64 protein-coding genes (2 of these 64 running past the window's edge) are annotated in these 55844 nt (G+C 47.8%); 54 read left to right on the plus strand and 10 right to left on the minus strand.

Going from position 1 to position 55844, the window contains the following annotated elements; all coding sequences use genetic code 11:
* The 25 genes from rplX to zapD all read left to right on the plus strand — a co-directional run.
* Positions 1–282, plus strand: the 3' portion of a protein-coding gene (gene rplX, locus BLV87_RS01020; protein WP_093064477.1) for a 50S ribosomal protein L24. The gene continues 39 nt to the left of window position 1, outside the view; the window shows 282 of its 321 coding nt (coding positions 40–321); its start codon lies off the left edge, out of view; its stop codon occupies positions 280–282.
* Between the two features lie 8 nt (positions 283–290).
* On the plus strand, positions 291–833 hold the full coding sequence (rplE, locus tag BLV87_RS01025) for a 50S ribosomal protein L5 (RefSeq protein ID WP_093064479.1): 543 nt from the start codon (positions 291–293) through the stop codon (positions 831–833).
* 14 nt (positions 834–847) lie between these two features.
* Positions 848–1153, plus strand: a complete 306-nt coding sequence (rpsN, locus tag BLV87_RS01030) for a 30S ribosomal protein S14 (RefSeq protein ID WP_028489208.1) — start codon at positions 848–850, stop codon at positions 1151–1153.
* 12 nt (positions 1154–1165) lie between these two features.
* Positions 1166–1561, plus strand: coding sequence for a 30S ribosomal protein S8 (gene rpsH, locus BLV87_RS01035; protein WP_093064481.1), 396 nt, complete (start codon positions 1166–1168; stop codon positions 1559–1561).
* A gap of 14 nt (positions 1562–1575) precedes the next feature.
* Positions 1576–2115 (plus strand): 50S ribosomal protein L6, encoded by a 540-nt coding sequence (gene rplF, locus BLV87_RS01040; protein WP_093064483.1) that lies wholly within the window; start codon positions 1576–1578, stop codon positions 2113–2115.
* Between the two features lie 12 nt (positions 2116–2127).
* Positions 2128–2481 (plus strand): 50S ribosomal protein L18, encoded by a 354-nt coding sequence (gene rplR, locus BLV87_RS01045; RefSeq protein ID WP_093064485.1) that lies wholly within the window; start codon positions 2128–2130, stop codon positions 2479–2481.
* Between the two features lie 11 nt (positions 2482–2492).
* Positions 2493–3002 (plus strand): 30S ribosomal protein S5, encoded by a 510-nt coding sequence (gene rpsE / locus BLV87_RS01050; protein ID WP_093064487.1) that lies wholly within the window; start codon positions 2493–2495, stop codon positions 3000–3002.
* 3 nt (positions 3003–3005) lie between these two features.
* Positions 3006–3194: a 50S ribosomal protein L30 gene (rpmD, locus tag BLV87_RS01055; RefSeq protein WP_093064489.1), complete on the plus strand. Its 189-nt coding sequence runs from the start codon at positions 3006–3008 to the stop codon at positions 3192–3194.
* Position 3195: 1 nt separating this feature from the next.
* The gene (gene rplO / locus BLV87_RS01060) at positions 3196–3633 is read left to right on the plus strand and encodes a 50S ribosomal protein L15 (protein WP_093064491.1); all 438 of its coding nucleotides are present in this window, start codon (positions 3196–3198) and stop codon (positions 3631–3633) included.
* Positions 3634–3645: 12 nt separating this feature from the next.
* Positions 3646–4995, plus strand: a complete 1350-nt coding sequence (secY, locus tag BLV87_RS01065) for a preprotein translocase subunit SecY (protein ID WP_093064493.1) — start codon at positions 3646–3648, stop codon at positions 4993–4995.
* A 27-nt stretch (positions 4996–5022) separates the two neighbouring features.
* Complete coding sequence (rpmJ, locus tag BLV87_RS01070; RefSeq protein WP_002709743.1) at positions 5023–5136, plus strand: 50S ribosomal protein L36; 114 nt, start codon at positions 5023–5025, stop codon at positions 5134–5136.
* 75 nt (positions 5137–5211) lie between these two features.
* Entirely contained in the window at positions 5212–5568 is a 357-nt protein-coding gene (gene rpsM, locus BLV87_RS01075; protein WP_093064495.1) for a 30S ribosomal protein S13, read from the plus strand.
* 26 nt (positions 5569–5594) lie between these two features.
* Positions 5595–5999 (plus strand): 30S ribosomal protein S11, encoded by a 405-nt coding sequence (gene rpsK / locus BLV87_RS01080; protein WP_028489217.1) that lies wholly within the window; start codon positions 5595–5597, stop codon positions 5997–5999.
* 11 nt (positions 6000–6010) lie between these two features.
* Positions 6011–6631 (plus strand): 30S ribosomal protein S4, encoded by a 621-nt coding sequence (rpsD, locus tag BLV87_RS01085; RefSeq protein ID WP_093064497.1) that lies wholly within the window; start codon positions 6011–6013, stop codon positions 6629–6631.
* Positions 6632–6657: 26 nt separating this feature from the next.
* Complete coding sequence (locus tag BLV87_RS01090; protein WP_093064499.1) at positions 6658–7662, plus strand: DNA-directed RNA polymerase subunit alpha; 1005 nt, start codon at positions 6658–6660, stop codon at positions 7660–7662.
* Positions 7663–7687: 25 nt separating this feature from the next.
* Entirely contained in the window at positions 7688–8071 is a 384-nt protein-coding gene (rplQ, locus tag BLV87_RS01095; protein WP_093064501.1) for a 50S ribosomal protein L17, read from the plus strand.
* Between the two features lie 72 nt (positions 8072–8143).
* Positions 8144–8527, plus strand: coding sequence for a hypothetical protein (locus BLV87_RS19750; RefSeq protein ID WP_093064503.1), 384 nt, complete (start codon positions 8144–8146; stop codon positions 8525–8527).
* Between the two features lie 10 nt (positions 8528–8537).
* Entirely contained in the window at positions 8538–9509 is a 972-nt protein-coding gene (gene bioB, locus BLV87_RS01105; protein WP_093064505.1) for a biotin synthase BioB, read from the plus strand.
* Positions 9510–9522: 13 nt separating this feature from the next.
* Positions 9523–11394: a tRNA uridine-5-carboxymethylaminomethyl(34) synthesis enzyme MnmG gene (gene mnmG, locus BLV87_RS01110; RefSeq protein ID WP_093064507.1), complete on the plus strand. Its 1872-nt coding sequence runs from the start codon at positions 9523–9525 to the stop codon at positions 11392–11394.
* A 3-nt stretch (positions 11395–11397) separates the two neighbouring features.
* On the plus strand, positions 11398–11976 hold the full coding sequence (gene rsmG, locus BLV87_RS01115) for a 16S rRNA (guanine(527)-N(7))-methyltransferase RsmG (protein ID WP_093064509.1): 579 nt from the start codon (positions 11398–11400) through the stop codon (positions 11974–11976).
* A 14-nt stretch (positions 11977–11990) separates the two neighbouring features.
* Positions 11991–12788: a ParA family protein gene (locus BLV87_RS01120; RefSeq protein WP_093064511.1), complete on the plus strand. Its 798-nt coding sequence runs from the start codon at positions 11991–11993 to the stop codon at positions 12786–12788.
* Positions 12782–13636 (plus strand): ParB/RepB/Spo0J family partition protein, encoded by an 855-nt coding sequence (locus BLV87_RS01125; protein WP_093064513.1) that lies wholly within the window; start codon positions 12782–12784, stop codon positions 13634–13636. Before BLV87_RS01120 ends, BLV87_RS01125 begins: the two co-directional genes overlap by 7 nt.
* Before the next feature lie 87 nt (positions 13637–13723).
* Entirely contained in the window at positions 13724–13990 is a 267-nt protein-coding gene (rpsT, locus tag BLV87_RS01130; protein ID WP_093064516.1) for a 30S ribosomal protein S20, read from the plus strand.
* Positions 13991–14063: 73 nt separating this feature from the next.
* Complete coding sequence (gene coaE / locus BLV87_RS01135; protein WP_093064518.1) at positions 14064–14663, plus strand: dephospho-CoA kinase; 600 nt, start codon at positions 14064–14066, stop codon at positions 14661–14663.
* A 62-nt stretch (positions 14664–14725) separates the two neighbouring features.
* Entirely contained in the window at positions 14726–15544 is an 819-nt protein-coding gene (gene zapD, locus BLV87_RS01140; protein WP_245706865.1) for a cell division protein ZapD, read from the plus strand.
* A 71-nt stretch (positions 15545–15615) separates the two neighbouring features.
* Here zapD and BLV87_RS01145 read toward each other — a convergent pair whose 3' ends face one another.
* On the minus strand, positions 15616–16242 hold the full coding sequence (locus tag BLV87_RS01145) for a DUF2914 domain-containing protein (RefSeq protein ID WP_093064523.1): 627 nt from the start codon (positions 16240–16242) through the stop codon (positions 15616–15618).
* 154 nt (positions 16243–16396) lie between these two features.
* Between BLV87_RS01145 and BLV87_RS01150 the strand changes: the two genes are divergently transcribed.
* From BLV87_RS01150 to BLV87_RS01165, 4 genes are all read left to right on the plus strand, one after another.
* Positions 16397–16645 carry an exodeoxyribonuclease VII small subunit gene (locus BLV87_RS01150; protein WP_093064525.1) on the plus strand — a complete coding sequence of 83 codons (249 nt, stop codon included), beginning with the start codon at positions 16397–16399 and terminating at the stop codon, positions 16643–16645.
* A complete protein-coding gene (gene ispA / locus BLV87_RS01155; protein WP_093064527.1) occupies positions 16645–17538 on the plus strand; it encodes a (2E,6E)-farnesyl diphosphate synthase in 894 nt (297 codons plus the stop codon). Before BLV87_RS01150 ends, ispA begins: the two co-directional genes overlap by 1 nt.
* 68 nt (positions 17539–17606) lie before the next feature.
* Entirely contained in the window at positions 17607–19496 is a 1890-nt protein-coding gene (gene dxs / locus BLV87_RS01160) for a 1-deoxy-D-xylulose-5-phosphate synthase (RefSeq protein WP_093064529.1), read from the plus strand.
* A 75-nt stretch (positions 19497–19571) separates the two neighbouring features.
* Complete coding sequence (locus BLV87_RS01165) at positions 19572–20195, plus strand: DoxX family protein (protein ID WP_093064531.1); 624 nt, start codon at positions 19572–19574, stop codon at positions 20193–20195.
* A 66-nt stretch (positions 20196–20261) separates the two neighbouring features.
* On the opposite strand, the gene BLV87_RS01170 is transcribed toward BLV87_RS01165, so the two are convergent.
* Positions 20262–20519: a hypothetical protein gene (locus tag BLV87_RS01170; protein ID WP_093064533.1), complete on the minus strand. Its 258-nt coding sequence runs from the start codon at positions 20517–20519 to the stop codon at positions 20262–20264.
* A gap of 137 nt (positions 20520–20656) precedes the next feature.
* Here BLV87_RS01170 and BLV87_RS01175 point away from each other — a divergent pair, with 137 nt between their 5' ends.
* The 3 genes from BLV87_RS01175 (at position 20657) to BLV87_RS01185 (ending at position 22729) form a co-directional block, all read left to right on the plus strand.
* Positions 20657–21691, plus strand: a complete 1035-nt coding sequence (locus BLV87_RS01175; protein ID WP_093064535.1) for a c-type cytochrome — start codon at positions 20657–20659, stop codon at positions 21689–21691.
* An 85-nt stretch (positions 21692–21776) separates the two neighbouring features.
* Positions 21777–22253: a DUF302 domain-containing protein gene (locus tag BLV87_RS01180; RefSeq protein ID WP_093064537.1), complete on the plus strand. Its 477-nt coding sequence runs from the start codon at positions 21777–21779 to the stop codon at positions 22251–22253.
* Positions 22250–22729 (plus strand): DUF302 domain-containing protein, encoded by a 480-nt coding sequence (locus tag BLV87_RS01185; RefSeq protein WP_093064539.1) that lies wholly within the window; start codon positions 22250–22252, stop codon positions 22727–22729. Before BLV87_RS01180 ends, BLV87_RS01185 begins: the two co-directional genes overlap by 4 nt.
* Positions 22730–22736: 7 nt before the next feature.
* On the opposite strand, the gene BLV87_RS01190 is transcribed toward BLV87_RS01185, so the two are convergent.
* A complete protein-coding gene (locus tag BLV87_RS01190; RefSeq protein WP_093064541.1) occupies positions 22737–24488 on the minus strand; it encodes a coiled-coil domain-containing protein in 1752 nt (583 codons plus the stop codon).
* A gap of 160 nt (positions 24489–24648) precedes the next feature.
* Here BLV87_RS01190 and rpoH point away from each other — a divergent pair, with 160 nt between their 5' ends.
* The 4 genes from rpoH (at position 24649) to BLV87_RS01210 (ending at position 27924) form a co-directional block, all read left to right on the plus strand.
* Complete coding sequence (gene rpoH, locus BLV87_RS01195) at positions 24649–25518, plus strand: RNA polymerase sigma factor RpoH (protein ID WP_093064543.1); 870 nt, start codon at positions 24649–24651, stop codon at positions 25516–25518.
* Positions 25519–26016: 498 nt separating this feature from the next.
* On the plus strand, positions 26017–26619 hold the full coding sequence (locus BLV87_RS01200) for an HNH endonuclease (protein ID WP_245706866.1): 603 nt from the start codon (positions 26017–26019) through the stop codon (positions 26617–26619).
* A 58-nt stretch (positions 26620–26677) separates the two neighbouring features.
* On the plus strand, positions 26678–27463 hold the full coding sequence (locus tag BLV87_RS01205) for a T6SS effector amidase Tae4 family protein (protein WP_093064545.1): 786 nt from the start codon (positions 26678–26680) through the stop codon (positions 27461–27463).
* Positions 27448–27924: a hypothetical protein gene (locus BLV87_RS01210; RefSeq protein WP_093064547.1), complete on the plus strand. Its 477-nt coding sequence runs from the start codon at positions 27448–27450 to the stop codon at positions 27922–27924. Before BLV87_RS01205 ends, BLV87_RS01210 begins: the two co-directional genes overlap by 16 nt.
* Positions 27925–27940: 16 nt before the next feature.
* On the opposite strand, the gene BLV87_RS01215 is transcribed toward BLV87_RS01210, so the two are convergent.
* Complete coding sequence (locus BLV87_RS01215) at positions 27941–28384, minus strand: SPOR domain-containing protein (protein WP_175517795.1); 444 nt, start codon at positions 28382–28384, stop codon at positions 27941–27943.
* 202 nt (positions 28385–28586) lie between these two features.
* Between BLV87_RS01215 and BLV87_RS01220 the strand changes: the two genes are divergently transcribed.
* The 9 genes from BLV87_RS01220 to BLV87_RS01260 all read left to right on the plus strand — a co-directional run bounded on the left by BLV87_RS01220 (position 28587) and on the right by BLV87_RS01260 (position 35853).
* On the plus strand, positions 28587–29417 hold the full coding sequence (locus tag BLV87_RS01220; RefSeq protein WP_093064551.1) for a DUF3025 domain-containing protein: 831 nt from the start codon (positions 28587–28589) through the stop codon (positions 29415–29417).
* Between the two features lie 86 nt (positions 29418–29503).
* Positions 29504–30013, plus strand: coding sequence for a DUF5362 family protein (locus BLV87_RS01225; protein ID WP_093064553.1), 510 nt, complete (start codon positions 29504–29506; stop codon positions 30011–30013).
* Between the two features lie 98 nt (positions 30014–30111).
* Positions 30112–31842, plus strand: coding sequence for a type II secretion system ATPase GspE (gspE, locus tag BLV87_RS01230; RefSeq protein WP_093064555.1), 1731 nt, complete (start codon positions 30112–30114; stop codon positions 31840–31842).
* Positions 31829–33064 carry a type II secretion system F family protein gene (locus BLV87_RS01235; RefSeq protein WP_093064557.1) on the plus strand — a complete coding sequence of 412 codons (1236 nt, stop codon included), beginning with the start codon at positions 31829–31831 and terminating at the stop codon, positions 33062–33064. Before gspE ends, BLV87_RS01235 begins: the two co-directional genes overlap by 14 nt.
* Positions 33065–33118: 54 nt before the next feature.
* The gene (gene gspG, locus BLV87_RS01240) at positions 33119–33562 is read left to right on the plus strand and encodes a type II secretion system major pseudopilin GspG (RefSeq protein ID WP_093064559.1); all 444 of its coding nucleotides are present in this window, start codon (positions 33119–33121) and stop codon (positions 33560–33562) included.
* Complete coding sequence (locus tag BLV87_RS01245; RefSeq protein WP_245706867.1) at positions 33537–33983, plus strand: GspH/FimT family protein; 447 nt, start codon at positions 33537–33539, stop codon at positions 33981–33983. Before gspG ends, BLV87_RS01245 begins: the two co-directional genes overlap by 26 nt.
* Positions 33967–34362 carry a prepilin-type N-terminal cleavage/methylation domain-containing protein gene (locus tag BLV87_RS01250; RefSeq protein ID WP_093064563.1) on the plus strand — a complete coding sequence of 132 codons (396 nt, stop codon included), beginning with the start codon at positions 33967–33969 and terminating at the stop codon, positions 34360–34362. Before BLV87_RS01245 ends, BLV87_RS01250 begins: the two co-directional genes overlap by 17 nt.
* Positions 34359–34976 carry a prepilin-type N-terminal cleavage/methylation domain-containing protein gene (locus BLV87_RS01255; protein ID WP_093064565.1) on the plus strand — a complete coding sequence of 206 codons (618 nt, stop codon included), beginning with the start codon at positions 34359–34361 and terminating at the stop codon, positions 34974–34976. Before BLV87_RS01250 ends, BLV87_RS01255 begins: the two co-directional genes overlap by 4 nt.
* Entirely contained in the window at positions 34966–35853 is an 888-nt protein-coding gene (locus BLV87_RS01260) for a type II secretion system minor pseudopilin (protein WP_245706868.1), read from the plus strand. The genes BLV87_RS01255 and BLV87_RS01260 overlap by 11 nt, the downstream gene beginning before the upstream one ends.
* On the opposite strand, the gene wecA is transcribed toward BLV87_RS01260, so the two are convergent.
* Both wecA and BLV87_RS01270 read right to left on the minus strand, forming a co-directional pair.
* Entirely contained in the window at positions 35807–36913 is a 1107-nt protein-coding gene (gene wecA / locus BLV87_RS01265) for a UDP-N-acetylglucosamine--undecaprenyl-phosphate N-acetylglucosaminephosphotransferase (protein WP_175517796.1), read from the minus strand. The genes BLV87_RS01260 and wecA overlap by 47 nt on opposite strands.
* Before the next feature lie 151 nt (positions 36914–37064).
* Positions 37065–37976, minus strand: a complete 912-nt coding sequence (locus tag BLV87_RS01270) for a hydrogen peroxide-inducible genes activator (protein WP_093064571.1) — start codon at positions 37974–37976, stop codon at positions 37065–37067.
* A gap of 229 nt (positions 37977–38205) precedes the next feature.
* Between BLV87_RS01270 and BLV87_RS01275 the strand changes: the two genes are divergently transcribed.
* Entirely contained in the window at positions 38206–39678 is a 1473-nt protein-coding gene (locus BLV87_RS01275) for an oligosaccharide flippase family protein (RefSeq protein WP_093064573.1), read from the plus strand.
* A gap of 35 nt (positions 39679–39713) precedes the next feature.
* Here BLV87_RS01275 and ettA read toward each other — a convergent pair whose 3' ends face one another.
* The 3 genes from ettA to BLV87_RS01290 are packed head-to-tail and all read right to left on the minus strand — an operon-like array spanning position 39714 to position 44147.
* A complete protein-coding gene (gene ettA, locus BLV87_RS01280) occupies positions 39714–41378 on the minus strand; it encodes an energy-dependent translational throttle protein EttA (protein ID WP_093064575.1) in 1665 nt (554 codons plus the stop codon).
* A 20-nt stretch (positions 41379–41398) separates the two neighbouring features.
* Positions 41399–42763: a phosphomannomutase CpsG gene (cpsG, locus tag BLV87_RS01285; protein ID WP_093064577.1), complete on the minus strand. Its 1365-nt coding sequence runs from the start codon at positions 42761–42763 to the stop codon at positions 41399–41401.
* 25 nt (positions 42764–42788) lie between these two features.
* Positions 42789–44147 carry an exopolysaccharide biosynthesis polyprenyl glycosylphosphotransferase gene (locus BLV87_RS01290; protein WP_093064579.1) on the minus strand — a complete coding sequence of 453 codons (1359 nt, stop codon included), beginning with the start codon at positions 44145–44147 and terminating at the stop codon, positions 42789–42791.
* Positions 44148–44178: 31 nt separating this feature from the next.
* Here BLV87_RS01290 and BLV87_RS01295 point away from each other — a divergent pair, with 31 nt between their 5' ends.
* From BLV87_RS01295 to BLV87_RS01315, 5 genes are read left to right on the plus strand one after another with little or no spacing between them, the layout of a single operon-like run.
* Positions 44179–45114 carry a glycosyltransferase family 2 protein gene (locus tag BLV87_RS01295; protein WP_093064581.1) on the plus strand — a complete coding sequence of 312 codons (936 nt, stop codon included), beginning with the start codon at positions 44179–44181 and terminating at the stop codon, positions 45112–45114.
* Entirely contained in the window at positions 45086–45952 is an 867-nt protein-coding gene (locus BLV87_RS01300; RefSeq protein WP_245706869.1) for an ABC transporter permease, read from the plus strand. Before BLV87_RS01295 ends, BLV87_RS01300 begins: the two co-directional genes overlap by 29 nt.
* Positions 45942–47288 (plus strand): ABC transporter ATP-binding protein, encoded by a 1347-nt coding sequence (locus BLV87_RS01305; RefSeq protein WP_093064585.1) that lies wholly within the window; start codon positions 45942–45944, stop codon positions 47286–47288. Before BLV87_RS01300 ends, BLV87_RS01305 begins: the two co-directional genes overlap by 11 nt.
* Positions 47281–50151 (plus strand): glycosyltransferase, encoded by a 2871-nt coding sequence (locus tag BLV87_RS01310; RefSeq protein WP_093064587.1) that lies wholly within the window; start codon positions 47281–47283, stop codon positions 50149–50151. The genes BLV87_RS01305 and BLV87_RS01310 overlap by 8 nt, the downstream gene beginning before the upstream one ends.
* Complete coding sequence (locus BLV87_RS01315) at positions 50144–51436, plus strand: rhamnosyltransferase WsaF family glycosyltransferase (protein WP_093064589.1); 1293 nt, start codon at positions 50144–50146, stop codon at positions 51434–51436. Before BLV87_RS01310 ends, BLV87_RS01315 begins: the two co-directional genes overlap by 8 nt.
* A gap of 356 nt (positions 51437–51792) precedes the next feature.
* On the opposite strand, the gene BLV87_RS01320 is transcribed toward BLV87_RS01315, so the two are convergent.
* Positions 51793–52854 (minus strand): glycosyltransferase, encoded by a 1062-nt coding sequence (locus BLV87_RS01320; protein WP_093064591.1) that lies wholly within the window; start codon positions 52852–52854, stop codon positions 51793–51795.
* A gap of 153 nt (positions 52855–53007) precedes the next feature.
* On the opposite strand from BLV87_RS01320, the gene BLV87_RS01325 reads away from it, so the two are divergent.
* The 3 genes in view from BLV87_RS01325 to BLV87_RS01335 are tightly spaced (each overlapping or abutting the next) and all read left to right on the plus strand, a layout consistent with a single transcriptional unit that may run on beyond the window.
* Positions 53008–54225, plus strand: coding sequence for an O-antigen ligase family protein (locus tag BLV87_RS01325; protein WP_175517797.1), 1218 nt, complete (start codon positions 53008–53010; stop codon positions 54223–54225).
* Positions 54218–55321: a glycosyltransferase family 9 protein gene (locus BLV87_RS01330; protein WP_093064595.1), complete on the plus strand. Its 1104-nt coding sequence runs from the start codon at positions 54218–54220 to the stop codon at positions 55319–55321. The genes BLV87_RS01325 and BLV87_RS01330 overlap by 8 nt, the downstream gene beginning before the upstream one ends.
* Positions 55322–55844 carry the 5' portion of a glycosyltransferase family 2 protein gene (locus BLV87_RS01335; protein ID WP_093064597.1) on the plus strand. The gene runs 239 nt beyond the window's last position, so the window shows 523 of its 762 coding nt (coding positions 1–523); the start codon lies at positions 55322–55324; the stop codon falls past the right edge of the window.

Consider the following 55844-nt stretch of genomic DNA (forward strand, 5'->3'; position numbering starts at 1 on the left):
ACCGGCAAAGATAAAGGCCGTCGCGGCAAGATCATGCAGGTGTTGGTAGACGAAGGTAAAGTTTTGGTTCAAGGTATTAATCGCGTTAAAAAACACGTTAAGCCTAACCCAAATGCAGGTGTCCAAGGTGGCATTATTGAAAAAGAAATGCCCATGGATACTTCAAATGTGATGCTGGTCAATCCTGCTACTGGCAAGGGTGACCGTGTTGGATTCAAGCTCCTGGACGATGGTAAGAAAATCCGTGTCTTTAAGTCCAATGGTGAGCGCGTAGACGCTTAAGGTGTAAAATGTCGAGACTGCAACAGTATTACCGCGATACTGTCGTCAAGGAATTGACGGACAAGTTCGGGTACAACAATGTGATGGAAGTGCCAAAGCTAGTGAAAATCAGCCTAAATATGGGTTTGGGTGAAGCTGTCGGCGATAAAAAAATTATTGAACACGCAACTGGTGATATGGCGAAAATTGCAGGTCAAAAACCTGTAGTTACATTGAGCCGCAAATCCGTTGCTGGCTTCAAGATTCGTGACGGCTGGCCAATTGGCTGTATGGTGACATTGCGTGGCGAGAAGATGTACGAATTCTTGGATCGTCTGGTGAATATTTCCATCCCCCGTATCCGTGACTTCCGTGGCCTTAATGCACGTGCATTTGATGGTCGTGGAAACTACAACATGGGAATTAAAGAACAGATTATCTTCCCAGAAATCGAGTACGACAAAATTGATGCCTTGCGTGGTATGAATATTACGATCGCTACCACCGCCAAAAATAACGAGGAAGGGAAAGCGTTGCTTGAAGCATTCAAATTCCCTTTCAGACAGCAGTAAGAGGATAAGATCACATGGCTAAGAAATCCATGATCGCCCGTGAAACACGCCGTACTGCTGCTGTTGCTAAATTTGCAGCGAAGCGTGATGAGCTTAAAGCTATCATCAGCAGTCCAGATAGCTCATTTGAAGCTGTAATGGAAGCTAATGAGAAGTTGCAAAAGTTACCGCGTGACAGTAGTCCCGTTCGTCAAATGACTCGTTGTCGCCTGACCGGTCGTCCACATGCTGTTTACCGCAAGTTCGGTCTGTGCCGTAACAAGTTGCGTGAAGCTGCTATGCGTGGCGATGTGCCTGGTTTGACCAAAGCAAGTTGGTAAGGGAGAAGCAAAATGAGTATGAGTGATCCTATCGCCGATATGCTGACCCGCATTCGTAACGGTCAGATGGCAAATAAGGCACAAGTTGCTTTTCCTGCTTCTAAGCAGAAAAAAGCCATTCTGGAAGTGTTGCAAAACGAAGGTTATATTGCCAGTTTTGAAACAGGTGCTGTTGAAGGCAAACCTGTTACAACGGTCAGACTGAAATATTTTCAGGGTAAGCCAGTTATCAGCAAAGTGAAGCGTGTTAGCCGTCCTGGTCTTCGCATCTTCCGGGGTACAGATGAACTGCCAACAGTTATGGGTGGTTACGGTATAGCTATCGTTTCTACTTCCAAAGGCGTTATGAGTGACCGCGCAGCCCGTGCTTCTGGCCAGGGTGGCGAAGTCATTTGCACTGTTGAATAAAGGCGGACTTTGAAATGTCAAGAATTGCAAAGAAAGCGCTGACTCTGCCGAAAGGTGTGGAAGTTAGCATCAGTGGTCAAAATCTCAAGGTTAAAGGAGCTAAAGGTTCTTTTGATTTTGCAATACATGACGCTGTAGAAGTTTTCCAAGAAGATAATGTACTGAAGTTTAAAGCCAAACGTGACGGCGATTCTGCTGGTTGGGCGTTGGCAGGTACTACTCGTGCATTGGCAAACAACATGGTTGTTGGCGTTAGCCAAGGCTTTGAGAAAAAGTTGCAACTGGTTGGAGTTGGTTATCGTGCTCAAGCTCAAGGTAACAAATTGAATCTCAGCTTGGGTTTCTCCCACCCTGTTGTACACGATATGCCTGAAGGCATTACGGTCGAAACCCCTAGTCAGACGGAAATTCTGATCCGTGGTAGCGATAAGCAGAAAGTTGGTCAAATTGCGGCAGAAGTTCGTGCATACCGTCCACCAGAGCCATACAAAGGCAAGGGTGTGAAATATGCAGACGAAGTTATTCTGCGTAAAGAGACCAAGAAGAAGAAGTAAGGTGAACTAAAGATGGACAAGAAAATATCCCGCATCCGTCGTGGTAAGCGTAGCCGCATGAAAATGCGTGAGTTGCGTGTTAACCGTCTGAGTATTCACCGTACTTCTCTGCATATTTATGCACAAGTGGTGACTTCCGATGGTTCTCAAGTACTGGCTTCAGCTTCCACGCTCGATAAAGATCTGAAAGCAGGTCTGGACTACACTGGTAATGTTGCGGCTGCTACAGCAGTAGGCAAATTGGTTGCTGAGCGTGCATTGGCAAAAGGTATTGACGCGGTTGCTTTTGATCGCTCTGGTTTTAAATATCATGGTCGCATCAAAGCGCTGGCAGATGGCGCTCGTGAAGCCGGTCTGAAATTCTAAGGATTTATCCAATGGCTAAGGCAGAAAATACATCAGCACCATCTGACGGTTTGCAAGAAAAGTTGGTTCAAGTGAACCGCGTTGCAAAGACTGTAAAAGGTGGGCGTATCATGAGCTTCACTGCATTGACTGTAGTGGGTGATGGTAATGGTCGCGTTGGTTTCGGTTATGGTAAAGCACGTGAAGTGCCTGCCGCTATCCAGAAAGCAATGGATCAAGCACGTCGTAACATGGTAACGGTTTCTTTGGTTGACGGCACATTGCAGTACCCAATCAAATATGAACAAGGTGCTGCACGTGTATACATGCAGCCTGCTTCTGAAGGTACGGGCGTTATCGCAGGTGGTGCTATGCGTGCGGTTCTGGAGGTTGCTGGAGTACGTAACGTACTGTCTAAATGCCAAGGGACGCGTAACGCAGGCAATGTGGTGCGTACCACCATCGCAGCACTAGGTTCTATGCAAGCGCCTGAAATGATTGCCGCTAAACGTGGTAAAACCGTTGCAGACATCAAGGGGTAAACTATGATATCCGCGAAACAACTCAAACTGACGTTGGTGCGCAGTCTGAATGGTCGTCTGAAGGCTCATCAGCAGTGTGCACGTGGTCTTGGTATCCGTAAGATTCACAATCCGGTTACTGTGATTGATACCCCTGAAAACCGTGGCATGATCAATAAGATTTCCTACATGCTCAAGGTTGAGGAAGCTTAAGATGAAATTGAATACACTACAACCTGAATTGGGTAGCCGTCCTGACGGTATTCGTGTAGGCCGTGGTATTGGCTCCGGTCTGGGTAAGACTGCTGGTCGTGGCCACAAAGGTCAAAAATCCCGTAAAGGTGGTTTCCATCACCGTAAGGGGTTCGAGGGTGGTCAGATGCCTATGCATCGTCGTCTGCCTAAGTTTGGCTTTAGTTCACGCATTGGTCAACGCACCGCCGAAGTTCGTTTGAGCGAGTTGGCTCAAGTGGCTGGCGATGTTATTGATCTGGCTGGTCTGATTGCGGCGAATGTGGTTGATGCGCGTACCTTGCAAGCTAAAATCATTCTTTCTGGTGAAGTTGCGAAAGCGGTCACTGTAAAGGGTGTTGGCGTGACTAAGGGCGCACGTGCCGCTATCGAAGCAGCAGGCGGCAAAATCGAAGAATAACGGATAAAAAATATGCGCAAGAACCCTACAGGTTCCCTTGGGGGCTTCGGAAATATGGTCGAGATTCGCCAGCGGTTAGTTTTCGTACTGCTGGCGTTGATCGTTTACCGGATCGGTACTTATATCCCTGTTCCGGGTGTGAATCCCGCAGCGATGGCGCAATTTTTCGATCAGAATAATGGTACTATCCTCGGTGTATTTAATATGTTCTCAGGTGGTGCATTAGAGCGCTTGAGTGTATTTGCATTGGGTATTATGCCGTATATTTCTGCATCTATAATCATGCAGTTGATGGCAACGGTTGTTCCTACTTTGGAGCAAATCAAGAAAGAAGGTGAGTCGGGTCGTCGAAAAATTACCCAGTATACACGTTACGGTACAGTTGTTTTGGCATTGTTCCAAAGCTTCGGTGTGGCGATTGCGTTAGGTGGTAGTGATGCTGGTAATGGTCAAACGATTGCGTTGAATCCAGGAATTGGCTTTACTATTACGACAGTGGTGACACTGGTCACTGGTACGCTTTTCTTGATGTGGTTAGGTGAGCAAATTACTGAGCGTGGGATTGGTAATGGCATTTCCTTAATCATTTTTGCAGGAATTGTTGCGGGTTTGCCTGCGGCTATTGGTGGTACGTTAGAGCTAGTCAACACGGGTGAGTTGCATTCACTGTTTGTCATTGGATTGTTGTTACTAGTGTTGGCAGTAACAGCGTTGGTGATATTTGTTGAACGCGGTCAACGCCGTATCACGGTTAACTATGCTAATCGTCAACAAGGTCGCAAAATGATGATGGGGCAGTCTAGTCATTTGCCTTTGAAGTTGAATATGGCAGGGGTTATCCCACCAATTTTCGCTTCTAGCATTATTTTGTTCCCAGCAACACTGGGGCAGTGGTTTGGTAATGCCGAAGGTATGGGGTGGTTGAAAGGCTTTTTTGATATGTTAAAGCCTGGTGAACCCGTTTATGTCTTGCTTTATGCTACGGCTATTGTATTCTTCTGCTTCTTTTATACGGCTCTGGTATTCAACTCACGTGAAACCGCTGATAATTTGAAAAAAGCAGGTGCTTTTATTCCGGGTATTAGACCGGGTGAACAAACATCTAAATACATTGATGGCGTCATGACTCGCTTGACCGCAGTCGGTGCTATCTACATCACATTGGTCTGTCTGTTGCCTGAATTCCTAATTTTAGGCTGGAACGTTCCTTTTTACTTTGGGGGAACTTCACTGCTGATCATCGTGGTTGTGGTCATGGATTTCCTGTCACAATTACAGGCACACATGATGTCACACCAGTACGAAGGTCTGATGAAAAAGGCCAATTTCAAAGCGCAGACACGCCCCGGCACAGTGCGCTGATCTGATCACTTTCGAGAGGTTTTTATCATGAAGGTTCGAGCTTCAGTTAAAAAATTGTGCCGTAACTGCCGGGTTATCCGCAGAAACGGTGTGGTTCGCATTATCTGTTCTGACCCACGCCACAAACAGCGTCAAGGTTAAGAGTCGATTTGGGTTGATAATTAAAAGGGGTTCTGGCACAATCGCCCGTTTTCCCGGTAGTCTGGAGAGATTTTAATGGCTCGTATTGCGGGTATCAATCTTCCTGTCAATAAGCACGTAGTAATCGGTTTGACCGCTATTTATGGCGTTGGTCGTCCACGTGCTGCTGACATTTGTAAGGCAGCGGATGTGGTGCCAAGCACTAAAATTCGTGACCTGAGTGAAGACCAAGTTGAACGTTTGCGTCTTGAAGTAGGTAAGCTCCTAGTTGAAGGTGACTTACGTCGTGAAGTTTCCATGTCGATCAAGCGTTTGATGGATATGGGTTGCTATCGTGGCATTCGCCACAGACGTGGCCTGCCAATGCGCGGTCAGCGTACCAAGACTAACGCGCGTACCCGTAAAGGTCCGCGTCGTCCTATTCGCAAATAATACATAGATTGCAGGTAGAGTAAGTAATGGCAAGACAGCCTAGAAAAGGTGCAACTGTTAACCTTCGTAAGAAGGTCAAGAAAACTGTCACTGACGGTGTTGCACACGTCCATGCATCCTTTAATAACACTATTGTGACTATCACTGACCGCCAAGGCAATGCACTGGCATGGGCTACTTCTGGTGGCTCTGGTTTCCGTGGCTCACGTAAAAGTACCCCGTTTGCCGCACAGGTTGCTGCTGAACGTGCGGGTAACGCAGCAAAAGATTATGGTTTAAAAAACCTTGATGTCGAAGTCAAAGGTCCAGGCCCTGGTCGTGAATCTGCGGTACGTGCTTTGAACAGCGTTGGCTTCAGAATTAACAGCATTGTGGATGTAACGCCGATCCCTCACAACGGTTGCCGTCCACCTAAGAAACGTCGTGTGTAGGAGATAGTCATATGGCACGTTATATTGGCCCTACCTGCAAACTGAGCAGACGCGAAGGCACTGACCTTTTTCTGAAAAGCCGCAGTGTTTCCCTCGAAAAGAAATGTAAACTGGACAAAGTTCCTGGTCAGCATGGCGAAAATAAAGCTCGCCTTTCCGATTATGGTGTCCAGTTGCGCGAAAAGCAAAAAGTTCGCCGTATGTACGGTGTCTTAGAACGTCAGTTCAGCAACTACTTTAAAGAGTCAGCACGCCGCAAAGGTTCTACGGGTGAAAACCTGTTGAAACTGCTGGAATGCCGTCTTGATAACGTCGTTTACCGCATGGGTTATGGTTCTACTCGCGCTGAATCCCGTCAATTGGTTAGCCATAAAGCTATTACCGTTAACGGTCAGTCAGTGAATATCCCATCCTACCAGGTTAAAGCCGGTGATGTCGTAGCTGTTCGTGAAAAGTCCAAAAAGCAAACCCGTATACAGGATTCTGTCGCTGTAGCGGAACAACTTGGCTTCCCATCATGGGTTGAAGTTGATGCAAAGGGACTGTCAGGTACATTTAAATCCGTACCAGACCGTAGCGATCTGCCAGCCGAAATTAATGAATCACTGATTGTGGAATTGTACTCCAAGTAATCATAGATTCGTTCGAGAGGAAAAGTATGACCTCGAAAACAACAGAATTGCTAAAACCACGCAATGTTCATGTGCACGAGACAGGTTTAAATACCTATCGTATTACGCTTGAGCCATTAGAGCGTGGTTTTGGTCACACGTTGGGTAATGCATTGCGTCGCATCTTACTGTCTTCTATACCGGGCAGTGCTGTGACGGAAGTGCAAATTACTGGCGTGGTACATGAATACACCAGTATCGAAGGTGTGCAGGAAGATGTAGTTGAGATTTTGTTAAATCTTAAAAATCTAGCTATCCGGCTCAATGCACGTGACGAAGCAACTTTGAGCCTGAAGAAAAAAGGCAAAGGTGTTGTGACAGCCGCAGATATTGAGCGTGATCATGATGTTGACATCATTAACCCAGATCATGTGATTGCGCATATAACCAAGGATGATACTGAGCTGGAAATGAGCCTAACCATTACCCGTGGTCGTGGTTATCAGCCAGCATCGGTACGCCGTGGCCCAGACTCTCCTGAGTTGCCTTTAGGTACTTTAGTGTTGGATGCCAGTTACAGCCCGATTACGCGCGTTGCCTACAATGTGGATAGCGCACGCGTTGAGCAACGTACTGACATGGATAAGTTAGTACTGGAAATCCAAACTAACGGTTCCGTTAATGCGGAAGAGTCGATTGGTATGGCAGCGCAGATTTTGCAACAGCAATTGGCTGTATTTTTCGATTTGCGTATTGAAGAGCCAGTCCGCCGTGAAGAATCTCAGCCGGAAATTGATCCGATTCTATTGCGTCCAGTTGATGATTTGGAACTGACTGTACGTTCAGCCAACTGCCTCAAAGCAGAAAATCTGTTCTACATCGGTGATCTTGTACAACGCACTGAGACTGAATTGTTGAAGACGCCTAATCTGGGCAAAAAGTCTTTGACTGAAATTAAAGATGTGCTGGCACAGCATGGTCTAACCCTAGGAGCAAAGCTAGAGAGCTGGCCTCCGGCAGGTCTTGATCACCGTGACAGCAAAGTGGCTTAACCACGGGTTTTGAAGGATATAGAAGATGCGTCACCGTAATACTGGTCGTCAATTAAGCCGCGACAGCAGCGCCCGTAAAGCTCTGCTGCAAGCGTTGACTAACTCACTGCTTCGTCACGAGACGATCAAAACAACTTTGCCCAAAGCGAAAGAATTGCGCCGTGTAGCAGAGCCACTGATCACTCGTGCGAAAGAAGACTCTGTACACAACCGCCGTATTGCTTTCTCGCGCTTGCGTGATAAAGAAGTGGTGGGTAAATTGTTCAACGATCTTGGCCCTCGATTCAAAGAGCGCCAAGGTGGTTATCTGCGTATCATCAAGTGTGGTTTCCGTGCTGGTGACAATGCGCCGATGGCTTACGTTGCATTGGTTGATGAAGCAGACGCTGCGCAAGCTGCAGCCGAGTAAGCAGCGCTTCATGTTTCCTGAAAAGGCCGACACTGTTCGGCCTTTTTGCGTTTCTCATCGTCAGGGGATAGTATGCAAAATGATCCGCAAGTCGTGACCGCAGAGAGCGCCAGTAAAACGGCGAAGTTATTTTATTACGGCAATCTGCTCGCGGTGCTTATTCCATTTCCGGTGTTTATTCTATGGTTTGGGGCTGGAATCTTAGTTTATGCAATGCTACGCCATCATCCTAACCCACGAGTAGGCTATTATACGCAGATTGCCACCTACCATTATTACGGTCTGGCAGGTGGTTTGGTACCAATCTTAACTTTTGCCCCCGGTGATTTCTTTGTGAATTGGTGGTGGGCGCTGTGGCTTACCTGTGTTGTGGTGTTAGTGCCGTTGTCTATTCGCCAAATCCTGCGGATTAACCGCGAAGCTTGGCAAGATACTGTTAAGCCCTTATCCCACTGAGGAGTGGAAAATGCCTGAATTACGTCATGATTGGCGCATCGAAGAAATCAACGCTTTGTTAGCTATGCCCTTTAGTGATTTGATGTTTACTGCACATCAAGTACATCGAGAGAATTTCCCGGTTAATCAAGTACAAGTGAGTACTTTGCTAAGCATTAAGACTGGTGCTTGTCCAGAAGATTGTGGTTATTGCTCGCAAAGCGCTAAACATGACACTTCGCTGGAGCGTGAGACGTTATTGCCGCTACAGGAAGTCATCGACTCTGCCAAAACCGCGCAAGCGCATGGCGCAACTCGTTTCTGCATGGGGGCTGCGTGGCGTAATCCTACCGACAAGAACCTTGAGCGTGTCATCGAAATGGTGCAAGCGGTCAAAGGCTTGGGCATGGAGACCTGCGTTACTTTGGGTATGTTGACCGACCGCCAGGCCGACCGCCTCAAAAGTGCGGGGTTGGATTACTACAATCACAACCTCGATACCTCGCCAGAATTTTACGGCAATGTTATTTCTACCCGCACCTTCCAAGACCGTTTGAATACGCTGGAGCATGTGCGTAATGCGGGTATCAATGTCTGTTCAGGCGGTATTTTGGGCATGGGTGAAACCCGTCAAGACCGGGCGCGTCTGTTGCAGCAATTGGCGAATATGAAATTCCACCCCGAATCGGTGCCCATTAACGATTTGGTTAAAATCGAAGGCACGCCATTGGCTGGAGTGGAAAAACTTGATCCATTTGAGTTCATCCGTACTGTCGCGGCAGCTCGTATTATGATGCCGAAATCTTATGTGCGTTTATCGGCTGGTCGTACAGAAATGACGGATGAAATGCAGGCATGGTGTTTCTTTGCCGGTGCAAACTCGATCTTTTACGGCGATAAATTGTTGACCACCGATAACCCCGGCGCAAGCCATGACCAGCAACTGTTTGCACGTTTGGGGATTCAGGCGGAAGCAGGGCAGGCTGGCAGCGTTCACATGTAAGGAGCAGGGCATTATGCATTACCCACAGTCCTACGATGTCATCGTTATCGGTGGCGGACACGCCGGAACCGAAGCCGCGCTTGCTGCTGCGCGTATGGGGCAGCGTACTCTCTTGCTGACCCACAATATCGAAACCATCGGCGCAATGAGTTGCAACCCCGCTATCGGGGGTATCGGCAAAGGGCATTTGGTCAAGGAAGTTGATGCAATGGGTGGCGCAATGGCGCACGCGGCAGACCGTGGTGGTATCCAATTCCGCATCCTCAATTCCAGCAAAGGTGCGGCAGTGCGGGCGACTCGCGCCCAAGCAGACCGCATCCGCTACAAATCGGCGATTCGTACCATCGTCGAAAACCAGCCCAATTTGCAGATGTTCCAACAAGCCGTGGATGATTTGTTGGTGGAAGGTGATCGGGTCGTGGGTGTGCGTACCCAAATGGGCTTGAGTTTTTCCGCCCGTGCGGTGGTATTAACCTCAGGGACATTCCTTGCGGGCAAAATCCACATTGGTTTAAGCAATCATGCCGGTGGACGTGCCGGTGATCCGCCCTCCATTGCGTTGTCGCAACGTTTACGCGAACTGCCGTTCCGGGTTGATCGCCTAAAAACGGGTACGCCGCCGCGCATTGATGCTCGCAGTATCGACTTCAGCAAACTGGAAGAGCAGCCCGGGGACACGCCTACGCCCGTGTTTTCATTTCTGGGCAGTGTAGATGAACATCCGCCGCAGATTTCGTGCTACATCACCTACACCAACACCGAAACCCACGAGATTATCCGTGGCGGTTTAGACCGTTCGCCCATGTATACGGGTGTCATTGAAGGCATTGGTCCGCGCTACTGCCCGTCGATTGAAGACAAAGTGGTGCGTTTTGCCGACAAAGACCGCCACCAGATTTTCATCGAACCCGAAGGGCTGGATACACACGAAGTCTACCCCAACGGCATTTCCACCAGTTTGCCGTTCGATGTGCAATACGCGCTGGTGCGCTCAATGGCTGGTCTGGAAAACGCACACATTACTCGCCCCGGCTACGCGATTGAATACGATTTCTTTGACCCGCGTGATCTCAAGCCGACGTTGGAAACCAAGGCGGTGCAGGGTTTGTTTTTCGCAGGGCAAATCAACGGCACGACGGGTTACGAAGAGGCTGCTGCGCAAGGTTTGCTCGCAGGTTTGAACGCCGGTTTATACGCCCAAGAAAAAGATGGCTGGTATCCACGCCGTGACCAAGCTTACCTCGGTGTGTTAGTGGATGATTTAATCACGCTAGGCACGAAAGAACCGTACCGCATGTTCACCAGCCGCGCCGAACATCGTTTATTGCTGCGTGAAGACAATGCCGATTTGCGCCTGACTGAAATAGGGCGCGAGCTAGGTTTGGTCGATGACTTGCGCTGGGCAGCATTTTGCACCAAGCGTGAAGCCATTGAGCAAGAACAGCAACGCCTCCGCGCCACGGTATTGCAACCCACAGCGGTCAGCGTGGAAGATAGCCAGCGGGTATTCGGCGATGTCTTGTCACGCGATTACAAATTACACGACTTATTACGCCGCCCTAACGTCACTTATGCTACGCTGACCAGTCTGCCAGCGGTTGGTCGCCCCGTTACCGATGAAAAAGTGGCTGAACAAGTCGAAATTCAATGCAAATACGCCGGATACATTGAGCGCCAGCACGACGAAATCGACAAACAGCGTCGTCACGAAGAAACCCGCCTGCCGGATTGGTTGGATTACACCCAAGTACGCGGTCTCTCCAACGAAGTTCGTCAGAAATTGCAAATGCAACGCCCTGCGACCGTTGGGCAAGCTGCACGAACACCCGGCATTACCCCCGCCGCAATTTCGTTATTGCTCGTGCATTTGAAAAAGGCAGGTTGAAGCATGGAGGTGGATGCTCGTGAAAAACAATTGCTCAATCATTACCTGCAATTATTGCAACGCTGGAACAAGGTTTACAACCTGACCGCAGTGCGTGATCCGGCGGAAATGCAGTCCTTGCATATCGCGGATAGCTTGAGTGTTGCGCCCTATTTGCGGGGTACGACTTGCCTTGATGTGGGCAGTGGGGCAGGATTACCGGGAATTCCGCTGGCGATTATTCAGCCGCACCGGCAGTTCACCTTGCTCGATACCAATGGCAAGAAAACCCGTTTCATGCAGCAAGCGGTGCTGGAATTGGGCTTGTCCAACGTGACTGTGATCCAAACGCGCGTCGAAAGCTGGCAGCCTGTCGGGTGTTTTGACGCGATTATCAGTCGGGCTTTCGCTTCCCTACAGGATTTTGTGACCTTTACCGGCAAACATGCCTGTGAAAATGGTATCCTCTACGCCATGAAGGGGCGCTACCCTGACAGCGAACTGGCAGAATTGCCCAGCGGCTGGCAGGTAATGGCGCAACACACCCTGCACGTACCCGATTTGGATGCAGAACGGCATCTGTTGGAATTACAGCACGTATAAGCGAGAACCATTTCATGACGCGAGTTATCGCCATCGCCAATCAAAAAGGCGGCGTCGGCAAAACCACGACCACTGTCAATTTAGCAGCCTCTTTAGCCGCGATGAAACGCCGTATCTTATTGGTGGATATAGACCCGCAAGGCAATGCAACGACTGGCTTAGGTTTGGAAAAGCATGGGCAAAAAACCACGTTGACTGATGTATTGTTGGGCGAAGCCCATGTTACGGAAATTCTGCAAAAACTGCCGGATAGTTCCCTGCATGTGCTACCTGGGTCTCCGGAAGTGACGGTCGCTGAAGTCAAACTGATGAACAGCGAGCGCCGTGAATACCGCTTACGTGAAGCCTTATCGCCACTGCGAGGGGCTTACGATTATATTCTGATCGACTGTCCTCCATCCCTCAATATGCTTACTGTGAACGCTCTTGTGGCTGCTGATGGTGTCATTATCCCGATGCAGTGTGAATACTACGCACTCGAAGGGTTAAGCGCTTTAGTCGGCACGATTGACCGTATTACCCAAACCGCCAACCCTGAATTACAAGTGATGGGCTTAGTGCGTACCATGTATGACCCCCGAAGTAACTTATCACGTGATGTCTCCGAGCAGATTCACGCATTCTTTCGCAACAAGGTCTACAATACTGCTATCCCGCGCAATATTCGTTTGGCAGAAGCGCCCAGCCATGGTTTGTCTGTGCTGGAATACGACAAAGGTTCACGAGGTGCATTGGCCTACCTTGCCTTAGCTGCTGAAATGCTGCGCAAAGATTCCAGCAAAGTAGCAGCGGATGGAGAACAGGCATGGTAAAAAAACCGGCTTTAGGGCGCGGACTCGATATTTTGTTGAGTTCTGTGCGGGGAGAGGGTGAGCAGACTGACGATACAGTCCTGAAGAGACTTCCCGTAGAGCGGATTCGCCCTGGTCAGTATCAACCGCGCACTCGGATGGATCCTGATGCCTTACAAGAGTTAGCCGACTCTATTAAAGCCCAAGGATTGGTGCAGCCTGTGGTGGTGCGCAAACTCGGTGGTGGCGAATACGAGCTAATTGCAGGTGAGCGTCGCTGGCGGGCAGCACAGTTAGCTGGATTGCATGAAATTCCATCTGTCGTGCGTGACATTCCCGATCAGTCAGCCGCTGCCATGTCGCTGATCGAAAATATTCAGCGTGAAGATCTTAATGCACTTGAGGAAGCTACGGCTTTACGTCGTTTGATCGACGAGTTTGGTTTGACTCATCAGCAAACCGCCGAAGCCGTGGGACGTTCACGCGCAGCGGTGACTAATCTATTGCGCTTGTTAGAATTACAGCCTGAAACCAAAGCGTTGGTGGATGCAGGGCAGCTTGAAATGGGACACGCTCGTGCTTTGTTGGCATTAGGGGGGCAACAACAAGTGGAAATTGCCCAGAAAGTTGCTGAGCGTCAATTGTCGGTGCGTGAAACGGAGCGTCTAGTTAAAAATATTCTAGAAGTAGGGCAAAAGCCAGAACCCGAATTTAAGTCATCACCTGATGTGTTGAAGTTGGAACAAACGCTAGCTGATACCCTTGGGGCTAAAGTTGCTATTCGCTATAACCGCACAGGCAAGGGTAAATTGGTGATTGAATACAATAGTCTAGATGAACTCGATGGTATTCTCGGTCATATTCAGTAAATTTTATGCTCAAGGTGTTGCTGTGACGATGAAATCGCTGCATAATACGCGCCTTGTTTTTCGGATTGGTTTTTCGGGAGAATACCCTTGCCTAACATAGCTTCAGCTAAGAAACGTGTTCGCCAGAGCGAAGTAAGTCGTATGCATAACCGTCACATGCGCACACGTTTACGTACACAAATTAAAAATGTCTTGCGTGCGATTGACGCTGGTGACCGTGAAGCTGCCCTGTCTGCTTATCAAGCGGCTGTGCCTGTGATTGATTCCATTGCTGACAAAGGTATCATTCACAAGAATAAAGCAGCACGCCATAAAAGCCGTCTGAACGCACATATTAAAGCGCTGCAAGCTTAATCATTACGATTGGTTTGGTGTGTTTTCTAAAGCCGGTAATTAAAAACCGGCTTTTTGTGTTTGTGTGGTGTTTATGCTGAAAGTTGGTTTAACGGGTGGTATCGGTTGTGGCAAATCCACAGCAGTGCAACGTTTTCGAGAGCTTGGCGTACCAGTTATCGAAGCTGACCTTATTGCTCGTGAAATTGTTTCAGTAGGGCAGCCTGCCTTGCAGGAAATCACCGATTACTTTGGTTCACAGGCACTGCAAGCTGATGGTGTACTTGATCGTGCGTGGCTACGTCAAGCCGTTTTTAGTGACCCATTACGCTTAGAGCAACTCGAATCCATTCTTCATCCGCGCATCCGCTCTGAAATTCTCGCTAGAATTGCCGCTTGTACTCACAGCGCTTATGTGATTGTTGACGTACCTCTATTGTTTGAAAAGGGCTATACTCAGCTTTTCGAGCGAATCTTAGTAATTGATTGTTTGCCAGATCAGCAGGTTTTGCGTGTCAGGCAACGTGATGGCAGTGATGATAGTGTGATCACGTCTATCATGCAGTCGCAAATTGGGCGTGAGGCACGTTTGCAGCAAGCTCATGACGTTATTAGCAATACCTCATCAATTACTGATTTTTATGAGAAAATTGATGATTTGAATTTTAAATACATAAAATTGTCAGATGTTTAGTTGCTTGTTCTGTTGGCTTTTTGGTATAAAAGCGCTTCAATAGGGCTTGTAAGTGTTTTATGATGATTTATGCACAACCGCTGAGTGACGATATTCGTCGAATTTCTGAGCCACATATGATTGGTTATGAACAGCCGCTAAACGAAAAAATCCGCTTATTTATGCGCTTGGAATTGCTCATGGGGCGGTTTCAATACCATATTTCTACTGGTCCTAAACCTGAAGATACAGTAGCGGCTTTGCATTTGTTGCTGGATCTTTACAATCTTTCTGCCCGCCTTGATGTCAAAAGTGAAATTCTCAAAGAAATTGACCGAATGGGGCAGTCAGCGCGTTTATTATTGCGAAAAGAAGAGGCGGATGCTACCCGTCTTGATGCTGTGTTGGAGCAACTCAATTATCATAGCGATGTGCTGTATCAACAGCGGGGGCAATTAGGACAGCATTTAAAGAATCACATGTTCTTCAATAGCTTGCGACAACGTTCCACTTTGCCGGGCGGTCTGAATGGTTTTGATATTCCACTATTTCATTACTGGCAAGAGCAAGCGATTAATGTGCGGGTCGATGATTTACGTGAATGGATTGAGCCGTATGTAACAGCTAATGCAGCAGCCCGTGACTTGCTGAATATCGTGCGTGATTTTGGTGAGCGTCATGATGAACTGGCTAAGGAGGGTTTTTATCAGTCGATGTTAGAAGCGCGTAAACCTTATCAGATGATGCGGGTTGAATTGCCTGATAATGTCGATTATTACCCTGAAATCAGTGCAGGTAAGCAGCGTTTTACCCTGCGTTTCGTGAATGCTGATATGCTGGCAGAGCGGGGTAAGCAGAACCAGAAGGATGTGCCGTTCACATTGGTGTTGTGTTCTTTCTGAGAGTTGTGCTGCGACAATTAGGTAATGGCAAGCGGGCTAAAAAGCCCGCTTGCCGTTTCTGGTTGTTACGTTTAACGTGTTAGCGTATCCCAGATCGCTTGTGAGTTTTTTTCTGGTGTGGCGGCGTCCTTTGGTGTCTCAATAGCCGGTGTTGTTACATTGGGTGGTGGAGCAGCGGTAGGTAACGCGACGGCAGGGGCTGGTACAGGAGTGGGGGTGGGTTCGCTTGGTGTGATCGGGTCAACGATTAACGTGTCTTGCCGTAAGGTGGAACCATCGTCGTTAATGACTGTAACTGTCCATGTCCCCGGTAGGGTGGGGGAGATCGTTTTGTTGGAGTGTACTCGCCAGCGTTGCCCGCCCACAGGAAATTGCAAGCCTAGTTGGAATGCACCATCTTTCTCCCAACGATGGGTGATGACGTGACCTTGTAATCCAACCAGTTCTGTAAAGTAATACACGGTTTGTCCGGCACTAATGCGTGTCACAGCGTTAGCGGGTTCACGTGCGCTAATGTTGGTGGTAAACGTGGCACGCGCTATTTGTGGTTGCGGAGCAGCGCTTGGTGCTGGAGGGGTTGGTGCTGCTGGTGTTGTGGTGGGGTGTGATATAATCGGCGCTTCTTCTGCCAAAATCATAGGGTTAATTACCCCTGTTAGTATCAGGAAGGCTGCCGTTTTCACGTAGTTGTTCAACATGGTTTTGCTCTCTTAAAATTAGAATATTATAATATTAATGAAAAAGAGTTTACTGTATTTGCAGGACGTTCTCCAAAGAATACGCTTTCTAGGCTTGCCCCTTGCGACAACTTACGCTTTACTACCTTAATTTATATGCATAGGCAGGATGAACATGCCGAGAAAACAGGCTGAAGCTAGTAACGCACAACCGGATTTTGAGACGGCAATGACAGAGCTAGAAACTTTGGTGCAACGCATGGAAGGCGGCGAGCTATCGCTGGAAGATTCCCTTAAAGAATTTGAACGCGGCGTGAAGTTGACGCGGCTGTGTCAGGAAGCGCTTAAAGTTGCTGAGCAGCGTGTCAAGTTGCTGAGTGCTGATGGGCAGGAAAGCGATTTTCCGCAACAGGGGGACGCTTGATGTTGAATGTGCATACTCGTCTACAAGCTTGGCAAGCGCGTATTGAATCTGTGTTGGAAGAGGTGTTGCCGTCTGCTACTACTCATCCAGCCATGTTGCATGAAGCCATGCGCTATTCGGTGTTGAATGGTGGCAAACGGATGCGCCCATTGTTGATATACGCTACTGGTGATGCATTGGGCATTGCGCCTGAGCATCTGGATATTCCTGCTGCGGCACTTGAGTTGATTCATGTATATTCATTAGTGCATGACGATTTGCCTGCAATGGATGACGATGATTTGCGCAGAGGTAAGCCAACTTGCCACAAAGCCTTTGATGAGCCGACGGCGATTTTGGTGGGAGATGCTTTGCAGGCGTTAGCATTTCAGTTATTAGCCGCTCATCCGCGCATGACGGTTTCACCTGAGCAACGTTTGCGCATGATGGAGTTGTTGGGGCAGGCGGCAGGTTCTCGCGGGATGGTGGGCGGACAGGCAATTGATTTAGCCGCAGTTGGGCGGACATTGACTGAAGTTGAGTTGGAAAATATGCACATCCACAAAACGGGTGCATTGATTCGTGCTAGTGTATTGTTAGCTGCGTATAGTGTGGATGTGTTGGATGCTCAACGTTTGCAACAACTCGATCATTTTGCCAAGTGCATCGGGCTGGCATTCCAAGTGCAAGACGATATTTTGGATGTGGAAAGCGATACCCAAACATTGGGTAAAACCCGTGGCGCGGATGAGGCAGCCGGTAAGCCGACTTACCCTTCTATTATCGGTTTGTCGGCTTCTAAAATGAAACTACAGGATTTGTATGACGAAGCACTGGAAGCTTTGGTATCCTTCGGCGAATCTGCCCATTTGTTGCGTGAAATTGCCGAATTTACGGTCAAGCGCATACGATAAATAACAACAGTAAGACAAAACCCACCACAATGCCATATTTACGGTTTGACGATTAGGGGTTAGCTAACGTGCTTAATACGATTCATTCTCCTGCCGAGTTACGTCGCTTGGAACTTGAGCAACTGCCAGCAGTATGCGCTCAGGTGCGCGAGTTTTTGCTGAATTCTGTGTCGACGGGCGGCGGACACTTTTCATCCAATTTAGGTACGGTCGAATTGACGGTAGCCTTGCATTATGCCTTTGATACGCCTAGGGATAAGCTGGTGTGGGATGTCGGTCATCAGGCTTACCCGCATAAAATCCTGACTGGACGGCGTGAGCAGATGAGCAGCATTCGCCAAAAAGAAGGTTTAGCCGGTTTTCCTAAACGTGGTGAAAGTGAATATGATACGTTTGGCGTTGGGCATTCTAGCACTTCGATCAGTGCTGCTTTAGGTATGGCTTTGGCGGCACAGCATAAGGGTGAAGATTACCATTCGATTGCGATTATCGGCGATGGTGCTTTGACTGCTGGGATGGCGTATGAAGCCTTGAATCATGCAGGTGATTTAGATGCCAATTTGATTGTGATTCTCAATGATAATGAAATGTCGATTTCACCTAACGTTGGTGCTTTGCGTAAATACCTGACGCGTTTGTTATCGGGGCGGATGTATTCCACCATGCGTGAAAGTGGCAAAAAAGCGTTATCACACAGTAGATCCCTTTCCAAACTGGTGAAACTAACCGAAGAGCACATGAAGGGTATGGTGTTGCCGGGGACGTTGTTTGAGGAGATGGGCTTCAAATACTATGGCCCTATTGATGGGCATGATGTCGAAGAGTTGGTGCGGGTGTTGCAAAATCTCAAAAGCATCAAAGGCCCGCGCTTGTTGCATGTACTGACCCAAAAAGGTAAAGGATACGAACCAGCAGAGGAAGACCCTTGTACCTATCATGGCGTTGTCCCCTTCAATTTGAAAACGGGTCTGGTCGCCAATGCGAAAAAATCCACACCGACTTATACGCAAGTGTTTGGGCAATGGTTGTGTGATATGGCAGAGCAGGATCAGCGTTTGGTGGGGATTACGCCTGCGATGCGTGAGGGTTCGGGTTTGGTGGCATTTTCAGAGCGTTTTCCTAGACGTTATTTTGATGTCGGCATTGCTGAACAACATGCGGTCACGCTGGCCGCCGGTTTAGCTTGTGAAGGGTTGAAGCCGGTCGTCGCCATTTATTCAACTTTTTTGCAGCGTGCTTACGACCAACTTGTGCATGATGTCGCCATTCAGAATTTACCGGTGGTGTTTGCGATTGACCGCGCTGGTTTGGTGGGGGCGGATGGCCCAACCCATTCGGGGAATTACGATTTGTCTTTCTTGCGCTGTATTCCGAACATGGTGGTGATGGCTCCCGCCGATGAAAATGAATGCCGCCAGATGTTGTATACAGCATTTCAGATGAATTGCCCAACGGCAGTACGTTACCCGCGAGGTAAAGGTATTGGTATTGAACCCCAAACGGAGATGCAATCCATCCCATTAGGTAAGGCAGTAAAATTACGCACAGGCCAAGCGGTTGCCATTGTGTTGTTTGGTTCCTTATTGCCTGAAGCGCAAGCAGCCGCAGCAGAACTGAATGCAACATTGGTCAATATGCGTTTCGTCAAGCCTTTGGATAAAGCTATGCTGCGGGAATTGGCGCAGTCACACGAACTCTTGGTAACGTTGGAAGACAATGCTGTCATGGGTGGGGCAGGTAGTGGTGTGAACGAATACTTGCACGAGGCTGGCTTAACTGTGGATGTTTTGAACCTGGGTTTGCCTGATACTTATATCGACCACGCTCAGCGGGAAGAGCAATTGGTCAGTTGTGGGTTAGATGCAGAGGGTATTGTACAACGGGTCAAAGCCGGATATGGGGGGAGGATTCGCATTGGCGTAACCTTGTATCCTGTGCCACAATACAATACAAACTGATGTGTCAGAAATCGACTATAATTCCCTGAAGAGTTTGATTTCACCCGTATTTCCCAATTCCTGAGGAGTTGTTTCATGAAGTTTCTTGTTGGCTTTTTCAGCCTCGAATGGATGCGTGTCTTTGATTTTATTGCGCCATTGGCTATCCGCCTGTTTCTTGCGCCAATGTTTTGGGTATCTGGCGTGAAGCATTTAGGACTGTTTTCCAGTTCTGATTTTGTGATTTATAACCCGTTAACGTGGATTAATACGGAAGCTTTCCAGCAAAGTGTTGCCGCGATGAGCAATACAGTGCTTGCTGGAATGGGTGCTGAAACGTTGTTGATTTTGATTGGTACGATTGAAATTGTAGCAGCAATTCTGTTGGTTTTGGGTTTCGCAGTACGTTGGGTGGTGTTGGCATTAATGTTTGCGGTGGTTGTACTCGGCTTGATGGCAATGGGAGAGGCGGGCTTCCTCACCACTATGCAGCAATTAGTCATGAGCCACGGCTATACCACTATGGTTAATAACCAGACAGAGGTCTATTTGGTCTATTTCGTGTTGCTACTGGCACTATTTTTCATGGGAGCAGGGCGTTGGGTTAGTTTGGACTGGTTCATTTACCGTGGTTTCATGAAGCGTATTGACAGTAAAACCGCGCATCATGACCCTTTTGAGATTGATGCAACTGACGAACCAGGTATTAGCAAGCTGTAATACGGTCGTTTGATTGTGGTGCGAAGAAGGCTGCCATTGGCGGCCTTCTTGCTTTAGGACTATTACTTAACGGATCTCGCCACGTTCACGCATGGCTTTTACTTTTTCATCATTGCGTTTCATGAGTTGCAGTGTCAGGTAAATTTTTGCTGGAATTGATAAAAACAAGCCACCTGCAATCAAGCCTGCCACGAGTGCGATACCTTGTATGCCATATCCCGTCACAATGTCGGTGAAAATAACCAGCCCGACACCCACTGCTGCAATGCCTAACCCTACAATAATGAGTGTATACATAAGGCGGGTGAGAGATGTTTCATTCATGAGTGCTTACCTTGCGGGTATGTAATGGAATTGTTCCATTATCCGCCTCCATGAAATTCAGGGTAATTGATGTTTATCAATCTGCTAGTGCTTAAGCCTAATATACTGACCCACATCATATTTTGGGATCGTTATTTATGAAGGAATGGCTGCGCTCGTGCCTTGCCGTTGTGCTATTAGCTACTGTCAGCAACACTTATTCCGCTGATGGCAGAGCCTTATTTACCCAACATTGTAGTGCGTGTCACGGTGAAGCGGGAGCAGGGGGTATTGGTTTGCCATTATCCGCACCGACCGTCATGCATTCCTTGACCGATGATTACTTGCGCAAAACCATTCGCAGCGGTCGTCCTGGGCGTATTATGCCAGCCTTTGAGCAGTTGACAGCGGCAGAAGTGGAGGCGTTGGTGCATTACATGCGTGGCTGGGGCGAGGCAAAAGTTGAGGAGTCTGTCTTGCCATTAGCGGGGGATGCTGTGCGTGGCAAGCCTTTGTTTGAACACTATTGCGCCAGTTGCCATGGTCAGGATTTAAGCGGTGGGGAGGGGACGGGAGTCACATTTTCCCGCGCCCGTGATTTGCCAATTATGCCGCCTGCCTTGAATAATGCGGGTTTTCTGCAAGCCGCTAGTGATGGCATGTTGCGTTATATCATCCAACAGGGACGTGAGGGGACGCCCATGCCAAGTTTTGCAACTACGCTCAATGCCACACAAATAGATGACATTATTGCTTATGTGCGTACCCGCGAATCCGATACTTCGGCTGATGTTAGCCCCCCTGAATCACTGACGATTATGTATTCTGTTGAGGGTACGTTTGATGAAACGGTTGATCGGGTACGGGAGGCGATTCGTTCCAACAATTTTCGGGTATTTCCTGATCGTTTTGTGGAGGAGGGGTTAACGGATGAGTTTTCAGTCAATAAGCGTCAGATTTCTTTACGTTTTTGTAATTTCAGCAAGCTATATGAAGCTCTTAAAGTGGAACCACGTTTAGGTGTTATTTTACCCTGTACCTTGACCGTCATTGAACAGGAGGATGGCTCTGTTAAACTGGTGGCTGCAAACGTAACAGCTTTAGCAAAGCTTTTTAATAACAACCAATTAGATGAAGTGTTTGCACATATCAAGGCTAGCTACGACACCGTTCTGGACGAAGTAACATTTTGATTAAAAAATAAACTCTTGCTTGAAGTTAAATAAGTTTGCCACTATATTAGAAAAATCTAATATTTATTGGTAATGGGCTATTACAATGAAACGTTTAAAAAAGTTAATGCTGGTTAGTGTGTTATGGTTGGCGACGGCCATGACTGCAACGGGTGCTGAGCACGGCGATAACCTTAAATTAACCTTGGTGTATGATTCACCGTATGGGTTTGAAGAGACATTGGAATCCCTGCGCAATACGATTTACGCCCACAACTTTCGGGTATTTCCTGATCGTTATCTTGAGGAGGGCTTGGTGGATGAATTTTCAGTGAATACACGCCAGGTTAGTGTACGTTTTTGTAATTTCAGCGATTTAAACGCCGCGATCCAGATTGAGCCGCAGGTGGGGGTGGTGTTGCCTTGCACTATCACGGTGATAGAAAGTGAGGATGGTAAAGTACAACTGTTGACGGGTAATGTGAAAGCCATGTTGACTTTGTTTGACAACCCTAAGCTGACAGTAGCTTTCCAAGATCTGGAGAAAAAGTATCAGGCAATTATTGATGAGGTGACGCTATGAATCGCTTAACCATGGGAGTATGGGGAACATTGTTGGCATGGATGCTGGTTGCCCCGCTACAAGCGGATGAGAAATTGCTAACAGTACGTTCCCCGCAAGCGTTTGACCTTGCGTTGGAACAAGTGCAAGAGGTTTTGAAAAAACATAACTTTACTGTTGCGCATATCCAGAAATGTGACGGCGGTTTACAGGATATGGGCTATACCACGGATAACTACAAAATAGTCTTTTTCGGGCGTTTGGAAGAAGTGCGTGAGTTAAGCAAAACACACCCAGAATTAGTCCCTTTGTTTCCCTTTAAGCTAGCAGTGTATGCGGAAGGCAAAGATACGTTGTTTTCTGTGTTGAACCCCGCTGAACTCGCACCGTTGTTGAATGCAGATAAGGCATTGGCTGAACAGCTCGTTGTGTGGGAACAGGATTTTCGTGCTGTCCTGAATGACATGCAGGTTGTTCAGGTTGCACACATTCACTAAGTTTTGCTTAGGCAGTTGCGCTATACACGCGCAACTGCTGCCCCAGTTTTTGCAGCAATACATCTCGTTGTTGTAACGCTTTTTCCTTATGCAGTAATTGCTGATTAAGCTGGGCGATGATGGTGTCCTTGAGGTTTATCACTTTATCACGTTGTTCCAGTTTAAGTTCCCATGCCTGATTATTTTTGTTGTGTTCTTGGTATTGGGTTGCCATTGCCGTCAGTGTGTCGATCTGGTGTAGTAGACTGTTTTCTTGGGTGTGTTGTTTTTCAGTGAGTTCACTCAAAGCGGCGATATGTTGCAGCAGTAAGTTTTCACGGTTGGTATGTTGCGCTTCGCGGTGTTGGAGTTCGGCTTCTCGCTCACACAGGCGTTGCTCGCGTTCATGCAGCAAAGCGTGTTGTTCTAAGACATGCTGATCTTTAGCTTGCAGGGTTTTGTCACGTTCGCCAATTTGTTGGGTGATGTCTTGTTGCTGGAGTTCTAAGCGTTGAATGAACTGGTCTTTTTCTAGCAGTAAAGTGTCTTTGTGTTGAACAAGATTAGCGTATTCAGCAAGGTGTTTTTCCTTGTTCAGTAAGGCAGCCTCTAGTTCTGCAACACGTTGGTGGTGGGTGTCGATGAGCTGTTGCTGTTCTAGTAGGCGTTGTTCTAACGTACTGAGGTGTGCTTGTAGTGTTTGAATCGCCTGATCACGTTGCTGGATTTCTTTGTCACGTTCTTGAAGTTGTAAAAATTGTGCCGCGATTTGTTCGTCGCGCCGTTGCAGATGGTGTTCTCGTTCATCTATTGTTTGATCACGCAGAGCAAGGTGTTGGTCTTTTTCAAGTATTTGATTGCCTTGTTGGAGCAGCAGTTGTTCGCGCTCTTGGGCAATACGTTCTTTTTCGTGTAGTAGACGGGTTTGCTCCGCGAATTGTTCATTGCGTAAACTGATCTGGTCGACTTTGCGCCGCACGAGGCTGTCACGTTGGTGAATTTGTTGATCTTTTTCGAAGATCAGATCATCGCGGCGTTGCAATAAGCGATCGAAATCACGTAGGCGATAATCACGCTGTTGGATGTGTTGATCACGTTCTTTGAGATGGCGATCACGTTCGGATAATTGGCGGTTGCGTTCACTTAACAGTTGCTCTTGGGTGTAAATGCGTTGCTGATGGTCACGTATCCAGCGGGTGAGCTCTTCAAGTTGCTGGCTGAGTTCTTGAATGTTGGCATCGCGTTTGCTGATTTGTTTGTCACGATTATCGATTTCACGGTCACGCTTGCCGATATGATTGTCTTTTTCTTCGAGGCGGCGGTTACGAATGTGAATTTGATCTTCGCGTTCTAGAATGTACTTTTCTTTTTGACCGGCGAGTTGTTCGATTTCACGTGAGCGAGTTTCTAACTCACGGATGATTTGATCACGTTCGTGAATAACCGCTTCTTTTTGTTGAATAACTGCATCACGTTGCGCTATTTGCTGCTCACGTTCTAAGACGTTTTGTTGATTGCTCAGTAACAGTTGCTCTTTGTCGGTGAGTAATTGCTCTTTACGCTCTATGTGTTGGTCGCGTTCCCGTAAGGACTGCTCAATAGCGCCAATGAGCTGCTCTTTGCTATGCAGTGCATCATGAAGGCTTTGTAGTTTGGCTTCGCTTTGTTGCAAACGCTCGTAAGCATCACGCCAGCGGTCTATTAGCGTTTGCCTGTCGGTTGCGGTTAAAAAGCGATTGCCTTCAATTTTCTCGATAAGAGTCTGTTCTTCACGGTTCATTGTTATAATGTTCTGCTTATCTGTTTATGCGCTATCATAAAGCATAATGGGTTGAAAATAACGTGGCATGAACCAGACTAAAACAGCAACTAAACAGGTTATTAGCACTCTAAACATAAGAGTGCTAAAATAGCGATAGAATTAATGAGGAGATTAACGCATGACTTACGCAATGATGCTCAGAGGACAGACCCTCCCCGTTCCTGTTGGAAATTTGGAGAGTTACATTCATGCGATCCATGCCATTCCTGTGTTGGAAACAGAAGAAGAGCGTGGTTTAGCAGAACGCCTGAAATATGCAGAAGATTTAGAAGCAGCCCGTCAGTTGATTCTGCACAATTTACGCTTTGTGGTGAAGGTGGCGCGTGGCTATAGTGGTTATGGTTTGCCCTTAGGTGATTTAATTCAAGAGGGTAATGTAGGGTTGATGAAAGCAGTGAAGCGTTTTGATCCTGATATGAATGTGCGTTTGATTTCTTTCGCTGTTCACTGGATTCGGGCGGAAATTCACGAGTTCATCCTGCGTAACTGGAAAATTGTCAAAGTAGCAACGACGAAGGCGCAACGTAAATTGTTCTTCAACTTACGCAGTGGCAAAAAGCGTTTGGGGTGGCTAAATCAAGAAGAAGCGCAGTCGATGGCTGATGATTTAGGCGTCAGTACGGCTGAAGTGCTAGAAATGGAAAAACGAATGAGTGCGCATGACGTATCATTTGATCTCAGTATCGACCAAGACGAGGATGACACCACCAATTTCTCACCTAGCCAATATTTAGTGGCAGAGTCTGCTGATCCGGCAGAAATGTTGGAAGCGGAAGAATGGGACACTTATACTCGTGGGCGTTTCCAAACGGCGCTGGCTAATTTAGATGCCCGTAGCCGTGATATTCTGGCGAGTCGTTGGTTGGCTGAAGAAAAAGCAACGTTGCATGACTTGGCAGAAAAATACAATGTGTCCGCAGAGCGGATTCGCCAACTCGAAAATGCAGCGGTAAGTAAACTGCGCTTGGCTGTAGTGGAAGCCGCATAAAAAAGGCCGCGTGAGCGGCCTTTTTTATTTGCATGATGCTTAACCAAGAAGAGCAACTGACAAGAAGCTAAACCACGCGAAAGCAATCAGACCAACAACAATCAGCATCGGAATGCCAAAATCCCAGCTAAACATACCCACCTACCTCTAAAATACTTATGTGTATAAGAGGATAAAGGAATAGCATCTCCCTGACAAGATCAGGAAGCGCTAAGGCCAGCGGGATGTGCAGAATATAGCGTAAATCTAGCCAGAGAAAACCACCGAAAAGAAGCTGAACCATGAGAACAGGATCAGTGCAATCACAATCGCTGCGGGCAGGCCATAATCAAAACTAAACATGCTGGTCTCCTTTCGGGTATCTTCAAAGTAATCAATGCGTGCAGTGTGCCTGAAGTGCGGCTGTTGAAACTTGACATGGCTCAATAATTTCAGCAGGCGATGACAACTTCATGAAAAATATTATGAATACTTGATTTATGTCAGGAATCTGCAATCATGCTGCACATGATCAGCTTGAACCAGCTAATTCTGCGGACGGATGTCAGTGGGATGCCGTTGGAATGGATTCATTTCCAGACGGCAGTCAAACTTTATTACACTGAGCAAGTGGCTTACACCTGCGGGACTCCCATTCTCTCCATTCGCGGGGGGGTTAACGCTATCACCGGGCAACGTAGCCATATCGAACTCCATTCCATTATCGCGACGCTAGGCAGCAAACAGCAGTTGCATCAGGATTATGTCCCGCCTCTTAGTAACCCGTTGTTGTTTCGGCGTGATAACCACATTTGCTTGTATTGTGGTCAACATTTCCAAGAAAAAGACTTATCCCGTGACCATGTACATCCTTTGGTGCATGGAGGGCCTGATCGCTGGACTAATGTGGTAACTGCTTGTAAACCGTGTAATAGCCGCAAAGGTGGGCGAACCCCAGAACAAGCGCACATGCCCTTGTTGGCTATTCCTTTTCAGCCAACGTATGCGGAATATGTTTTCTTGCAAGGGCGCAATATTCTGGCTGACCAGATGGAGTTTTTGAGTGCGCATTTTCCACGTAGCAGTAAGTTACATGAACGTAGGCAGTTGACAGGATTTTAGTTGGGCTAATACGGGGATTTTTGCCTATAGTCATAGCACGTTTGCCAAGGAGTGTCTCATGCCTGAGTCGAATTCGTTCTGGAACTGGTTGCTGTCGTTATTGCGGTGGCGTCGCTCAACGCCAGCAGTTCCCGCCAGTCCCTCAGTACCGGTAGCCGTTTCCCCCGTTAATCCAGCGCCGGTTGCTGTTCCTGCTCTGCCAACAACTGAACCAGAACGTGCGGCTATTGTGGAAGAGTTGCGGGATGCACCTTCATTGCCGCCCCCCCCGCCAGCGTTTGTGCCGTTAGGGGATATGCATCCGCCTGCTGACAGTGATGTGGAAACGCCGGTACAAACATTGCCAGCGGAAGGACCAAATTTAGGTTTTCGCATCCTTTGGAATAATCATCCGACGGTTGAAACGGGAGAGACCTTTCCCTGCCGTGATGCCGATGGCAATCCACATTTTGGTAATCAGTGCGCCATTTTAATGGGAACGTGTTTGTTGCGTAGTAACTTGCTGCAAGGTTATGACAAAACAACCTGTTGGTATCGGGGGCATCAAGGACACACCTTACGAGCGCGTGAAGTAGCCGAGTGGATGCGCCGTAATCCGGGGCGCTTTGGAACCGTGGAAATTCGCAGCAATGTGTCGTGGGGAGCTTTCAAAGGACGTACTGGTTTTGTGTGTTTTCACAATTTTTGGGGGGTAGGCAACCAAGGTGATCACATCGACCTGTGGGATGGCACGGGCATTCTGATGCGTGAAAAAAATCCGGGTTGGGAAGGGCCAGCGTTAGCTGATGGGTCGCTGGATTACTTCGAGCGTTCGGAGGAGGTGTGGTTTTGGCCGGTTCATTAAGTTATGTGAGTATAACCCTGTTAGTGTTGTTGCTAACGGCTTGTGAATCTGACCAGTCTTCAGCAACGCAAACGTTGGTATTGCCTGAGCGTCTTGCCACGCCACATGTTACCGATCAAATGCAGGTGGCGGGTTTAGCTTTAGTGTTACGTGATGAGGGGGGGGGCTGTCGGTTGCAGGTAGGAAAAACAGAACCACAGCTTTGGCTCAAGCCTATGGCACCTTGTTATTTCATAAAATCACCGGGTTCAGCGCAAGCCCAAGTCTATAGGCATGATAAAACCACGTCAGTCGTGGCGGTGGTGGGAACGCCCGTTAAAGGCAACCGTTGTGGTCAGGAAGTTCAGGGTGTGGTTATTAAAGGTGGGGTGGTAACGCCTTCTGCTTATGTGATGCAGGGGAGTGTCCACTGTGTTGATCATGGCTTACAAAACTTTCAGTACGAATTGTTTGCCAGATAATAAATGATGATTAGGTTTAGTCGCCTTCCACAATAAAACTCGCGCCAAAATTGTTGGGGTAACGTTTGCGGATTTTTGCTTGTAAGTTTTCAGCTTGTTTGTGCGACGTAAAAGCACCCACTCTGAGTTTGAACATTAGCCCACGCGGAGTATTCAGGCTGACCAGATAAGCATCATAGCCATCTGCGGCGAGGGCATCACGCCAGCCATACAGTTGTCTTGAATCATAGCCAGCCGCCACCTGTACAGTATAACGATTGGTCGTGTATTTTGTGTCCTCACGCTGTTGCGTAACGGGTTCAGCCCTGCGTTGCTGTGCTTGAATGTAGTTATTCGTTGATTCCCATAAGTTGTCGCTGTTATTGCTGGTACTCCCACCAAAATTCCAGCCTGATAAGTCAGGTCGGTAATTAATGAAAGGTAGTTTACCTGCTTTGTACATGACAACGAGGCTAACCACGCCTACCACCAATATCAATGAGTGAATCAGCTTAAATACAAAGCCGTGTTGTTTGCGAAGGGAACTTGATGACACATTGCTTGAATACTTCACTCCAACCTCTTTCGGCATATTGCTGCCCTATGACTATAGACAAAAAGACGCGGATAAGGGAGGCACAGTTGCGCTAAAATTCACGGTTTATGTTATTAGCGGATACAGGATGAAGCCTGACCTTTGGAATCCTGCTTTTGAGAGCTTGCACCCGTGTTTTCGGCAGTTGCGGAATCGTGACGGTTGGTCGAACCTGGAAAACTGGCCTGACTGTGAATATTTAAACCCCTTATTGCCTGCTGATCTTTGTGCACAATCGGGTTTACCGGTGCATTTTGTACCGCAAGACCATACCTTGCCGTTTCCTGAGTTGTACTACGAGGAGCGAATTTTCCAGCATGGCATGGTGGCCACTCGCCCTAATTGGCACGATTTTTTTAATGCTTTAATGTGGAGCTTGTTTCCACAAACCAAGGTGATGATTAATGCCTTACATGCTGCTGACATAGTGCGGTATGGCAAACCGCGTACCCCACAGCGCGATGCGTTAACTGTATTGGATGAGAGTGGTGTAATCATTGTCGCCAGTCACCTCGAGCATTTGCAGCAAGTCGTCGATTTCGCGTGGGAGACTTTGTTTTGGCAGGAACGTGCTGCGTGGGGGCGTGAAATTGACTGTTTCATGATCGGTCATGCCACTTTGGAGAAAATGCTGACACCTTATGTCGGGGTGACGGCTCATGCCTTATTGGTGCAAGTGGAGCCTGACTTTTTCTTGCGATCATTAGAGCAGCAACACGCTTATTTGGATCAGGTGGTGGTAAACCTGTTGCAGGAGGGGGGCTTGTCTTCCACTGCTAGCTTAAATCCTTTCCCGCTGTTGGGTGTACCGAGGTGGTGGGCTAATGAAACCGTGGATTTTTATCAAAACAAAGACTATTTCCGCGCTAAAAATCGGGAGCGGATGGTACGCATTCTTACGTCGATTATGTCCGATTAATGCCCGCTGCACTTTATCCAGTAAAGTATGTGTTCAGTCTAGTTTAGTGCTAGATTGGCTATTTTTTACAACAAAAGGAAAAGACGATGAGTGTTCAAGAAGCTTTTGCAACCCCGCGTGCGGCTGTCCGTGATGTGGCGGGTGGAACGGGTGTCATGACTGACCAGATTATCAGTGCGATGCAGAAAACCCGTCCATGGGTGTTATTCTTGGCTATTTTGGGATTTATTGGCACGGCATTCACGGTATTAGCAGCGGTTCCCATGATGATGGGGGGAGCCATGATGGGCAATATGGAGGGTGTCGATGCTGACATTGCGCCGTTTGGCAGCGGTATGATGATCGGTATGGGCGTTTTGTATTTAGTCATTGGGGTTATTTACTTCATGGCCTCGTTGTATCTGTTGCGCTATGCCAGCGCGATTAAACGTCTGACGAGTTCATTGAGCGTCGCTGATTTGGAAACAGCGCTGAGCCAACAAGCCAGTTTTTGGAAGTTGATCGGTATTTTGGCCTTGGTTTCCATCGTGCTGATGGTTGTCGCGCTGGTTGCGGGTATCGGTGGTGCAATGATTGTGGGCAATAGTGGTATCTAAACGGTAGCAATTTTCCGACCGTTTGGGGGGAAACTGCTTGCATGTTTCCCTCCTATCCCTAAAATGGGGTCGCATTATAATAATAAAGAAATACTATCATGCAGGTTGCGACATCCCATGCTCCAGCCGCACTGTTTGGCGAAAGGCTGGTCAAACTAGGCAAATTAAAACCCACTGATCTTGAGCGTGCGTTGCGAGCGCAGGCAGAAATTCGTCAGCCCTTAGGTAGCGTGCTGGTACGCTTAGGTATGCTTACCGAACAAGAGGTTGCGTTTGTGCTGTCGCGTCATTTGAATGTGCGCATGGCATTGAGCAAAGACTACCCCTCATTACCCGTCGAAAACCCCGGCATTGCCATCAATTACATGCGTAATGCTGAGATTGTTCCCTTGCAGGCAGAAGACGACCGCTTGGTGGTGGCCATGTCCAACCCGCAAGATGAATTTGCCCGTCATGCCATTTGCATGGCAAGTGGTAAACTGGTCGAACCATTATTGGGGCTTCCTACTGAAATTCGTGCCAATATTGAACGCTTGTATGGCAGTGACGCCAGCAAAAAAGAGGCAGGTGGTGGCGATGACGATTTCGAGATTACCAGCCAAGATCATAATTTGGATGACATCGAACACCTGAAAGACATGGCGAGTGAAGCGCCGGTTATTCGTCTGGTGAACCAAATCATGACCAATGCGATGAGCCAACGTGCCTCTGATATTCACATTGAACCGTTTGAAACCCATCTGAAAGTACGTTACCGGATTGATGGCGTGATTCACGAAGTCGAGTCTCCCCCGCCACAACTGACCGCAGCGATTATTTCACGTCTCAAACTTATGGCACGACTCAACATTGCTGAACGTCGCTTGCCACAAGACGGGCGCATCCAGTTACGGGCGCAGGGCAAAGAAATAGACATGCGGGTGTCTACGGTTCCTACCATGCACGGTGAAAGTGTCGTCATGCGTTTGCTGGATAAGCACAGTGTCAAACTTGATCTGAATACCTTGGGCTTTTCCGATGATAATTTGCGCAAGGTGCAACAACAATTGGATGCTCCCCACGGCGTGATCCTGGTCACGGGCCCTACGGGTTCAGGAAAAACGACCACGCTGTATTCTGCCTTGACCCAATTGAATACGCCTGAAAATAAGGTCTTAACGGTTGAAGACCCGGTGGAATACGAACTCGAAGGGATTAACCAGATTCAGGCTAACCCCAAAATTGGCCTTAATTTTGCGGATGCATTGCGTTCCATTGTGCGTCAAGACCCGGACATTATTATGATCGGGGAAATGCGCGACGTGGAAACTGCCCGCATTGCGATTCAATCGGCTCTTACGGGTCACTTGGTCTTATCCACCTTGCACACCAATGATGCTGCCAGCGGCATTACCCGGCTCATGGATATGGGAATTGAGGATTACCTCATCACCTCAACGGTGAATGGGATTCTTGCCCAGCGTTTGGTGCGGCGTCTTTGCCCGCAATGCCGCGAATCGCATCCGGTATTGCCGGAAATTGAGCAGGAACTCGGTTTGCGTCACTATCAACCCGAAGGCGAATTGCGTTTGTGGCACGCCAGAGGCTGTAGCGCGTGTGGCAATTCTGGCTACAAAGGCCGTAGCGCTATCCACGAAGTGTTAGTCATTGATGACCCGTTGCGTCGCTTAATTCTCAAGCATGAAGATGCCGGTGTATTGCAAGAACAAGCCCGCAAAAGCGGAATGCGCACCATGTATGAAGACGGCTTGCTCAAAGCGCTCAAAGGTGTAACGACTTTAGAGGAAGTGTTGCGCGTGGCGGAGGAAACCCCGAATGCCAACGTATAGCTACAAAGCCATTACCCCGCAAGGGGTGGCGAAAGAGGGCACACTGGAAGCGACTAATGAAGCGCAAGCCGCCGAAAGTCTCCATACGCAAGGGCTGATTCCCATCAAAATCAGCGCGGGTAAAGTTGCCGCTATCGCCAGTGTTTCAAGTGCTGCCAGTAAAAAATCCAGTGGTTTCTTTGCCAGTAAAGCGGTTAGCCAACCCGACATTATGGCCTTGACCCAGCAACTGTCTACCATGTTGCGGGCAGGTTTGCCCTTAGACCGTGCCTTGGGTATTTTGCTGGAAATCGGGGAAAAACCGCCGGTGATTGAGTTGGTGCAAGGTATCCAAAACAGTGTGCGCAGTGGTAAACGCTTTGCTGATTCATTGGAAGCTAGCGGTAAGTTTTCACGCTTTTACATCAATATGGTGCGGGCAGGTGAGGCCGGTGGTTCGATTGATGATGCGTTGGCACGTTTGGTCGAATACATGGCAAGGGCGAAAGAGTTGCGTGGTACGGTGATTTCCGCGCTGATTTACCCTGCGATTCTCGCTTTCGTGGCAGTGGTGTCGATTTTTGCGTTGCTCACCTTCGTTGTGCCGCAGTTTGCACAAATGTTTGGCGATATGGGGGCGGAGTTGCCAACGATTACTAGGGTGGTTATGGGGACTGCCGCAACCTTGCAGCATTATTGGTGGGCAGTGTTGGGTGGCTTTTTGTTGATTTTGTTGGGGGTTCAGTACGTTTTTAGCAATGAAAAGGCGCGGACTGGATTGGATCGCAGCATGTTACGCTGGCCCTTGGTGGGGGATTTGATTGGCAAGATCGAAACTGCCCGCTTTTCGCGTAGCCTTGGCACCTTGCTGCATAACGGTGTGCCGCTCTTGGGGGCGTTAAAAATTGCGAAGAATACCGTCGGTAATCGGGTGATGGCAGCGGCTGTCGAAGAATCAGCGGATAGCCTTAAGCAAGGCGAAAGCCTGACCCGTACATTATTGGGCAAAGGCGTGTTTCCCCCTTATGCCTTGCACATGTTGCGCGTGGGTGAAGAAACTGGGCGCATGGAAGAACTGTTGCGCGAAGTGGCAGACATTTACGACGATGAAGTGAAAACGTCGGTGAAACAGATGTTAGCACTGTTGGAACCGGTGCTGATTCTGGTCATGGCACTTTCCATTTTGGTCATTATTGGTGCGGTGTTATTGCCGATGATCAATATGGCTGATTTGGTCAAATAGTTTCCCAAGAAAATCACAAACTATTGAAAGATAAATAATAAAAAGGAGTTAATAATGCAGTTCAAGTCTCAACAATACCCGTCTGTTCAACAACGTGGCTTCAGCCTGATTGAGCTGATGATCGTGTTGGTTATCCTCGGTTTAATCGCGGGGATTGTCGGCCCACAGGCGATGAAATACCTCGGCAAAGGTAAAAGCCAATCCAGCAAAGTGCAGATTGAAAATATCAGCGCGGCACTCGATATGTACCGTTTGGAAGTGGGTAGTTACCCCACCACGGCGGATGGCTTGAAAGCGTTGGTAGCAGCACCGTCGAGTGCGCGTGGCTGGAATGGGCCTTACCTGAAAAAAGGTGAAGTCCCTAAAGATGCGTGGAACAATGACTACCAGTACAAGCGCCCCGGTAGCAACGGTCAACCGTATGATCTGATTTCCTTGGGCGCGGATGGTGCCGCCGGTGGTGAAGGCGAAGATGCCGATATTACGCTCTGGAAATAAGGGGTTCACGCTCCTTGAAGTCCTGCTGGTGTTGATCATCGGTGGGTTATTGATGGGCGTGGTGGCTACTTCGTTGTCTGAAGGGCCCGTCTTGCGTAAAAGTAGCCGGGAAGTGGCTGCCAGCTTGCGTCATGCGCGGGCGCAAGCGGTGATGCGTCAACAGCCTACCTTGTGGAAGATGAATGTCCAGGAAAAACGTTTCTGGATTGATGGTGGTGCTGCCGATGCCGACCGCCAATTCAGTACGGCGATTACCGCCAAAATCAATACCAGTGCTGCTGAAGTTGATACCGCTAAGCAAGGCGGTATTCGCTTTTTTCCTGATGGCAGTTCCACGGGTGGTTCGGTGGAATTGACACACAATCAACAGACCTACAAGGTCAATGTGGAATGGGTGACGGGGCGTGTCTCAATCCAATAAAGGTTTTTCCCTGCTGGAAGTTCTCGTCGCTTTTGTGGTGATGGGGTTAGTCGTGGGGGTGTTACTGCAATTGTTTGGCTCTGCGATGCGCAGTGTGGCACTGGCAGATGAATACAGTTTCGCCGTACAAGTGGCAGAATCGCGCCTTGCCGCTGTCGGTAGTGAAATTGAAGTCGAAGAGGGTAATATCAGTGGCGATGAGCCGGGTTCTGCTTACCGTTGGGAAGTCCAAATGTCGCCCATCGAACTCAGTGAGGCACTGGAAAAAATGCCCCTGCCATTACAACTCTATCGTGTCGAAGTGGTCGTGACATGGAAAAGTGGTGACAGTGCTCGTGAATTCCACCTGTCATCGTTACGTTTTGGGGAGCAAACATGAGGCAACGTGGCTTCACTTTGCTGGAAATGCTGATTGCGTTCTCATTAGTGTCCTTGCTGTTTCTCGCCTTGTTTGCCAGTTTTAATACGATTGGGCGTAGTTGGGATGCAGCCGATACCCGTATGAATAAAACCGAAGACATGCGCCTTATCAGCGATTTTTTACGCCGTCAGTTAAGCCAAGCGATGGTGGTGAAGATTGCCGGTGAAAAAGAGGCGAAGGTGTATGCGTTTGAGGGAACGGCGACGTCGTTACGCTATGCTGCCCCTTTGCAACCGTTGCAGCATCAAGGGGGCGTATTTCTGATTGAGCTGAATATTGTGGCGGCGAAAGAGGGTAAAAAGCTGGAAATGCTGTTTGCACCTTATCGCCCCGAATTGACGTGGGACGATGCTTTTACAGAAGCCGAACCTGTGTTGGTATTCGAAGGTTTGCAAGCGGCAGCTTTTGAGTATTTTGGCGCAGAAACAGAAGGTGAAGACCCTGATTGGACAGCCGACTGGGAAGATAAGCCGCGTTACCCCGATATGTTGAAGCTGACTTTGGCAGATCAAGAACGTGCATGGCCTGAGATGTTGGTGGATTTGCCGCAGGTAACTGATTATGCAAAATAAACAATCCGGCGTTGCCATGATCGTCGTGTTATGGATGATCATGGTGATGATGACGCTTGCTGCCAGTCTTTTATATGCTACCCGTACCGAAACCAGCATGGTGGATTATGCACGGCGCAGTGCGCAAGCGCGTGCTGCTGCGGATGCGGCGGCGCATTATGCGGTGTTGCAATTGTTCCTGCCAAATAAAGAGCGTGATCTCAAACTGGGCGGTACACCGTTGTTGTGGGGATACGAAGGCATGAAAGCCGAAATCCGGGTGGTGGGTGAAAACGGCTTGATCGACATCAATTACGCCAGCCGTCCGTTGCTGCAACTTATTCTGGAGCAAGCGGGCTTGGATGAGCAAGCGACCCAAAACATGCTGGATATTCTGGAAGATTTTCGTGATGTGGACGATCTAAAGCGCGTCAACGGTGCAGAAGATGGTGATTATGAGAATGCCGGTTTGCCTTTCGGGGCGAAGGATGCGCCATTTGAGCGTATTGAAGAATTACAACAAGTGTTGGGGATGACTCCCCAGCTTTATCAGGCATTGACCCGTTTTCTGACAGTCAACTCCGGTGCTGCGGGCATTAACCCAATGCTGGCTCCACGTCAGACCTTGTTACTGTTGGCAGAAGGGGATGCAGCAAAAGTTGATGCCTATATGCGTCAGCGAGAGGAGTCTGAAGGGCAATACGTGCAGCCGGATTTCGGTGGGGCTTTCCTTGATGCCAGCCAACAACCCTTATACCGGATGCAAATCAGGGTCTACACTGACGAAACCGCTCCCCCGTATTTTGAGGAGCGGTCGTTACGCCTAAGGCCGGGGCAAACCCCGCCGTTTGTTAATTATTTCCGTATCTTGCAAGAATCTTCCGCGCAGTTTGAGTAAGTGAGGCTGCTTCGAGCCAGTTTTTCAGACTGCCTTTTTCAGCATCAACCAATGGCGCGACCATCAGCAGATAAGCCAAGAAGGTCAGTAAAAAACCGTAGAACATCACGCTGGCGCTGGTTTGTAGGTACTCTGTGAGGATGCCAACACTGGCTAACACAGCGGCTAAGGCTGCCATGGTCAGTAATGTTGCGCCTTTACTCATGCCGATATTTAACAAAAGATGATGCAAGTGATCACGCCCGGCAGCAAAAGGTGAGCGGCGATCCCGTAGGCGTACCAAAATAACACGCACCATATCCATCAGCGGTAGCGCAATCAGCCACAATGCTGTTACCGGGCGGAATGCTTGCTGAGTAGTATCTTGTGTGCCTTCAATCAGGAGCCAACTGATAGTCAAGCCAATCAGCATGGAGCCTGCATCCCCCATGAAAATCTTCTCTTTGAAAGGGGGTAGCACCAAGTTATTCAGTAAGTATGGAACCAGGGCAGCAACAAAAATCACACTGACGCTCAAGAGATGTGCATGAGTAGATAAGCCAAATAACATAACCAAGCTAAGTAATGAAACCAAGGCGACAGAACCTAACAAGCCATCTATACCGTCAATCATGTTAAAGGCATTGATAACTCCCAGTACAATCAACACAGTGAAAGGGTAGCTGAATACACCTAAGTCGATTTCACCTAGCCCTAACAAGTTACCGAGATTTGCTAGGGATACGCCACTGCCAATGCACAGTGCTAACGTTAGGGTAATTTGCATGGCGATGCGTAGTTTGACGGAAAGGTCTTCCGCATCATCGGCAACACCCAGTAACACGATACCTAAAGCACACAACAACCATGTAGTGACAGCGACGTCGTTGGGTACTGTGAGTAATACAGCCGCAGAGACACCGAGAAATACGGAGATGCCACCGATGAGTGGAACCGCACCAATATGCTGTTTGCGGCCTTGGGGAATGTCAAGCAAATGAGCGCGATAAGCGACGGGCTTGAGTAAATGAAGCGCAATCCATGTCACGCACAGGCTTGTTATCAATGATAGTATAAGCATGGTGTCCTCGGGAAAAGTAGTGTTCCTGAGGATGTTGTATGCCATGCTTATGCGGTTTGCTTATGCCGCTTGCTCAAAATGAATGATAAGACCGATTAGTGGAAATTGCCTTGTATAAAAAGCCGATGGGCGGGTAAGCCAGTATTGGGGATCAAACCGCTTCCAACAGTTTTAGCCAAGTTGTTTTGATAAACGCTCCCAGTTGTTTAAACTCGACTTCACGAGCACTACCCCGCCGCCAGGCTAAGCCAATCTCTCGATAGCTTTCTTCTTGTAATGGCCAGATTTTGACATTTGTGCCGGTGAGTAAAGTGGAACCTTTGACCATTTCGGGTAAATAGGAAATGCCTAAATCGGCGTCCACCATTTGTGTCAAAGTGAGTAGGCTGCTGGCGGTGAAGCGACTGATCTTGTCCATATCTTGTAAATGGCAGGCAGAGAGCGTGTGGTCGCGTAAGCAATGACCATCTTCCAATAGCAAAATACTTTCCGGGTCGAGGTCGTTAAAAATGTGGTGCTTGGGGCGGGTGTGCCGGGTGTCTTCACGGCAGGCTAAGAAAAACCTGTCTTTAAACAATGACATCACTTCAACATTGCGCAAGGCATAGGGTAGGGCAATAATGATAAGATCCAGCTCGCCATGCATTAATTTTTCATAAACCCGTTGGGTAATGTCTTCGCTTAAATAAAGGCGCAAGTTTGGAAACTGCTGGCGTAAGGGGGGCAATACTCTGGGCAGCAGAAATGGTGCAATGGTTGGAATAATACCAACCCGCAGTTCACCTGTTAGGGGGGCATGGTTGCTGCGGGCCAATTCCACAAGATTTTCAATATCCCGCAAGCAACGCCGCGCTTCCACTGCAATTTGCCGTCCTACATGCGTGACAGTGACATTTTTATTCGTTCGGTCAACCAGTTGTACTTCTAAGGTGGTTTCCAACTCACGAATAGCCGTGCTGAACGCTGATTGCGAGACAAAGCAGGCTTCAGCGGCCTTACCAAAATGTTCGTGACTCTCTAAGGCGATAAAGTAGCGCAATTGCTTAACGGTTGGCAGATTCATGGCAACCTCTTCAGAGTTGAGTGTATCGGTTTTGAGACTTGCTAAGAAAATAATATTCTATTTTTTGTATGAGCGCACAAGGTTTTTATAGGTAGCTTGCCTTTGGTCGATTTTATTAAGGGTAATATCCCCATTTATTTTTTATTTTCTTGAAAGTTTGTAAAAATTTAATTTCAAAAATAAACAAACTATTATTGCTGATAACCTTTTTAAAAAGACCAAGGTAAGTATGCAAAATACACAACGGAATGTTATTTTTAGCGTCATTGGCTATGTTTTGCCGCTATTGGCTGCCTTGGCTACCATTCCCGTCATGGTGATGAGGCTGGGTGTTGATTTGTATGGTTTATACGTTATTTGCACGTCACTGATTGGTTTTATGGCATTAGTGGATTTAGGTGTCGGCCAATCGGTTATCAAATACGTGTCAGCTTACGAAGTCAGCGGCGAACACCATAAAGTAGAGCCAGTCTTGGGCGTGGCCTTGCTGGTCTACGTCATGATCGGTCTACTGAGTGCGCTTGCCTTGTATGTGTTTGCACCTGCTATTGCCAATGCTTTGTATACAGCGTCTGAAAAGCGGGCGTTAGCTCAGGAAGTCTTGCGCATTACGGCTTTACCTTTGCTATTTAGCTACATTAATCAGTTTTTTTTGAATGTGTGCAAAGCCTATCACCGTTTTGATGTCCCGGCGGTTATTCATAATGCGGGTAATCTTGGGGGGATTGTATTGGCAACCCTGCTACTGTTGCTGGGGTACTCGCTGGTTACGGTGATGTGGGGCTATGTGCTAATTCAAGCATTGGCTTTTGTGGCAGGATATGTGTTCAGCCTTAGAATTTTACCGCGTGGTATCCGATTTTTCCCTTATTTTCACCGTCTTATTTTTGAGGAAATTGTTTCGTTTAGCTTTTATACCTTTGTGGGCAACTTTGTCAGTTCGGTGGCTTATCGTGCCGATAAATTGCTAATTGGTATAGTGATTGGTACAGAGACAGTAACGTATTATCAGATACCATTTACTATCGCACAAATGGCGAATGGTATTATTCATACTTTGGTGCATATTGCCTTTCCGCGTTTTACCGAGTTATTTACCTTGCATAAACACAGTGCGTTATTGGCTTTATACCAAAAAGTCGGTGACATCATGTTTCTGATTAGTATGGTGATTGCGGTGCTTTTGATTACAGTGGGGGGGGCGTTTCTATCGTTGTGGATTTCCCCTGAATTTGCGCAACAAAGTACGTTGACCTTGCAAATTATCGCCGTATTCTTTTTCTTACACTCCAATACCGTTACCGGTTATTGGGTGTTGCAAAGCGGTGGGCAGGCTAAATTGACAGCATTGATCGCTGTTATTGGTACGATTGCCTATTTCGTTGGGGTTTACCAGTTGGGAAGCGCGTATGCGCATAACGGTGTGGCACTGGCTTTGTTCTTGCTGCTATTGGCAACACCGTTGCAATACGGCTGGATAGCGAAACATGTTGGGCAATATTATGCAGATTATTGGGTGCGTTTATTATTTTTTGGGTTGCTCGCTTATGTGTTGATTTACCTGCTGACACACCTGAATCTTTGGTTAAACCATACTATGTGGGAAATTATTGTGAGTAGCCTGCTGATGTTACCGTTGTTGGTATTCGGTGTGGCAAAATTATTGGCTGAGCGTCATGTGCCTAAGCAGAGTGGCGGCTAGAAGTAAGAAACTTCTGCCGCCTTCTGGCGGTGTTGTTAGGCTTTTAGACGTTTGTATTTAATACGATGCGGATTCAAGTCGTTGCCGTGGCGGCGCTTGTAATCTTCTTCGTAATCGCTGTAATTCCCCTCAAACCATGTCACGGTGGAGTCACCTTCAAACGCGAGGATGTGGGTGGCAATCCGGTCTAAGAACCAACGGTCATGCGAGATAACGACCGCGCAGCCGGGGAAGTTGAGGATCGCTTCTTCCAGCGCCCGCAAGGTTTCCACGTCGAGGTCGTTGGTCGGTTCGTCCAGCAGCAACAGGTTACCGCCTTCTTTGAGCAGTTTCGCCAGATGCACGCGGTTGCGTTCCCCGCCCGACAAATCGCACAGGCGTTTTTGCTGCGCATCACCTTTGAAATTGAAGCGTCCGCAATACGCCCGTGACTGGATCTGATAACCGCCGACCGTCATGATGTCATGTCCGTCAGAAATTTCCTGGAACACGGTTTTGTTGGGGTCAAGGTCGTCGCGGGATTGGTCAACGTAAGCAATTTTGACGGTTTCGCCGACTTTGAACGTACCCGCATCCGGCTGTTCTTGCCCGGTAATCATGCGGAATAGGGTGGTTTTACCTGCACCATTCGGGCCGATAATGCCGACAATGCCACCTTTGGGCAGGCTGAAACTGACATTTTCATACAGCAAGCGGTCGCCGAAGGATTTGCTGATGCCATTGGCTTCGATCACCAAATCGCCAAGGCGCGGGCCGGGAGCGATGTAGATTTCGTTGGTTTCGGCACGTTTTTGGTAGTCGCTGGAAGATAGCTCTTCAAAACGCTGCATCCGCGCTTTGCTCTTGGCGTGGCGACCTTTGGGGTTGGAACGAACCCATTCCAATTCCTGTTTCATGGCTTTCTGGCGGCCTTGCTCGGCTTTGCTTTCTTGCGCGAGGCGATTTTGCTTTTGCTCCAGCCACGAGGAATAGTTGCCTTCCCACGGGATACCTTGCCCACGGTCGAGTTCCAGAATCCAGCCTGCCACGTTGTCGAGGAAGTAGCGGTCATGGGTGACGGCGACCACGGTTCCGGGGAAGTCTTGCAGGAAGCGTTCCAGCCAAGCGACGGACTCGGCATCCAAATGGTTGGTCGGTTCGTCAAGAATTAGCATGTCGGGGGACGACAGCAGCAAACGGCACAGCGCCACACGGCGCTTTTCACCACCGGAGAGGGTGGTGACATCGGCATCCCACGGCGGCAGGCGCAGCGCGTCGGCGGCGACTTCGAGAGTGTGTTCGAGGTTGTGCGCGTCGGCGGCTTGCAGGATGTTTTCCAAGCGTGCTTGTTCGGCGGCTAGGGCGTCGAAGTCGGCATCGGGTTCAGCGTAGGCGTTGTAGACTTCATCGAGGCGGGCTTGGGCGTCTTTGATGACTTTTAAGCCTTCTTCGACGTTGCCGCGCACGTCCTTGGTAGGGTCGAGTTGCGGTTCTTGCGGGAGGTAGCCGATATTGATGCCGGGTTGCGGACGGGCTTCGCCGAGGATGTCGGTGTCGATACCTGCCATGATGCGCAGTAAGGTGGATTTACCCGCACCGTTGTAGCCGAGTACGCCGATTTTCGCACCGGGGAAGAAGCTGAGGTAAATGTCCTTGAGAATGTAACGGTTCGGCGGGACGACCTTGCCGACACCGTTCATGGTGTAAATGTACTGTGCCATCCAATGCTCCAGAGAAAAATTTAAAAGAATCGGCTGATGTTCGCAACTTGTTCCTGCACCAACGCCATGTCTTGGCGTGATTCGACGTTCAAGCGCAGCACAGGTTCGGTATTAGAACCGCGCAAGTTGAAACGCCATTCCGCAAATTCCATGCTCAAGCCGTCGGTGGTATCAATTACCAGCGGTTGCAGTGCAGCGAAGTGTTCACGCACTGCCGCGATGCACGCTTTCACATCGCTAACGTGGAAATTGATTTCACCGCTGCATGGGAATTTCGCAATACGCTCACTCACCAGCGTGGATAGGTTTTTTCCTTTTACGCTCATCAATTGCGCTACCAACAACCACGGAATCATGCCGCTGTCGCAATACGCAAAGTCGCGGAAATAGTGATGTGCACTCATTTCGCCGCCGTAAATCGCATCTTCCAAGCGCATCCGCTCTTTAATGAAAGCGTGCCCGGTTTTGGACTGGATCGGCTCGCCGCCCGCCGCTTGCACCACGTCAATCGTGTTCCAGGTCAGGCGCGGATCGTGGATGATTTTTGCACCTTGATGCTGCTGCAAAAACGCTTCTGCCAACAAGCCAACGATGTAATAACCTTCGATGAATTCGCCAGTTTCGTCGAACAAGAAGCAGCGGTCGAAATCGCCATCCCACGCAATCCCCATATCGGCGTTATGTGCCAATACCGCATCACGGGTATCCGCCCGATTTTCCGGCAGCAAGGGGTTGGGGATGCCGTGCGGGAACGTACCATCCGGTTCATTATGCACTTTGATAAAGCTAAGCGGCACTTGCAGGCGTTGGCATTCGGCTTCGAGCGCATCCACCACATGACCCGCAGCACCATTGCCCGCATTCACCACCAGTTTCAGCGGCTTGATTGCCTTGAGGTCGATGTAACCGAGCAAATGCTGCACGTAAGCCGCAAGGCACGATTGCTGCGTGAGTGTGCCGCGTTGCGTGACAGGTGGGAAGTTGTTCTCTTCCGCCATGCGCTGAATGTCTTTCAAGCCGGTGTCGCCGCTGATCGGGCGTGAACCTTCGCGCACCAACTTCATGCCGTTGTAATCCATCGGGTTGTGGCTGGCAGTGACTTCAATGCCGCCATCCACACCGAGGTGGAACGTGGCGAAATAAATCTCTTCCGTGCCGGTCATGCCGATGTCGATGACGTTAACGCCTGCATCTTGCAAGCCGTTCGCCAGTGCCAACTTCAATGTTTCGGAAGTCAAACGCACGTCGCCGCCGACCACGACTTGCTTGCCCGCGCCGATAAATTCCCCATACGCCCGCCCAATGCGGTAAGCCACGTCGTCGTTAAGCTCGTCCCCTAGCTTGCCGCGAATGTCGTAGGCTTTGAAACAGGTGAGTTTTTGCATGTGTTATGTCTCTTGGTTGCTACTTTTAATAACTGCCTTTGCGCAGCAGCACCGCTACAAAGGTTTTGGTTAGGATGATTAAATCTAATTCGAGTGACCAGTTGCGCACGTACCAGACATCCAGTTGGACGCGCTCCTCATAACTCAACTCGTTGCGCCCGCTGACTTGCCACAAGCCCGTGATGCCCGGTCTGACTTGCTGGTAATAGTCGATGTATTCGCCATAATCAACGATTTCTTCTGCCACAATGGGTCTTGGGCCGACCAGTGACATTTGCCCGCGTAACACGTTGATCAGTTGCGGGAGTTCATCCAGAGAGGTACGCCGCAAAAAATGCCCGACGCGGGTAATACGCGGGTCATTTTTGAGTTTGTGGTCACGTTCCCATTCTTCACGCGCTTCGGGGTCAGCGGCAAGGATTTTTTCCAGTTGTTCGGCAGCATCTGGGCGCATGGTACGGAATTTGTAGATTTTAAAGACGTTGCCGTCTTGCCCGACACGCTGTTGCTTGAAAATGGGTTTGCCATCCGTCGCCCACCATACCCACACGTACAAACCCAATAAGAATGGGGAAAGCAGCAGGGTTAGCAAGAGCGCCAACATAAAGTCGGAGACGTGTTTAAAGGCACGGTCACTGTCACTCAACAGGTTATTGCGGACAAAGAAAATCAAGCCTTTCTGGTTAATGGAGTTGAAAACTTCAGCATTAAACATCGGCAGTGAAGTCATGCGTGGCACGAGCAGGATACGTTTTACTTTGTGCTGGATTTGATCCATGAGGTGGAACATGCGCTCCATGCCAGTGTTTTCCAGCATGATGATGGTGGCGAAGAAGTGCTCTTTTTCCAGAATGTTGGTGACGATGGTTTGCAAACCTTCGGGCGAATAGTGGTTAATGTTCACCGTTGCCGCAATGTCAAAACCAAACGGATTGTCAGCCGCTAACCATTGACGTGAATCTTCACAGGCGGCTTCGTCGCAAATAACGAGTACCCGCTCACGTAGCAGCGGGTGTTGCAGACAGCGCCGTTTTAGGTAGTAAATCCAAATAGGTAGCAGCAGGTTAAGGCTAAAAAATACCAGAATAATGAGACGTGAATACTGATCAGACTGTTTGAGCAATGACATCAACGCAAAGTTGATGATTAGCGCAATGCTGTTGCCTTTGAGAATGAGCCAGGTTTCTGAAGTCGTTACCATGCGCCGTGTCAGCAGGCGCAGGTAGAAGAAAATCAATAAGTAAACCATGATCTGCCATAGATACTTACTGGCTGGGTGGGCGTGAGCATCAGGGATGAGCCATTCTGCTATCCCACGTGCCAGTAATAGGTTGAACAGCAACAGCAGGGTATACAGAGTGAGCTTGAACAGGATATATTTCATGGTTTATTGATAGAAAAGAAGTCATTGTGTCTTGAAGCCGAGTACCACCCCAACGGTTGCTATCCTGCTCTGTACTTATAATGGTCAGCGTTATTTGCGTGACCAGTTAGATTCAGTGGCTGCTCAAACCTATCCACACTGGGTGATGTGGGCGTCTGATGATGGCTCGCAAGATGATACCCTCTCTATTCTGGCTGAGTATAGAGCAAAATGGTCGCAGGAGCGTTTGTCTGTTGTGCATGGGCCAAGATCAGGTTTTGTTGCAAATTTTTTGTCTTTGGCTTGCCGTGTGGATATTCAGGCGGATTATTATGCTTATTCTGACCAAGATGATGTTTGGTATACTGATAAACTTCAACGAGCAGTGGCTTGGTTACGCACGGTTTCAGACGATGTTCCTGCCTTGTACTGTTCGCGTACACAGTTAGTGAACGCAGATAACAACGAAGTCGGATTCTCTCCGCTCTATTCTAGCCCTCCCTGCTTTGCTAATGCTTTGACACAAAACATTGGCAGTGGCAACACAATGGTGTTTAATCACGCCGCGCGGTTGCTGCTGCTTGAGGCAGGTGGCGATGTGGATGTAGTTGCTCATGATTGGTGGACATATATGGTGGTTAGCGGTTGTGCTGGGAAAGTTTTTTATGATACTGAGCCGTCGTTATGCTATCGCCAACATGATGCTAATGTTGTCGGTGTTGATTTGAGCTGGTTAGCGGTTGTTGCACAGTTCCGTAAACTCTGGCGCGGTCATTTTAGGCAGGGTAATGGGCAAAACATCCAAGCGTTACGCCGTTTGCAAGCTAGGTTAACGCCTGAAAGTTGGAGGACATTAGAAACGTTTGATGCTGCTCGCCATCGTTGGTTGATACCACGCTTATTGGGTTTATTCCAATCTGGTGTGCATCGTCAGCGTTTTTCCGGGCAGTTAAGCTTGCTTGCTGCTGCTATTCTCAAAAAGATTTAAAGATAATATGAATCCACATAGCTCACCTTCTATTGAATTTTCTCGATTATTTCAATCCTTTTGGCATCACCGGCAACTGATTAAAGACATGGCGAAACGCGAAGTGATTGGGCGCTATCGTGGTTCGGTATTGGGAATGGCTTGGTCATTTTTCAACCCTGTTTTTATGTTGGTGGTTTATACCTTTGTCTTTGGTGTGGTGTTTAAAGCACGTTGGGGTGTTGATAGTGATAATGGTCAAGGTAGCTTCGCAGTTATCTTGTTTGCAGGAATGATTGTTCACGGTTTGTTTGCAGAATGTATCAATCGAGCACCGAGTCTTGTACTGGCTAATGTCAGTTACGTGAAGAAAGTCGTATTTCCCCTCGAAATATTACCTTGGGTGAGTGTTATCGCAGCATTATTTCATACGACCATTAGCATCGTTGTTTTGTTAGTTGCTAAATTAGCATTAATGCACAGCTTATCGTGGTCAATACTGTTATTGCCGATTATTTGGTTGCCATTTTTGGTTGGCATTATGGGCATCAGTTGGTTTCTTTCTTCCACCGGCGTGTATTTGCGTGATGTTAGTCAGATGACGGGCTTGATTACGACGGTTTTATTGTTCATGAGTCCGGTTTTTTACCCATTGTCAGCCTTACCTGAAATGTATAGACCGTGGCTATTATTGAATCCGCTCACATTCATTATTGAGCAAACTCGCCAGGTTTTGGTTTGGGGCAATGCGCCAGATTGGGGAGGGTTAGCAATTTACAGCGTATTGGCGGGCTTAGTAGGCTGGTTGGGGTTTGTGTGGTTCCAGAAAACTAGAAAAGGCTTTGCTGATGTCATCTGATATTGCTATCTGTGTTGAAAATCTAGGGAAGATTTACCATCTGTATGATAAGCCACGTGATCGCCTGAAACAGTTTGTCATGCCATCATTGCGGCGTTGGCTCAAGAAACCTGAAAAGCACTATTTTCGTGAGTTTACAGCGCTACAGGATGTGTCATTCTCGGTAAAACGCGGCGAATCTATTGGCGTAATTGGTCGAAATGGTTCGGGAAAATCCACGCTTTTACAGATGATTTGCGGCACATTAACGCCTAGCGGTGGCAGTATTCAAACGTATGGGCGCGTTGCTGCTTTGCTTGAATTAGGGGCTGGTTTTAATCCTGAATTTACAGGGCGAGAAAACGTCTATATGAATGCCGCTATTTTGGGCTTGAGCCTAGAGGAAATTAGCGCACGTTTTGAGGCTATTGCCGCATTTGCCGATATTGGCGAATTCATGGAGCAGCCCGTTAAGACTTATTCGAGTGGTATGTATGTGCGCCTTGCATTTGCTGTGGTGGCGCATGTGGATGCGGATATTCTCGTGGTGGATGAGGCATTATCAGTGGGTGATGCGGTGTTTACCCAGAAATGTATGCGCTTTATTCGTCAGTTTCAGCGTAAAGGCACACTTATTTTTGTTAGCCATGATATTGCATCAGTACAGAATCTCTGCCACTCCGTGCTTTGGCTCAATAAAGGCAAGGTAGAGGGTTACGGTGCGGCAAAAAAAATTGCAGAGGCTTATTTACAATACACACTACAAGAGCAATACGGTGAAGAAGCAGCCTTAAGTACCATTCAATCTGCTGATGATGGCGATACGTTTTCAGACGTGAATGTAGAACCAGTAATTCATTACGGTGCTGAAGCCAAAGTTCGAGATAACCTGCAACAGGCGAAGGGCTGGAAAACCGAGGATGTAAGCATAATCTCAGTGAATCTTTCGCGTTTGTCCCCCGGCTCTTCGAGTGTGTTTGTCGGTGGAGAGCGTGTCCGCATGAGTATTAAAGCTAAAGCTTACGCAGCGTTGCCAAACCCGATTGTGGGTTTTCTAGTACGTGACCGTTTAGGGCAAGATTTGTTTGGCGAGAATACCTTGGCATTTTCAGAGAAAGTGGCTACTCCTGTTGCTGCTGGGGAAACTTTTGAGGGTGTTTTTGAGTTTCGTTTACCGATGTTACCCAATGGAGTCTATGCTGTGATGGTATCCATCGCCGATGGAGATGTTTATGAAAATGTTCAGCATCATTGGTTGCATGATGCTTTGATTATTAATGTTTCCTCCAGCAAAGTACGTTACGGTTTGGTAGGAATTCCCTTTGAAAGGGTGGTTTTAGAGGTTATTCATGAATAAAAAAACATTGCACGAACTGTACGCAGCACATACAGGAAAAGTGTCAGATAAGTGGTCGTTGTATTTAATGGAGTATGACCGCTTGTTTGCCCCTTACCGTGATCAGCCGCTACGAATGCTGGAAATCGGCGTGCAAAATGGTGGTTCACTAGAGATCTGGAATCAATACTTCAGCCAGCCGATTGCGCTATTAGGTTGTGATATTAACCCTGACTGCGCCAAACTTCAGTACGACGATACACATATTCACGTGGTTGTGGGAGATGCGAATGCATCTGACATTCATGCACAGATACTTCGGCAGTCCGCACAGTTTGATATTGTGATTGATGACGGCTCACATACATCGGGCGATATTATTAAATCATTTGCACTTTATTTTCCCCATGTAGTTGAGGGGGGGGTGTTTGTCGCGGAAGATTTGCATTGTAGTTATTGGGAAAAGTTTGATGGAGGTATTTTTTATCCTTATTCATCAATGAGCTTTTTCAAGCGTCTTGCCGATGTTATTAACCACGAACACTGGGGGGTAGCCAAAACTCGGACAGATCTTGTAGAGGGTATTTGCGCTCACTATGGTTGTGAGCTGGATGTCGACCTGCTGGCTCAGTTGCATTCGGTAGAGTTCATTAACTCCATGTGTGTAGTGCGTAAAGCTCCGGCAGCCAGTAATATGCTGGGGCAACGTATTATTGCCGGGACTCAGGAGTTGGTTGTGGAGGGGCATCACCCTCTTCATGGATGTACCTATCAGCTTGATTCGTTAGCAGAGGTAAATAATGCTTGGTCTAATCGTGCAGTTCCACCGGAAGAAACCATTCAACGGGTAGAACAAGAGCTAGTTAAAGTCACTGAGTTGTTGGTAGCACGTGAGGATGAGTTGAAAGTCCGTGAGGGTGAGTTGAAAGCGCGTGAAATTGAGTTAGCCATCCTTTATAACTCGACAGCTTGGAAAATGACGAAACCCTTACGTTTGTTAGCCGATGAGTTAAAGCATATCAGGCATGTTGTTATGGGGGAGGCGCAGCGTGTGCATCGGGTTATTAGGCGCGGGGGAGGGGTTAAAAATACGTTGCTAAAAGCCATACGCTTATACCGTAATCAAGGTTTTGCAGGGTTAAAGCGAGGGTTTACAATAGCTGCCATATCCGCTCAGCAGATTAGTAACGATTATGGCAAGTGGGTACTTACTTTCGATACGTTAGATGACCTCGAACGTCAGCGGATTGCTGAACGTATTGCGATACTGCCTAGCTGTCCGCTGATTTCGGTTGTTATGCCTTGTTACAACCCTAAACCCGAATGGTTAGCAGAAGCGATTGAATCGGTTCGTTCCCAGTCGTATGCGCACTGGGAGTTGTGTATTGCTGATGATGCATCCACTGATTCACGTATACGTGAAATTCTCAACGGCTATATGACCTTAGATCCACGAATCAAGGTTGTATTCCGTGAAACGAATGGGCATATAAGTGCCGCATCGAACAGTGCATTGGATATTGCCACTGGTGATTACGTTGCTCTGCTGGATCATGATGATGTGTTGGCTGAGCAAGCGCTGTATTGGATTGTTGATGCTATAACTGCGCATCCTGATGCCAAATTACTGTATTCCGATGAGGATCATTTGAATGAGAAAGGGGAGCGTTGTTTACCATTTTTCAAACCAGTATGGTCGCCACATTTGGCTTGCTCACAGGCTTATTTGGGGCATTTGGTCTGCTTCAAGCGGCTGTATGGTAAACCGCTTTTTGATGAGCATCTAAACGGAGCACAAGATTACGATCTTTGGTTAACGCTGGCTAGTCAATGTCGTGTAGAAGAAATTATCCATATCAGTAAAGTTTTGTATCATTGGCGTATTCATCCTCAGTCGACAGCAGGCAATGCGAACGCTAAACATTATGCTGATGAAGCGGGTATGCAAGCTGTACAAAAGTTTGTGGCACAGCGTTACCCGGATAATGCTATTAGCGTGCAGCATGGGGAGCATATGTTTACCTATGCGCTTGGTTTTCATTTGCCTGAAAGTGTTGTTTTTTCAATTATTATTCCAACCAAAGATAAGGTTGAACTGCTGTCTGAGTGTGTCGATAGCATCTTGAATGGTTCATCATGGCAAAATTTCGAGATATTAATTCTTGATAATCGCTCCGAGATGCCAGAAACATTTTTGTATTTTGAAACAATTCAAAAAGCAGATTCGAGAGTGCGTGTCATTCCCGCAGATTTCGAGTTTAATTGGTCAAAATTAAATAATTACGCGGCAAACTATGCAAATGGCGACGTAATGGTGTTTCTCAATAACGACACGAAAGTTATTTCTTCGCAATGGCTTGAGTCTTTGGGGGGGTATGCCAAACTGCCTGATGTGGGGTTAGTGGGGGCTTTGTTGTTATTTGAAGATGGCAGTATCCAGCATTCAGGTGTTGTGGTGGGAATGGGGGGATGGGCTGAACATGTCTATCGTACTTACCCTGCTATTCACGATGGTGCGCAGCCATTTGTGTCGCCTATATTGACACGCAACGTATTGGCTGTCACCGGGGCGTGTATGGCTATTAGCAAAGATAAGTTTCAGCGTTTAGGTGGGTTTGACGAAAGTTTTATTATCTGTGGGAGTGATGTGGAAATCTGCATCAGAGCCTATAAATCTGGGTTGTTCAATGTAATGTGTGCTGAAGCAAGGCTCTTCCATTACGAGTCAAAAACGCGCTCATCCTATGTTCCTGCCATTGATTTTCAGCAGTCTGAAATCAAATATGCGCCGTATCGTGTTGATCAGGTTGATCCATTCTATAACAGTAACTTGTCATTAAACACTACTCAACCTCAATTTACTGAAGACCATAATCATGCGTAAACTCCTGAAAATGTTTCTCAAACACCCGAAAGTTCATGCTTATCTGCGTCGTACTTATGCTGCGGTTATTAACGATGCGAGTGTTAAGGAGACGCAGATTATTGCTACTGATGTGGTTGAAATTAGCCCCATTCGGATTCGTAAAAGTAATTTAGATAAAGCACGTTTGAATTTACTTGTGCCAGCACTGTCTGTACGCCATTTGTTTGGAGGAATTTCGACTGCGTTGACTCTCTTTAGTGAGCTTGGGGGAAATATTGGGAATGTAAGAATTATTCTTACGGATGAGGCTAATTTTCGTTATGAAGACAATTTGGCATACCGTGATTGGCAAATTTTGGGATTGGATGACGAAGATTTGCCTGGTAAAACGATTGTCTCGGCTGCGGATAGGTCTTCCAGAACATTAGCTGTATCAGAGAATGATGTGTTTATTACGACAGCATGGTGGACTGTCGTTTTACTGAAAGGCATTTTTTCTCAGAAACGTGCCCTGTTTGGTGAAACTCAGATGGAGAGATATGTCTATCTTATCCAAGATTATGAGCCTGGATTCTACCCGTGGTCATCACGTTATGCTTTGGCTGAGTCGACTTATCATGATAATTCAAATTGCATAGCAGTTTTTAATTCGCAGATATTGCGTGATTTTTTCTTGCAGCAGGGCTATACGTTTCGGAGTAGTTATTATTTTGATCCTGTTTTACATCAAGGATTGAGAAAGCATCTGGGGGCGGCAAAATCAAATGTACGGGAGCGTAAAGTTTTGGTTTATGGTCGACCAAGTGTTGAGCGTAATGCATTTGAAATGATTGTGATGGCGTTACGTATTTGGGCTATAGGACATCCAGATACGTTGTGGCGTTTTTATTCGGCTGGTGAGAAACACCCTCGTATCATGCTTGGCAATGAGCATTACTTGGAATCATTGGGTAAGCTTACAATTGATGAGTACGCAACAGAGTTAAGTACTTCTTACGCAGGTGTTTCGTTGATGATTTCGCCGCATCCAAGTTATCCACCTTTGGAAATGGCGGCTTTTGGCTTGCGTGTTGTCACCAATGGCTATGCATCCAAAGATATTTCCTCGCTATCGACCAATATTTTTTCAGTTGACTGGGTTTCGCCAGAAAGTATTGCACAAATGCTTGATACTGTTTTGCGGCAATATGAACTGGATTCGCATGGTGTGGCATCAACTTCGCAATGGTTTGAGCGCTATTCAACGCTAGATAATCCTTTTGAAAGTATTACTCCGGCTATTCATTCAGAATTGATCCAATAACGTAAGTACTTATGCAAAAGTTTTTCGGAAAAACCACCCCTTACAAATCAATCGGTTACGATTGAAAAGTTCCGAGTAACTTATGCCTAAGTACTTATCATCTACAGAATTTCTAAAGTTAAGTATAACCTGTGTTCTGCTTAATTCCTACACGGAAAGCAAGTTCAATTTTTGATCGGTCGCTTCAATGATTTAAGTTGAAAATCAACATGATAATTTCTCACTATGCTTTGATGCCGAAGTTTTCATGTGAATTGCCTCTTCTAAGTACTTATGCAAAAGTTTTTCGGAAAAACCACCCATTACAAATCAATCGGTTACGATTGCAAAGTTCCGAGTAACTTATGCCTAAGTACTTATATATACAGCATTTTGTAACTTTCCACCATTCTTTGAATGTTAAAATTCTTTTTCTGTAATGTTTGACTTATAGTGCCAAGTGAAAAGCAAAAAGCATTATTTTTCGATAATTCACTTAGTATTTCGATAGCTTCGTTAGTGTGTTTGAACAAATAGCCATTACGCCCAACCTGCACAATATCCACATGCCCCGTGCATTCACTCAACACCAATGGCAACCCCTGACACATGGCTTGCAACGCCGATAGCGGTAATCCTTCCCACAATGACGTAGACAAATAGATAGTCGCCTGTTGCAAGTGTGCGGTTACTTCAGGCGGTTCAACCCAGCCGGTGCAATGAATATTCGGTGCAGTCAGTAAATGGCGCAGCTCGCCATCCCCAATCCACACAAAGCGGACGTGGGGTTGATCGAGAAAAGCCAGCGCAATCTCATTAAATAACGCCGGATTTTTCTGTTGAGAAATTCGCCCTGCAACGACTATCGTACAATACGTATCGGTCTGCGTTGGTGGTGTTGCAGGCCGCTTTGCGCATTCAACCCCATTGTTAATGTAATCAGCGGGAATACCGTAACGCTGGAAAGCCGCTGCTTCCGATGCAGAACACGCGATGACCTGACCAGCACACCAATTGCCTAACTTTTCCAGCCAAATAAACAGCGATAGTTTCGTGGGTGATACGTCTTGGCGCAGAAAAGCGGCTCCATGGGGGGTATACAGCACCCGTGTAGGCAGTCCCAGCAATTTGGCAGCCACACGCCCTAAAAACCCTGCTTTGGAGGAGTGCAGATGAATCACATCACCCTTGTGTTGTTTCAGCAAACGCATCAGGTGATAGAGTGCTAGAATATCGCTTATAGGGGAAATATCCCGCGTGACACGTTTCCATGGAAGGAGTGTTACCCCAAGCGGAAACAGTTCAACGTAATGAGACGGCGTATCGGGGCGTTCACCGTGAATGACCACATGCTCGTATTCCGGTAGCGCGTGGGTGAGTTGCACCACAAAGTGCAAGACGCCAGCCGCAAACGACTCGACCACATGAATAACCTTCATTTATTCCCCATGTTTGTGCAGGTAAAAACCTTGGCGTAACCCAAAGGTGTCTGTAACAATAAGCAGGTTAATGCATGAGCAGAGAACACTCAAGCGCTAGAGGGATAGGATATAACGATGAAAAGCATGACCCCGATACAAAGGGAGGGAAGCGTGTCTATTGCTATGGTAAATTCATGGCTGCTGATTCTGTTCGCCTTCACCTTCCTGTTCAGTGTCGCACTGGGCAATATCCTGCTGTTTTTTATTTTGTTGCTGTGGCTGATCGAAGGAAACTTTGCTGAGAAATTTCAACGGGTTAAGCACAACCCGTTTGCTTGGGCAGCGGTGGCCTTTGTCGCGCTGCACTTGATTGGACTGTTATGGACGAGCGATTGGGCATTTGCCGGTTTTGTACTGAAAAAAGAATTCAAATACCTGATGATTCCAGTGCTGATGACGGTGCTACGGCGTGAACACCTCACGCATTACATGGTGGCGTTTGTATTGTCGGTCTTGCTGATGGTGCTGATGTCGTATGGGCTGCATTGGGATCTGATTCCACATTATGCTTGGTTACGTTTGGAAGCAGCCGTGGATGGCACTGCTGATACCACCCCTTTCGTGAGTCATATTGTGTATAACCCGGCACTGGCTTTTGCGTTGTACCTGTTGCTGTATGCGATTTTTTTACAAAAAACGCTACCACCTTTGCTGAAGTGGGGCGGGTTTGTGGTATTTGTCATCATGAGTGCCAATATGTTTCTGACCCACGGGCGTATGGGGCAACTGGTGTTTCTGGCCTTACTGACCTTGTTTGTGTTCCAGTATTACCAAGGCAAAGTGTTAAAGCCAGCGTTAATGGCGTTGTTGTTGCTGGTGACACTTGCCCCGACTGCGTATCTGCTTAGCCCAGTGGTGCAGCAACGGGTGGATTTGGCTATCCATGAAATCCAACATTATGAGGAATTGCCAAATTCCAGTGTTGGGGCGCGGGTGATTATGCTGCTGAATTCGTTTGAGCTGATTCGCGAAAATCCCGTGTTTGGGGTGGGCACGGGGGATTATCAGCAGGAATATACCCGTGTGAGCCGACAAAACTCCCCTGAAGCCGTTCGTGGTGAAAACCTTGCGCACCCGCATAATGTCTATGTGCAAGAAATGGTGCAATTTGGAGTGTTGGGGCTGGCGGTGTTGCTTTACTGGTTTTATACCATGCTCTTGCTGTACCGGCAGTCATCCAGCCCCTTGAAGCCGGTGATGCTGGCATTTCCACTGTTTTATGCGGTGATCTTCTGTTCTGACGGTTATATTATGGATCATTATTTGACGCTCTTATTTCTGTTATTTGGGGCTATGTTGTACGTGAATCATGAGCGTCTGCGTGGCTAAGCGCATTCTGATCATTATCCGCCGTTCTAACGGCGATGTGTTATTGGCTTCCCCGCTGATCCAGCATTTACAGGCGCATTATCCGGGGGCTGCTATTGATTTGCTGATTAATGACGATACGCTGGGAATTGCCCAAGCGTTGCCGCACGTGCGGCAGATTCACACCTATTCCTATGGCTGGAAAAAGCTACCGCTGTGGCAACGTTTGCGTACCGAAATGACGTTTATCCGCCGCTTATTCCGGCAATACGATCTTGCCATTTCGTTGACCGCCACTGATAGCAGTGTGCTGTATGCGCTGTTGTTTGGACGGCACTCAATCAGTGTCATTGATACCGATAGGCGTAAAAACTGGTGGAAGAAACGTGTGCTCACCGGTTATTACCAAGTGAATAACCAACGTCACGTGATTGCGAATAATTTGCAAGTGTTGCCGTTATTGGGCATTTCCACCCAAACGATTGAATGCGCGGTGCAATACTCGCCACAATCTGAACGGATGATTCGAGAAAGGCTAATGGCAGCGGGTATTGCATCCTTTATGATTTTTCACCCTTCAGCACAATATGCTTACAAGGTTTACCCGGAAGCATTGCGTCAGGCGTTGTTACAACAACTGAGCCGTTTGGGAATGCAAACGGGGGTGGCGATTGTGGTGACGGGGGCAAAAACGCCCTTGGATTTGCAAATCAAAGCGGCGTTGCTTAAGTCGGCGAATGTATACGATTGGATTGGGGAAACCAGTTTGGATGAATACATTGCACTCAGCGACTTGTCGATGGCTTATATCGGTGGTGATACGCTGAACATGCACATTGCAGCGGCGCAAAATAAACGGGTGTTTGCCATTTTTGGTCCTACCTTATTACCGGTGTGGTCGCCTTGGAGCAATACCTTGCAAAGTGCGGCAACACTTAGTCAGCCAGAGCAGACCTACGACAACATTACTGTGTTTCAAGCGGCTATGTCGTGCGTGCCGTGTGGGCAGGCAGGGTGTGATAATCGGCATGGAAAAAGTGAATGCCTTTACCGGATTGAGCCTGCTAGTATTGCTAACGCTGTCGGCATTTGGCTGCACGAGTACAGGAATACTTAGATGATAAAAATGAGTGGGCTGGTTATTACCTATAACGAGGCAGGCAATATTCAGGCGTGTCTTGAATCGTTATTCAAAGTGTGTGATGACGTTGTGGTGGTGGATTCGCTCAGTAGTGATGATACCGTCACTATTGCTAAGGCAGCCGGTGCTAAAGTGTATTCGCAGGTGTTTTTGGGGTATGGCCCGCAGAAAAATTACGGCTTGCAGTTCTGCCAACATGCGTGGGTGTTGAGTTTAGACGCGGATGAGCGTTTAGAGGCAGATGCTATTGCTGAGATTCAAGGTTTGAATTTGGCGGACAGCCCCTATGATGCTTATGAATTTCGGCGCAAAAACCTGTTTCATGGTAAGTGGATTCGGTGTGTTTCTTGGTATCCCGATCATGTCAGGCGTTTATTCAACCGTGAGAAAACCCGTTTTTCGGATGCAGCTTGTCATGAAGCCATTCAAAGTCAGCAGTATCAGCAGCTTCATTCACACATCGTACATACCTCGTTTGTGGATTACAGTCAGATGCTGC

The organism is Thiothrix caldifontis, from assembly GCF_900107695.1.
GTDB classification, from domain to species: Bacteria; Pseudomonadota; Gammaproteobacteria; order Thiotrichales; family Thiotrichaceae; genus Thiothrix; species Thiothrix caldifontis.

Excerpts from the sequence above, each read along its gene's own strand:
- BLV87_RS01245 (WP_245706867.1), top strand. The coding sequence starts at position 33,537 with ATGCCGATATTACGCTCTGGAAATAAGGGGTTCACGCTCCTTGAAGTC.
- BLV87_RS01200 (WP_245706866.1), top strand. The coding sequence starts at position 26,017 with ATGCTGCACATGATCAGCTTGAACCAGCTAATTCTGCGGACGGATGTC.
- BLV87_RS01270 (WP_093064571.1), bottom strand. The coding sequence starts at position 37,976 with ATGAATCTGCCAACCGTTAAGCAATTGCGCTACTTTATCGCCTTAGAG.
- BLV87_RS01305 (WP_093064585.1), top strand. The coding sequence starts at position 45,942 with ATGTCATCTGATATTGCTATCTGTGTTGAAAATCTAGGGAAGATTTAC.
- BLV87_RS01170 (WP_093064533.1), bottom strand. The coding sequence starts at position 20,519 with ATGAATGAAACATCTCTCACCCGCCTTATGTATACACTCATTATTGTA.
- BLV87_RS01120 (WP_093064511.1), top strand. The coding sequence starts at position 11,991 with ATGACGCGAGTTATCGCCATCGCCAATCAAAAAGGCGGCGTCGGCAAA.
- BLV87_RS01165 (WP_093064531.1), top strand. The coding sequence starts at position 19,572 with ATGAAGTTTCTTGTTGGCTTTTTCAGCCTCGAATGGATGCGTGTCTTT.
- BLV87_RS01145 (WP_093064523.1), bottom strand. The coding sequence starts at position 16,242 with ATGTTGAACAACTACGTGAAAACGGCAGCCTTCCTGATACTAACAGGG.
- BLV87_RS01175 (WP_093064535.1), top strand. The coding sequence starts at position 20,657 with ATGAAGGAATGGCTGCGCTCGTGCCTTGCCGTTGTGCTATTAGCTACT.
- BLV87_RS01275 (WP_093064573.1), top strand. The coding sequence starts at position 38,206 with ATGCAAAATACACAACGGAATGTTATTTTTAGCGTCATTGGCTATGTT.
- BLV87_RS01310 (WP_093064587.1), top strand. The coding sequence starts at position 47,281 with ATGAATAAAAAAACATTGCACGAACTGTACGCAGCACATACAGGAAAA.
- BLV87_RS01180 (WP_093064537.1), top strand. The coding sequence starts at position 21,777 with ATGAAACGTTTAAAAAAGTTAATGCTGGTTAGTGTGTTATGGTTGGCG.
- rplE (WP_093064479.1), top strand. The coding sequence starts at position 291 with ATGTCGAGACTGCAACAGTATTACCGCGATACTGTCGTCAAGGAATTG.
- ettA (WP_093064575.1), bottom strand. The coding sequence starts at position 41,378 with ATGGCACAGTACATTTACACCATGAACGGTGTCGGCAAGGTCGTCCCG.
- rplQ (WP_093064501.1), top strand. The coding sequence starts at position 7,688 with ATGCGTCACCGTAATACTGGTCGTCAATTAAGCCGCGACAGCAGCGCC.
- BLV87_RS01315 (WP_093064589.1), top strand. The coding sequence starts at position 50,144 with ATGCGTAAACTCCTGAAAATGTTTCTCAAACACCCGAAAGTTCATGCT.
- bioB (WP_093064505.1), top strand. The coding sequence starts at position 8,538 with ATGCCTGAATTACGTCATGATTGGCGCATCGAAGAAATCAACGCTTTG.
- BLV87_RS01150 (WP_093064525.1), top strand. The coding sequence starts at position 16,397 with ATGCCGAGAAAACAGGCTGAAGCTAGTAACGCACAACCGGATTTTGAG.
- BLV87_RS01260 (WP_245706868.1), top strand. The coding sequence starts at position 34,966 with ATGCAAAATAAACAATCCGGCGTTGCCATGATCGTCGTGTTATGGATG.
- BLV87_RS01235 (WP_093064557.1), top strand. The coding sequence starts at position 31,829 with ATGCCAACGTATAGCTACAAAGCCATTACCCCGCAAGGGGTGGCGAAA.
- rpsH (WP_093064481.1), top strand. The coding sequence starts at position 1,166 with ATGAGTATGAGTGATCCTATCGCCGATATGCTGACCCGCATTCGTAAC.
- BLV87_RS01205 (WP_093064545.1), top strand. The coding sequence starts at position 26,678 with ATGCCTGAGTCGAATTCGTTCTGGAACTGGTTGCTGTCGTTATTGCGG.
- mnmG (WP_093064507.1), top strand. The coding sequence starts at position 9,523 with ATGCATTACCCACAGTCCTACGATGTCATCGTTATCGGTGGCGGACAC.
- gspG (WP_093064559.1), top strand. The coding sequence starts at position 33,119 with ATGCAGTTCAAGTCTCAACAATACCCGTCTGTTCAACAACGTGGCTTC.
- gspE (WP_093064555.1), top strand. The coding sequence starts at position 30,112 with ATGCAGGTTGCGACATCCCATGCTCCAGCCGCACTGTTTGGCGAAAGG.
- BLV87_RS01125 (WP_093064513.1), top strand. The coding sequence starts at position 12,782 with ATGGTAAAAAAACCGGCTTTAGGGCGCGGACTCGATATTTTGTTGAGT.
- BLV87_RS01290 (WP_093064579.1), bottom strand. The coding sequence starts at position 44,147 with ATGAAATATATCCTGTTCAAGCTCACTCTGTATACCCTGCTGTTGCTG.
- BLV87_RS01090 (WP_093064499.1), top strand. The coding sequence starts at position 6,658 with ATGACCTCGAAAACAACAGAATTGCTAAAACCACGCAATGTTCATGTG.
- BLV87_RS01255 (WP_093064565.1), top strand. The coding sequence starts at position 34,359 with ATGAGGCAACGTGGCTTCACTTTGCTGGAAATGCTGATTGCGTTCTCA.
- rpsE (WP_093064487.1), top strand. The coding sequence starts at position 2,493 with ATGGCTAAGGCAGAAAATACATCAGCACCATCTGACGGTTTGCAAGAA.
- cpsG (WP_093064577.1), bottom strand. The coding sequence starts at position 42,763 with ATGCAAAAACTCACCTGTTTCAAAGCCTACGACATTCGCGGCAAGCTA.
- rpsD (WP_093064497.1), top strand. The coding sequence starts at position 6,011 with ATGGCACGTTATATTGGCCCTACCTGCAAACTGAGCAGACGCGAAGGC.
- BLV87_RS01185 (WP_093064539.1), top strand. The coding sequence starts at position 22,250 with ATGAATCGCTTAACCATGGGAGTATGGGGAACATTGTTGGCATGGATG.
- rsmG (WP_093064509.1), top strand. The coding sequence starts at position 11,398 with ATGGAGGTGGATGCTCGTGAAAAACAATTGCTCAATCATTACCTGCAA.
- coaE (WP_093064518.1), top strand. The coding sequence starts at position 14,064 with ATGCTGAAAGTTGGTTTAACGGGTGGTATCGGTTGTGGCAAATCCACA.
- zapD (WP_245706865.1), top strand. The coding sequence starts at position 14,726 with ATGATTTATGCACAACCGCTGAGTGACGATATTCGTCGAATTTCTGAG.
- BLV87_RS01190 (WP_093064541.1), bottom strand. The coding sequence starts at position 24,488 with ATGAACCGTGAAGAACAGACTCTTATCGAGAAAATTGAAGGCAATCGC.
- rplO (WP_093064491.1), top strand. The coding sequence starts at position 3,196 with ATGAAATTGAATACACTACAACCTGAATTGGGTAGCCGTCCTGACGGT.
- secY (WP_093064493.1), top strand. The coding sequence starts at position 3,646 with ATGCGCAAGAACCCTACAGGTTCCCTTGGGGGCTTCGGAAATATGGTC.
- BLV87_RS01320 (WP_093064591.1), bottom strand. The coding sequence starts at position 52,854 with ATGAAGGTTATTCATGTGGTCGAGTCGTTTGCGGCTGGCGTCTTGCAC.
- rpmD (WP_093064489.1), top strand. The coding sequence starts at position 3,006 with ATGATATCCGCGAAACAACTCAAACTGACGTTGGTGCGCAGTCTGAAT.
- rpsK (WP_028489217.1), top strand. The coding sequence starts at position 5,595 with ATGGCAAGACAGCCTAGAAAAGGTGCAACTGTTAACCTTCGTAAGAAG.
- rplR (WP_093064485.1), top strand. The coding sequence starts at position 2,128 with ATGGACAAGAAAATATCCCGCATCCGTCGTGGTAAGCGTAGCCGCATG.
- rpsM (WP_093064495.1), top strand. The coding sequence starts at position 5,212 with ATGGCTCGTATTGCGGGTATCAATCTTCCTGTCAATAAGCACGTAGTA.
- rpsN (WP_028489208.1), top strand. The coding sequence starts at position 848 with ATGGCTAAGAAATCCATGATCGCCCGTGAAACACGCCGTACTGCTGCT.
- ispA (WP_093064527.1), top strand. The coding sequence starts at position 16,645 with ATGTTGAATGTGCATACTCGTCTACAAGCTTGGCAAGCGCGTATTGAA.
- BLV87_RS19750 (WP_093064503.1), top strand. The coding sequence starts at position 8,144 with ATGCAAAATGATCCGCAAGTCGTGACCGCAGAGAGCGCCAGTAAAACG.
- BLV87_RS01220 (WP_093064551.1), top strand. The coding sequence starts at position 28,587 with ATGAAGCCTGACCTTTGGAATCCTGCTTTTGAGAGCTTGCACCCGTGT.
- rpmJ (WP_002709743.1), top strand. The coding sequence starts at position 5,023 with ATGAAGGTTCGAGCTTCAGTTAAAAAATTGTGCCGTAACTGCCGGGTT.
- wecA (WP_175517796.1), bottom strand. The coding sequence starts at position 36,913 with ATGCTTATACTATCATTGATAACAAGCCTGTGCGTGACATGGATTGCG.
- rplF (WP_093064483.1), top strand. The coding sequence starts at position 1,576 with ATGTCAAGAATTGCAAAGAAAGCGCTGACTCTGCCGAAAGGTGTGGAA.
- rpoH (WP_093064543.1), top strand. The coding sequence starts at position 24,649 with ATGACTTACGCAATGATGCTCAGAGGACAGACCCTCCCCGTTCCTGTT.
- BLV87_RS01225 (WP_093064553.1), top strand. The coding sequence starts at position 29,504 with ATGAGTGTTCAAGAAGCTTTTGCAACCCCGCGTGCGGCTGTCCGTGAT.